Source organism: Crocinitomix algicola, from assembly GCF_001661595.2.
Lineage (GTDB): Bacteria > Bacteroidota > Bacteroidia > Flavobacteriales_D > Crocinitomicaceae > Crocinitomix > Crocinitomix algicola.
Genome location: NZ_LYPF02000018.1, coordinates 1 through 57,043, shown reverse-complemented (window position 1 = coordinate 57,043; position 57,043 = coordinate 1). Strand labels below are relative to the sequence as shown.

Here is a 57,043-nt window from a genome sequence, read left to right as displayed (position 1 = left end):
ATCTTCGTTTGGTCTAAGTAAGACCTAAATCATGCCAGTCATTAAAATCTCTTTATTAATAGGGGGTTTGGAGTTTTTTAGAGATTCAATATTTTCCCATTTTGGGAATAAATCCTCAATTTGAGAGATAAATTTTAATTTGTCGGACCAGTTCTTTCCAGTCTTTTGCAAATTCTTCAATCATCTGAGGTTCATCAATGAATTCTTTATTTTCAATTTTACGAACATCTTGTGCCATAATACTATCAGCAACTGTGTCAATTGAAGGTTTTATTTTATGCGCTAGTTTTGATACATTGTCTTCACCCTCTGAAAGTTTCATTAAAGGAATTTGCTTTTCTGATTCTTCCATGAAAATTTGAAGCATTTTTTTTATAAAGTCAGGATTGTTATGACTCATTGATTCCAACTTTTCTGTAGTGAAGATTTGTCTGTCTTGTAAGTCTTTTGGCATGGGAGTTCCTTTTATTGAGTTAATTTTTATTTGTTTAATTATTGTTTTTTTGAGCTGCTGCTCATCAAAAGGTTTTGAAACATAATCATCCATTCCTATGGCAATGAATTTTTCACGATCTCCTTTAACGGCATTCGCAGTTAGAGCGATAATAGGTAGTTCTAATTTGAGGTTTTTGCGAATTTCTTCGGTACATTCTACACCATTCATTACAGGCATTTGTATATCCATTAAAATAAGTGAGAAATCTGTTCGTTCGTTTAATTTTTTCAAAGCTCGTTCGCCATTATCACAAACTGTTAATTTAGCTCCCCAATCTGTGATAAATTTTGAGGCAACAAATTGATTGACTACGTTGTCTTCCACCAATAGAATATCAACTTTTGTCCAATCAAAACTTTCATCAATTAGTTCTTCAACCTCAATTTTTTCATCATTACAGGCCTTCAGATGGATTTTAAAATAGAAGGTCGATCCTTCTCCTTTTACACTTTTAACTTTTAGTTCACCACCAAACAGTTCTACTAAACTTTTAGAAATACTTAACCCAAGTCCTGTTCCTCCAAATTGTTTTACAATTTTTTCGTTTTCTTGTTTAAATTCACTAAAAATTGTTTCAATTTTATCTTCTGATATTCCAATTCCTGTATCAATTACTTCAAACAAAATCTCACCATCGTCTTGCTTGTTAATACATAATTTTACCGTACCTCGATTGGTGAATTTAATTGCATTGTTGACCAAATTCACTAAAACTTGATTTAAGCGAAGTTGATCCGAATTAAAGCTAGCATTTGTGGGTAAATTTGTGTTAAATTCAATACGAATGTTTTTTTCATTTGCTCGGTAGTTAAATAATTTAACCACATTTACCCCAAGTTCGTTTATATTAAATGGTGTTTTTTCCAAATGCATTTCACCTGACTCAATCTTTGAAAAATCAAGAATATTATTAACTAAACCGAGTAGGGTAGTGGCAGACGATTTTATCGTAGAGACATAATTAATTTGCGATTTATCCAATTTTGATTTTGCTAAAAGTTGTGATAAACCTATAACGGCATTTAGCGGGGTACGAATTTCATGACTCATGTTGGCCAAGAATATCTCTTTCGCTCTACTCGAAGCTTCGGCCATTTCTTTAGCATCCTTTAAATTATTCTCAGCCACTTTTCTCGCTGTGATATCAAGATGTACAGCTATGCTGCCATTAATATTTCCATCATCATCATAGTAAGGAGCTCCAGAAATCAAGACCCAAATTTCCTTGCCATCTTTACGAATCATTTTTACTTCATAAACTGTAGCTTTACCTTCTTTTCTAAGCCTCATATGTTCTTCTACAGTATTATACGATTCAGGCGCTAGTAGATTTATATCAGAATTTTCATCCAATAGCTCTTCTCTCGAATACCCCGTAAGTTCACAAAAGCTCTCGTAAACTTTTGTTAATCTACCTTCTTTACCAACTTCTATCATTCCAAGATTCATGTTTTCCAGAAGTTTACGGTATTTCTCTTCACTTTTTCTCAACTCTTCGTTTGCTCTAACCCTTTCTGTAATGTCTCTTGCGATGGCTAAGAAACCAGTAGTTTCCCCCTTCGTTTTTACCAGCTGAACATTTTGTCCAAGCCAATATTTTTTACCTGTTTTTGATTTAATCTGAAATTCGACGTAACTTGTTAGAACATCATTTTTTACTTGATTTTGGTAAAATTCTCTTAATTCTTCAAGTGGTGGGGAGGTTACAAGCTCAGAATAGTTCATAGTTAATAACTCTTCCTCCGTATATTCAGTTAAAATGGTTGCTTTTTTATTGACAAAGGTAAAGTCACCTGTTAGTGTCGAATTGTAAATGACGTCGGTTGCTTCAGATATTACTTTAGAAAAACGAATTTCAGATTGTTTAAATGACTCGATTCTTTCTTCGAGTTCCTTTTCTAATTCTGTGTTCAGTTTTTGTAATCGCTGATTGGCGTTGTATAGTTCAACTGCTTTATCTTCTAAGATTTTCTCAGCTTCTTTTCTGGCTTCTCGTTCGCGCTGTAAGGCTTTTTTATAAATGGATGGATCAATCACTAGACTAAGGTAATTTTAATTGTAACAATTTCGCCGTTGTTTTCTTCTTTGATTTTTGAGATATTGGTTTCTTGGTTGTAAAAGGTAGCAGCCCCCTTTAATAAACCAATAGCAAAACTCGACATTTTTCTACTTGAACGGTATACGAGCATCATTTCAGTTTTATCATTGTTCATCGCTGCGTCGAATTTTGGGAGTTCTGCATCAGGATAAAGTTTTAATACTTCTGGATGGATGTAGTTGTCAATTGAATTTAAAAATGAAAATAAGTCGTTTTTTTCTAGGAATTGTGGATAGCCTTTAGCGAGAATTGTAAAAAAATGTTCGCCATAGATTTCCAATAATTGCTGAACAGGGATGTTTTGAATGTCAGATAAGACGCCAACCATTTCAAACATTTCTTTATGATCATATGTTCCGATTGAAGTGTATGAACCACCAGTTGCTAAATCACATTCCTTTATAATTTGTTCGACTGTTTCAAGTCCAAACTTATCTTCAACCAATTCTAAAAACTCCGAAAAAACTATTCCTTTCATAGCGCTTTGTTTTTATTTAACATTCGGTAAATAGTTGACTTACCAATTTTTAAAGCCTTAGCTGCGAGTACTATATTATTATCGTATTTATTGATATAGTGATTAATTATTTTCTCGTTATATTCTTTCAGACTCATTTCTTTGTCTGTTATAGCATCGAGTGATTTTCCAGCAACATTGAGATTGATATCTTGAGGTTCAATGGTTTCACTTGCACTCATCACTGCTGCAAGATCCATTAGTGCTTTAAGTTCTCTGACATTCCCTGAAAATTCGTGTGACATTAATTTTTCAGCAGCAGCATCACTGAGTTTTTTACAATTAAGATTGTTTTTAGCGCAAAAGTCTTTTAAGAAGTGATCGGCAAGTAAAATGATATCTTTCCCTCTTGATCTTAGCGGTGGTAGATCAATGGGCATTCCTAACAAACGGAAGTACAAATCTTGCCTAAAATTACCTTTGTGAACTTCGTCAGCGAGGTTTTTATGTGTAGCCGTTATGATTCTTGTTTTGATTTTGATAGGTTTGTTACCTCCGACCCGCACGACTTCCCTTTCTTGGAGGACACGAAGCAATTTGGATTGCATATTTAAATCCATTTCACCGATTTCATCCAAAAAGAGTGTTCCTTCATTTGCTTCTTCAAACTTACCAATACGTTTGTTATTTGCACCAGTAAAGGCGCCTTTTTCATGTCCAAAAAGTTCACTTTCTATGAGGTCTTTTGGTATTGCAGCGACATTAACGGCGACGAATTTTCCTTTATAATTAGAATTATAGTGAATTGATTTAGCCACAACTTCTTTACCAGTACCAGTTTCACCAGTTATACTGATTGTTAATGTTGTTTCTGTTGCTTTATTGATTAAATGTTTAACATTTTGAATGGCAGGAGATTCTCCAATAAATGAGTGATCAACTTTGTATTGTTTTTTTACTTCTTGACGAAGGGTTTTTACTTCTTCGACAAGGCTAGATTTTTCGTTTATTTTAATGAGTAGGTTCCAAATTCTTTCAGTAGTTTCTTCATCTTTTGTTAGATAATCATAGGCTCCTAGCTTAAGTAAACCAATAGCGGTTTTTACATCTTCCTGACCGGAAACAATGATTACTTCTGTCTCTGGTGATTGAGCTTTCGTTAATTTTAGAAGTTCTTCACCGCTTGAATCGGGTAAAGTAAAATCCAAGCAAACAACATCTGGTTTTCTTTTCAGCGCTTTTTTGTATTCTTTTCCACTCTCAAACGTTTCCACCTCGTTGTCTGGGTTAAGTGAGATATGGTGCTTTAGGAATTGCGCGTACCAAGTGTCATCTTCTACTATGAATATTCTCATACTCTAGTTTGGGTTTTAAATTACAAAGAATGTTTAATTGTTTGTATAAGATAATATTAATAAGTCAATTATCATCGATAAAGTGCAAAAAAAATCCCTTCAGTTGCAAAACTGAAGGGATTGTATATTTTGTAATGGTGTTGATTTTAGCCACCAAAATCATCAAACCTTACATTCTCAGGTGGTACACCCCAGTCATCACACATTTTGATAACCGCTTGGTTCATCATAGGAGGGCCACAGAAATAGAATTCTATATCTTCCGGAGCATCATGTTTTGACAGGTATTGATCAATCACTGCTTGATGAACAAATCCAACAAAACCATCACCCTCAGTGTCGTTGATGTCTTTCATCTCTTTCCAATTATCTTCAGGTAAGGCATCTGACAATACCATGTAGAATTTAAAATTCGGAAAGTCTTTTTCAAGATCTCTAAAGTAGTGGATATAGAAAAGTTCTGCTCTAGAACGACCTCCATACCAGTAAGATACTTTTCGACCTGTTTTAAGTGTTTTGAATAATTCGTATAAGTGTGATCGCATAGGAGCCATTCCTGCACCACCACCAACGTATAACATTTCTGCGTCTGATTCGTTGATAAAGAATTCACCATAAGGACCAGAAATAATTGCAGGGTCACCAACCTTTAAGTTAAAGATATAAGATGAAGCAACACCTGGATTCACATTCATCCAAGTACCTGTTTTACGGTCGAAAGGTGGAGCAGCAACACGTACGTTGAGCATGATTCTTCTTCCTTCAGCAGGATAAGAAGCCATAGAGTATGCACGTACAACTTCTTCATCATTTTTCATCACTAAGTGACGCATAGCAAATGGACCTTCCGCCCAATCCTTCTCAAATTTATTCGGCTCACCTGGGTGATCTTGTGGATGAGCTGTTATATCCATATCAGAAAATTTCACCTCACATGGTGGTATTTTAATTTGGATATATCCACCCGCTTTATAATCCATATCTTCAGGAATTTCCACGATGAATTCTTTAATATAGGTCGCAACGTTGTAATTAGAAACAACTTTAGCTTCCCATTCTTTAATTCCCATGATTTCCTCTTCAACATGAATTTCCATGTCTTCTTTCACCTTAACTTGACAACCTAATCGAAAGTTATCTGCGATTTCTTTTCTTGAGAAGTGCGGTTCTTCAGTTGGTAGTATTGCACCACCACCAGAATTAACTTGGCAAACACATTGAACACATGTTCCTCCACCACCACAGGCAGAAGGTAAGAAAATACCATTTGAACCAAGTGTACTTAAAAGCGTTCCACCTCCGTCAACTTCTAATTCGTGTTCCCCGTTAATTGTAATTTTAATTTTACCAGCCGGGGAAATTTTTGCTTTCACAAATAATAATAGACTCACTAAAAGGAGTGTTATTATCGTAAATACAATGACTGTTACTGTTATAACTTGTACCATTCTTCTATCTATTATAAACTAATTCCACTAAAACTCATAAATGCAATACCCATCAAACCAGTGATGATGAAAGTGATTCCTAGCCCTCTTAAAGGAGCAGGGACATTTGAGTATTTGATTTTTTCTCTAATTGCTGCGATAGCCACAACCGCTAAGAACCATCCTATTCCGGAACCAACAGCAAATGTTGTTGCTTCACCAATTGTTGAATATTGACGTTCTTGCATAAATAGGGCACCTCCAAGAATTGAGCAGTTTACAGCGATGAGTGGAAGGAAAATTCCTAATGCACCGTAAAGTGCAGGCGCAAATTTTTCAACCAACATTTCAACCAACTGAACAATTGAAGCGATGACAGCAATGAACATAATGAAGGATAAGAAACTTAAATCTAATCCTGCGTATTCCTCACCTAACCATGACAAAGCGCCAGCTTGAAGAATATAGTTTTCGAGTAACCAGTTTACTGGAATAGTTACGACAAGTACAAAAATTACGGCTGCGCCTAAACCTGCCGCTGTTTTAACTGTTTTTGATACTGCCAAATAAGAACACATACCTAAGAAATAGGCAAAAATCATGTTCTCAATAAAAATACCTTTTAAGGCTATATTAATATAATCTACCATGTCCTTATTTATTAATGTTCTTCAATTAAAGATTTGTTTCTAGCGCGCTGTACCCAAATTACAAGGGCAACGGCGAAGAGTGCAAATGGAGCTAAGATGATAAAGTTGTTATCCATATAGCCGTATTTGTAAAGTCCTGTACCTGCAATTCGATCTCCGAATAGTTCAACCCCGAAGAATTTTCCAGAGCCAAATACTTCTCGGATTACAGAAACTATAACTAATACTAATCCATAGCCAAGTGTATTTCCTACGGCATCTAAGAAAGAAGGCCAAGGACCATTTGCCATCGCGAATGCTTCAAAACGTCCCATAATGATACAGTTGGTAATGATCAATCCAACAAATACAGAAAGTTTTTCAGCCATATCCGGCAAGAAAGCTTTTAGAACTTCGTTTACAATAATAACTAATGCTGCAACCACAACTAGTTGCACTATAATACGAATTCGAGATGGTATTAAGTTTCGAAGTAAAGAAACAACTACGTTACCCGCTCCGAGAACGAATAAAACAGATCCTGTCATTACCAATGCTTGTTCGATAGAAACGGTAATAGCCAATGCCGAACAAATACCTAATACTTGCAGTGTAACTGGGTTATTATCATCCAATGGTTCAGTTACTAAGCGCTTATTCTTCTTCGAGAATAGCGGCTCTTTTGGTGCTTTTATTTTATCTTGATTTTCACTCATGATCAATCAATTATTTATTAAAATATGATACGTAAACCTGTAAAGTACGGTCTACCATTTCTTCAACTCCTTTTGAGGTAATTGTTCCTCCAGTGATACCATCTACTTTATGTAAATCGCTACCTGTTCCATCTTTAACAATTTTAATCTTCTTGTATTTTCCATCCACAGAAATTACTTCAGATTCGTATTGCTCGTAAAAGAAAGCTTGTTTAATTTCAGCCCCAAGACCAGGTGTTTCACCTTTGTGATCAAAAGCAGCACCATAGATTGAAGACTGATCTTCATCTACTGCGATATAACCCCAAATTGGCCCCCATAATCCAGAACCTACTACAGGAATTACGTACTTAGTTGAGCCATCAATAGATGCTATATAGAGTGGGTATTCACGTTCTTCAACAGGTCTTGTTTTGTCTCTATATTGTTGTTTAATATCAACATCAAACGCAACTTTACCAGGGATTTCTTCACCGTCAGCATTTAATACTAGACACTCATCAGTCATGATGTATTGAGCATAAAGATCTTCTGCATTTTTACGGGAAACATCTAAAGTATCACTTCCTTTGATCTCTTTAATTTTGAGAGCATTTAGAATGTCCATTTTCTTTTTGACATCTAAATTCTTAAGTTGTCGATCCTTCAAACCAGTGGAAATTGCTGCTAGACCAGCACCTACCACTACAACCATGATTATGGCAAATATGAAGGTATAACTGTTTTTATCTTTATTCACTGCCATGATTATGCTGTTTTTAATCTTTTTAATCTTCGTTTAATATTCGCTTGAATCACGTAGTGATCAATCATAGGCGCCATTACATTCATGAATAGAATTGCCATCATAACTCCTTCAGGGTATGCCCCGTTGAAAACACGAATTACAATAGATAAAGCGCCACCTAAGAATCCATAAATGAATTTACCTGTGCTAGTTTGTGCTGCTGTTACGGGGTCGGTAATCATAAAAACGGCCCCGAATGCGAATCCACCGATCACAAGGTGATTCAATGGTTGAAGCATCATGTACTCGTTAACGGCAAATGCATTTGCTAAAAATCCAACAAAGAGTCCTCCAATAACAAAAGACGTCATTACTTTCCAACTCGCAATACCTGTGTATAAAAGTAATGCCGCTCCAATTAAAATAGCAATAACAGAAGTTTCTCCGATAGATCCAGGTATAATTCCTACAAATGAATCCCAAATAGACCAAGCAGATTCAAAAGCTTTGATTCCTCCTTGATAGGTCCAATCTTCTTGAGGACCAGTGAAGGTAGCAAGTTCGCCTAATTGAGTTGCTCCAGTAACCCCATTTACGTCAAGTGTTTCTTTTGGGACATCTGAAATGCCACTCATCCATACTTTATCCCCAGACATCTTTGTTGGATAACCAAAGAATAGGAAAGCACGAGCAGTTAATGCAATATTTACGATGTTCATTCCTGTTCCTCCGAATACTTCTTTACCGAGTACAACAGCAAAAATAGTAGCTACTGCAACCATCCATAGAGGAATATCAGCAGGTACAATTAAAGGAATAAGCATTCCGGTTACTAAGAATCCTTCTTGAATCGCATGTTGATTTTTGATACAGAATATAAATTCTACTCCTAAACCGACAGCATAAGAAACAATAACAATTGGTAAAACTTGGATTAAACCGTAAACGAGTTTGTCTCCGAAGTTATCCATGAATTCTCCCGCTGTTCCCTCTGCTACAAAATGCCAATGACCGGTGTTGTAGATTCCGAAGAGTAAACAAGGAATTAGAGCAACAATTACGGTGAACATCGTTCTTTTAAGATCGATTCCGTCACGGATATGTGCTCCTTTTTTAGTCGTTTCGCCTGGTGTAAAGGCGAATGTATAAAGCGCATCCCAAACTGGGTGAAATTTCGCCCATTTACTCTCATGAGTGGGCTCTATTTTGCGCATGAATTTTTCTAATGACTTCATTATAATAGTTGAGTTTTATAATTCAAATTACATGCATTCTTCTTGAATGACATCCAAACCTTTTCTAATTTTCTCTTGGATGTTAATCTTTGAGGTACATACGAATTCACACAAAGCAAAGTCTTCAGGTGCTACTTCGTAGATTCCAAGATTCTCCATTAAGTCGATATCATTATAGATAGTCGCTTTTACGAGTTGCATTGGGTATATATCGAAAGGGAATACTTTTTCCATTTCACCAGTGACAACAAACGCACGTACCTCACCATTAAGGTTGGTATCAAGCTTTCTCTTTTTGTTTGGTGTTAACCATGAGAAATAAGTTCTGTTGATTGAAAATTTACCTGTTCCAGGACCCATCCAACCTTTCGTTATAACGAATTTTGGTTCATCACCTTCCGGAATTACTGTAATTTGATTATGGTAAAAACCTAAATAACCATCTTTAGGATCTACCTTATCACCAGTAAGCACATTACCACTGATTACACGATAATTTTCACCCTCAATATTGTCCTCAATTAATGCGGCAATTTCAGCACCAAGAGTCGTTTTGATATATTTAGTTTTCTTAACCTCTGATCCTGTCAATGCCACCAAACGAGAAGTGTCAATTTTACCTGCAAGAAGTGAACGACCAATTAGCGCAACATCTAATGCATTTACAGTCCACACAATCTCACCTTTATTGATAGGGTCTATATGGTGGATTTGAGTACCGACATTTCCAGCTGGGTGTTTACCAGCAATTGTGTTGTTTTGTACACCTTTAACACCCTTCAAAGCTTCATCATGTGCGGCATTAGCACGATTGGTAAGATGAACCTTTCCGTTAGTTAATTTAGACAAAGCTGTAATTCCCGCTTGAAAAGCTTCACTTTCTCCGTGGAGAACATAATCGAAGTCCGGGGCAAGGGGGGCAGAGTCAAATCCAGAAACGAAAATAGCTTTTGGCTTATCGTTTGGATTAGCTACAACGTCCAATGGTCTCATTTTTATAAATGGCCAAAGTCCGCTTTTCAGTAGAATTTCTTTCGCTTGAGCTTCATCTAAGTTATCCGGATTAACTGCTCCAAATTCTTCGCTAGAATTTTCAGCATCGGCTTTAATTCGTACTTCTAAGATTCTTCGCTTTTCTCCACGAACAATTTCAGTTATTTCACCAGAAACAGGTGATACGAATTTTATTTCTTCTTGATATTTATTAAAGAAGATAACCGAACCGGTTTTCACTTTGTCTCCAACCTTTACGGTCATTTTTGGCACTAAGCCGTGGAAGTCAGGTGGCTTAATTGCAAAAGCTTTGGCTTCAGCGGTAGATTTTACCTTTTCAGCTTCACCATGCAATTTAATATCCAGTCCTTTCCTTAATTTGATAGTCCTTGACATATCTTATATGGAATTTGTTTAGAATAAGTGGCAAATTTAGAAATCGATTGATTTATTTGAAACCTTTTTGTCAGCAAAATGCTAGTTTAGAATGGTTCTAAATAAGATGTGATAAAAACTCAACATCCTATAAAAAATTGGTTAAATCTTTTAGGTCTTGAATTTCAGATAATTTTTCGCTTGATTTTTTTAAAAGTGGGTTGAAATGTACGGTATGAATACCACAGTTTCTAGCTCCTTGAATATCGGTTTCTAAATTATCGCCAACCATAATTGATTGGTGAGCATTTGCGTTCGTTTTCTTTAGGGCTGTGTTGAAAACTAGAGGGTTGGGTTTGTTGACACCAACTTCTTCAGAGCAAAGAATCAGATCAAAATATTGAGATAAATTGGAATGGTTTAACTTTATGTGTTGAACTTCATGAAAACCGTTGGTGATAATATGCAATTTGTAACGTTCTTTTAAATATTGTAATGTTTCATGCGTATTTGGAAAAAGGTTTGTTTTATATGGACTGATTTCGAGATAACGAATGCTAATTTCTTCTGCCTTTTTTTTGGGGCTAGGTATGTTATACTTTTCGAAAACGTCAATAAAGCGGTTTACTCTTACCTCTTTCTTATTTACTTTTCCATAATTATATAAGGACCAGTATTTGGCATTGATTGTTTTATAGGTTGCTATAAAATCGTTGAAATCTTCAATAGTCTTATGTAAATCCATAGCGTAGAAGAGTTCATTCAGAGCTTCTTCCGAGTTTTTATCAAAGTCCCAAAGTGTGTGGTCCAAATCAAAAAAAATATGTTCAAATTTCTTCATTAGGCAAACAAGGTAATTATAGTTGACATTAACAAGCTGTATGTTATGACAACTGTCATCATTAGTGGTAAAGTTTTTTTATGGTGGCGATAAAATTTTGCGCAAATAATCGAACCAATTGGAATGGATAAAAATAAAGGAGCAATTATAACGACGCCTTTAAGACCCAGTTTTCTTTTTGTTCGAACGATTAATTTATTCATTCGAGTGAAGTTTTTTTTAGGTTTTATTGATTTTCCTGATTTTTGGGCTTTTTTTATTTTTTCAATTCTTTTCAGTAGAGCCCTATTCATTAGTTTTTCGCTAGCCGTATAAAAAAAGAGCATAGTAATGAGTGCACCCATGGTAGCTGGAGTGAAAAGTTCGAAGAAGTTAAGTCGGTCATCCAGTTGCAGAGCGGTAAAGTGTATGGTCCAATGAGAGAATAAAAATTTGAACGTTCCTAAAATAAAGGCTGGTAAGTAAAAATAGGTAAACCTCATAAAGTTTCTTTCTCACCATAAGCTAAGTCGCCAGCATCACCGAGTCCCGGAACAATGTATGATTTGTCGTTAATAATAGGGTCAACAGCACCCACCCAAATATCTGCTGGAATCGGTAGGTTTTTTTCCAACATATCTAGTGCATTTTGACTAGCTATTGCAGATACAATATGAATCATTTTGGGCGTACCATGCTTTAATAAGGCTTCAAATACCAATAGCATAGATTGTCCAGTTGCTAGCATTGGGTCCGCGATAATTAGTGTTTTATCTTTCAGATCTGGACATGCTTTATATTCTACTTGGACGTCAAAGCTGTCTTTTCCAATTGGTCTTCGGTAGGCCGAAATAAATGCGTTTTCTGCTCTGTCAAAAACATTTAATAAGCCATTGTGCATTGTTAATCCGGCTCTTAATATTGATGCTATCACAGGTTGTCCCACCATAAGTTGTCCAGTTGCTGTTCCCAGAGGTGTGGTTATTTCAGTTGTTTCGTAATCAAACGACTTACTGATTTCATAGCCAATTATTTCACCGACTCTTTCAAGATTTCGTCTGAATCTTAAAGGATCATTTTGAATGTTGATGTCCCTAATCTCAGCAATATAATGGTTGAGAATGGAATTGTATTTTGTGCTTATATGTATCATTGGCTAGCTGTGTAAACCTCCGTTTAAATTTAACGTTTGACCTGTCAAATAGTTGGCCTGTTCAGAACTTATATATTCGATTAATGCTGCTAATTGTTGGGGTGAGCCTAATGTTGCCATAGGGATTTTTTTCTTCAATTCTTCTTGCATCTCTGCTGGAACGTCATGGATCATTCCTACATTAAAATACCCTAAAGCTATCGCATTTACTGTAATGTTTTTATTTGCAAGTTCTTTTGCTAACGTTTTAGTAAGACCTAAAAGGCCTGCTTTGGATGCTGCATATGCTGCAGTGCCCACGAAACCAGTTTGCGCTACAACAGATGACATAAAGATGATGCGACCAAAATTTTGGGAGCGCATTATAGGAGTCACGAATTTTGTGACAAGAAATGGCCCGGTTAAATTTACGGCTATCGTCTCGTTCCAATCGTTCACATTTAACTTCCAAGATATACTGTTTTTACTAACGCCAGCATTATGGATGACGACATCTATTCGGCCAAAATCAGTTTTTACTTGAGTAATCATTCTACTCACTTCACTTTCAATCGTAATATCTGCTTGATATGTTTTAATTCGGTCCGAAGGCTCCATATTCGGATGTTGGTGATAATGTAGCGCTAGATTGTAGTTTTTATCTTTATAATATTTCACCAATTCGCTGCCCAATCCTCCTGAACTTCCAATGAGTAAAATCGTTTTTGCAGTCATTGTTATGATTTTAATTTTTTTAACTGTTTGAACCAAAAAGGTGTATAATCTATTTTATAATGATAATACTTTCGATCAATAGCTCCAAATTTTTTAAAGAAGGTAGCAATTGATTCGATGTCAGAACCTCCAAAATCTAGATGTGTATATTTTTCGATATTTTCGGTTATTATTTTATTGAGTATGCCGTACATGGCCCCTTCTTTTTTTGCTTTTTCTGTAGATACCCCTTTAAGATATGTGATATGTTGGTTGTCATAAAGGAAAAATGCACTAGCTACAATTTCGTTCGTTTGGTTTTTCGCGATATATAATTTGCCTTGATCATTTTCAAGTGCCTGTTGCATCAATTGGTTGAGCAGCTTAACTTCATTTTTTGAGATGGTATTTATTTTATGAGAAAGATGTTTTTCGAAGAGTTCAAGCAAGATTGTTGTGTCGAGGTTTTCCTCAATGGTAAAATGTTTATGAGCTTTTTTAATTAGTCTTTTACCATTTTTACTAAAACTCTCTTCAATATTGTGCTTTAATTCGAGAATTTGATGTGTGCGTTCTTCTTTTTTATAGGGTAAATTGGCTAAAGCAACCCGGAAATCAAATCCACGCGCAATTTTATTTTCTTTTAAAAATGCGATAACATCTGCCCAGTTGAAGTCATTGCCAAAAATTTGAAATTCTCTTGTAAATGGCGCTTGGTACATTCGTTTAACGCCTAATTTTTTAGAAATTGTGATTGGCACGATTGTATGATAGTTTTCTGAGTCGACAAGTGCAATCCAATTCGGTGCCACAGCGTCTAAATACCAGCTGTATGAGAAGATGTTTTGCGTATGGTCTGTAAAAATACGTTCATTCCATTTTTTAACATCTATGTCTTTTCGTTGTAGGATTTTCATTTGTTGAGCTCAAGGTCTGAAAACGTTAGAAACTGGTGTTTATTTTTGTTTTTTCGAATAAATTTTTCAAGTTGTTTTAATGCAAATAAAGTGCATGCTTTAGGATGTCCAATAATAACGGTTTCTTGAAATTTTTTTTGCTGATTTCTTTTCAAGACGGCGTTTAATTTTGTGACAAAATAACCATCAACAGACGCGGACAATACTTTACCTTTGGTCAACATTTCTTTTCTCAATCCTGGAGAAGACATCGGGTAACCATCCCCCATGGGTTTGTGATATTTTGGTTTTAACCTGCCTAAAATAAAGAGTCTCCAAAAGAAAAGAGGAGAGTAGTTGTAGTTTGAAATAGGATACTCCCAAAACGAACCCTCAACGTTTTCTTTGCACAGGTCGTTTTGGAATTTCCACTTCGACTTATTTGGAGTTTTTGTAAAGTCATAGTAATAATTACCAGCCGTAAACTTTCCTTTCGGAAATACAGTCGAATCAATTTTAATTCCAATTTTTCGGAAACCATTTTCAATGCGATCAAACGGTTGTAAGCACCAACCACCTGCTCGATAACTATGAACAGTTTTTCCAGTCCACCTCTCAAGAATTGAATGGTATTCGATTAATATACGTTCTATTTCGGTGTTAGAAAAATCATCAAGTTTGTAGCGGGAGGTGTTCATCAACCATTTTTTACCGTCGTGTTTGGCATCTTCCCAATGCGGATGGATGTGTAGTTGACAATCGTGACCTTCACGGACCAAGTCATGAATTTGATTTTTAATTAATAGAAACTCGTGATTAACCTTCGAATAGGTTTCTCGATATTCTTCCAATTTTTTTAGGTATCCCACATCAATGAAAAATACCATTTTAATCCCGGTTCTATTCGCAATTTCCCGTAAATGATTTGTGGGTTGAATAATGCATTTTTCAACCGATCCTGTTGGCTCACCAAAAAACAGCTCATAGTCATAAGTTAAAAACAGTTTCATGGTAAGTTAATTTTTTGCGATTAATTTGTCGCTGCTGATTCTTGGTTCTCTAGGTCTTTTAAAAACTTTTCAGTTAATTCTTCCAAGGAATATTTAATGTTTTTAATTCTAGATTGACAGTCGGCAACTAAAGGAGAATTAGGGTATGTATTTATAAAATCTTGGTAAGCTTCTTTAGCACGAGTTGTATCTCTTATTTCGAAATCTAAATGACTCGCACGATTATATTTTACGCTTTCCATTTTCGAATAATTGGGGTATTGTTCTATAATGTTATCCAGGATGTAAACGCTTTTCTTATAATTTCCGAGCGTATGCGCGAAATCAGAAGCTTGGAGCATGTAGTCAGGTGATTTCGGGTCGTTTGGAAATATAACTGCATAGTCCTGATAAGACGTAACAGCTTCTTTTAAGTCTTTTTCGTTTGGAATTCCTTGACTATTATTTATCCGATTTTGCAAGGCTTCTAAATCTGCTAAAAATTTGGTCGTGTCTACAACTGATTCCGTTTTAATATCAGCAGAACTTTCATTGTTATTACAAGCCGCTAACATGAACAAACTAACAAAAGCGACCGTGAGTATTTTAAATTTTTTCATGTGTGTTTATTTTTTACCTCTTTTAATACTTGGGAAATTCATGCGGTAAGCTACATCAACATCCCCTTTGGAAATGTTTACTAGCTTCTTTTTAAGCATTCGTTTTTTTAGGGGACTTAAATAATCGGTGAATAGGACTCCATCAACATGATCATATTCGTGTTGAATGATTCGTGCGGCATATCCATCGTATTCTTCTTCCAAATAATTCCAATCTTGATCGTAATATGAAATTTTGATTGTTGGTTTTCGCATAACCTCTTCTCGAATTCCAGGTATACTCAAACAGCCTTCAGCAAAAGCCCATTCATTTCCTTCTTCTTCTTCAATAATTGGGTTAATGAATACTTTTTTAAAATCCTCTAATCCTTCTGCCTTTGGATCTGGATCTTCCCCTTCCTCAACCTCTGCAAAAGGAGATGCATCAACTACAAAAACGCGAATAGACTTTCCGATTTGAGGAGCTGCTAATCCAACACCGCTAGCAGCATACATGGTTTCGAACATATTGTCAATTAACTCATTTAATCCTTCGTAGTTCTGCTCAATTTCTTCAGCTTCTTTTTTTAGTACGGTTGATCCGTAAGCCACAATTGGTAGTATCATATATTGCACTTCATTTTGGTACAAAAATAGCTGAAATATATCAATGTACCATAGTACAACGAGTATGAATCTAGAATATTATTGATGGTGTGAAAACTTCTGTAATAAATGATACATAAAAACGGTTTAAATAATGTTAATATTGCACTATGGAATGGTTTAGGAAGAATACTTTAGTCTTTTTATTAGGGTCAATCACTTTGGGGTTGATGCCTTATGGAGATCCTCACATACTAGGTAAATTAAAGTGGTTGATTGGAGGTGGAGCAATTAATGGTGAGCATCCAATGGCGCTGATAGATTGGTTTGACTTAGTGATGCATGGGACGCCATGGTTATTATTGATAATTGCGTTAGTTGCTCAACTTAAAAAACTCTTGACTCCCAGTCATTCAAAATAAGGTATGTCATTTTCATAAAGAATAGTCGCAAGAAAAAGGCCGTGGGCAGGCGCGGAAATTCCGGCAGCTTCTCTTTTATGAGCGGATAAAATTTCAAGAAATTCTTGATGTGTCAACTTACCTTCACCCAATTGGACAAGTGTTCCAACTATTGCGCGAACCATGTTTCTTAGAAAACGATTTGCTGAAATCGTAAATTGATACCCCGTTTCAGTAATCGTCCATTCTGCCTTAGTTACAGTACATGTAAAGCTATTTATATTTGTCATTTTTTTACTAAATGACCTAAAGTCGTGTGAACCAATAAGGTTTTTGGCTGCATTATTCATTAAAACTATGTCAATCGGTCGGTTAAGATGCCAAGAAGTTTCATTAATGAATGCATTTTTAGCAGTGTGAATATGGTAATGATATGTTCGACTTGTGGCGCTAAATCTTGCGTGCAAATCATTTGGAACCTTGAAAAGACGATGAACTGCGATGTCTTTATGAAGCATGCAGTTTAATTTAAATGTGATTTCTTCCGTATTTAAATCATTTTCAGTGTCAAAATGTGCATAGAAATTTGAAGCATGCACTCCGGTGTCTGTCCTTCCACATCCCATTGTTTTTATTGGAATGTCACTGTTAATTTTAGTTAGAGCATTATTAATAGATTCTTGAACTGAAATAGCGTTTGGTTGAATTTGCCAACCAAAAAAATCCGTTCCTTTGTAGGAAAGTTGTATAAAGTATCGATTTAGTTCCACGATGCGAATTTACAAAAGATAAATTGAGGAAAAATGAAAAAGATAGGCTTGATGTCGGATACGCATGGGTATATTGATCCAAAAATATATGATTACTTTAAGGATGTGGACGAGATTTGGCACGCAGGTGATGTGGGAGATATTTCGGTAGTTGATGATTTGGAAGGTTTTAAACCGGTGAGAGGAGTCTATGGAAATATTGATGACCATGTCATACGTGCTGCATGGCCTAAGGTGAACACTTTTGAATGTGAAGGTGCTAAAGTTGTGATTACTCATATTGCAGGTAAACCCTATCGTTATGTCAAAGATGCGAAGGAGGTGATTGATATTGAGCAACCTACTGTTTTTGTTTGTGGGCATTCGCATATTCTTCTTGTTCAATACGATAAAAATATAAATGCCTTGTGGTTAAATCCTGGGGCATGTGGATACAAAGGGTTTCATAAGGTGAAAACCATTCTCCGTTTTGAAATTGAGCAAGGTAAAGTTCAAAACATGGAAGCAATTGAATTAGGACCTAAAAGTATTTAAACTGATAAATCACTTTTTCGACAAAATAAATTAAATTTGATTGCGTTAAGAAGGTGTGATTTTGAGCAGTTATTGTGCTCAACGCTAAAAAACTTGGATGAAATATATTCTTTTAATTACAGTTATTGTCACTAGTTTGATTGGACAAACGCAAACAGGAGGGCAGTCTACTTATCAGTTTCTAGATTTAGATTTTAATGCACGATCATTAGGTTTAGGAGGTGATTTTATCGCTTTAAAGGATGGAGATGTCAATCTAGCCGTTGCAAATCCAGCGGCCATATCAGATAAAATGAACAACAATCTTTCATTGAATCATTTTATTTATCCTTCTGGAATAAACTATGGTCAATTGGCTTATGGTAAATCGTATGACGGAATTGGTAGTTTTGTTGGGCATCTACGTTATGTGTCTTACGGTAAATTTCGACGCACGGATGAGTTCGGTAATGATCAGGGTAGTTTTACAGCTGGCGATTATTCATTAGGAATTGGGTATGGGAAAGCGTTGAACAAATATTTTTCACTAGGGGCTAACTTAAATTTAATTTTCTCCCATTTAGAAACTTATACTTCTTTTGGGTTTGGGGTTGATGTGGCTACAAGTTTTTATGATGAAGAGTCGAATATTACTGCAACTGTGGTGGCAAGAAATATCGGTTATCAAGTGGTGGGCTACACTCCCGGAAATCATGAGTCATTGCCGATAGAAGTATTGGCCGGCGTAAGTTATAAATTTCATCATGCACCTTTTCGGTTTAGTATTGTTGGAACAGATTTAACAACTTGGGATTTAACCTATAATGATCCAAGCTGGGAGCCAAGAGTTGATGAGCTTACACAAGATACTATTCCAGTGCCTTCCGCGAGTTTTGCACAAAAATTAGCGTATCACACAAATTTTGGGGTGGAAATTGTTCCTAATGACAATTTGTATTTTCGGGTTGGATTTAATTATCAACGTCGACACGGTTTAGGTATAATAGACCGTAAAGGAGCAAGCGGTTTTTCTTTTGGTTTTGGTCTAAAAACAAATAAGTTCGACTTTAACTATGGTCTTGCTTTTTATTCGGTGGCTGGAGCTTCAAATGTTTTTGGTATCACAACTAATTTCTCGAAATGGACGAGGCGCTCTAATTAGTTTTAGAAGGTTTTAAAATTATTTTACCCCGTTTAAGCTCTATCTTACCTGCGACTTCCATTTGTTTTAGAATTCGCGAAACAACCTCTCTAGATGTGTTTAAATCATAAGCTATTTCTTGATGCGAACTTTGGATAATTTCCGAGTTATGCACAGCCGCTTTGTCTTTTAAATAATTTGAAATTCGATCGTCCATCTTTTTAAAGGCTAACAAATCAACTACAAAAAGAAGCTCCTCATAACGACTAGAATAATTGTTTAATATGAAATGGCGCCACGATTTATATTTCACCATCCATTCATCCATTACACCAACGGGTATAGCCATAAAACTGGCATCTTCTTCAACAATTGCTAAAATATTACTCCGATGATTATTCAAACAACACGTGAGTGAGGCTGCGCAAGTTTGTCCGGCTTCTACATAGTAAAGAAAGATTTCCTTATCCTCATTATCTTCTCTCATTATTTTAATCGCTCCAGCAGTCATTAAAGGAATGAAGTCCACTTGAGAACCTACTTCCAAAAGTATTTCATTTCGTTTGTGATTGCAGTATTCGCTGGTTTTCAGGATGTCTTCAATTAGCTCCGCTTCAAATACATTTCCGAATAAGCTGTGTACGATGGGGTGATGAGGGTAATTCATAGAATAAAGATAAAAAAAGTCCTAGAGTAAAGCCCTTAAATTGTAATGTAACTTATTTTGTAAGCTGCGTATAATCGGTACAATACTTGTTTGGTAGTAGTTATATGATAAAAATTAATTCGGTTTTATTCTTGTTCTTGTTTTGGGGGGGCAATATACTTTGTCAAAATTCTTTTTTGGAAGGGAGCTGGCAAGGGATTTTAACCGACTTTAATCAACCCTACAAAAAAGGTAAAGCCATTTGGTTCGATTTTAAAATTGATCCAAGTTCCGGGTCCTTAACTGGTAGTTCGAGAACAGAAACTCCTTTTACAGAATATTTCGCCTACAAAACTATAAGAGGAGATTCCAAAAGTAAAAATGTGCTCGAATTTGAGGAGTTTATGATTGGTAAACAAAAGAATACAGGGGCCAATGTTTGGTGTATGAACGAAGGAAAATTATCATATAACGATTCTACGGGTTATTTGAGTGGCGAATGGCAGTCGACAGATTGTAATCGAAAGTCTGGAAAAATTATATTATACCGTTCTAAATATGAAATGTCTCACACGGACACTTTAACAATGTATCACAGTTGGTTTAATAATATGGTTAGTGATTTAAATAGAGGATGGAACGCATATTATGTCCGTGACGCGGAGATGAGAAACTTTGAGTTTGTACCGGTTTATTTTGATCATGACAAAGATGTGTTAAAGGTTGAGTTTGAAGATTATTTAAATCGTATGGCTAAGATCATTAATTCTCATTCAGATTTAAGGGTGAAGATTATTGGACACACTGACTCCAACGGAACTGATGAGTACAATGTTGATTTGTCTGCTAGACGTGCAGCTCGGATTGAAGCCTTTTTAAAAGGTGTTGGTGTGCATCCAGATAAAATTGTAATAGAATTTAGGGGGGAACGAGACCCGGCAACATCCAATAAAACGGCTGACGGTAAGCGTTTAAATAGAAGGGTAGATTTTGAGTTTATCTAGCTTTTAAGCAAGGCTGAAAGTGTGTTTGCTTTTCTTTCTGTTTCTATCCATTCAGATTCTTGAGTTGAATCAATAATTATTCCTCCTCCAACGTATAGGTTGGCATATTTTTCATAAAATTGCAAACACCTTAAATTAACAAAGAGAGATTTAGTGTCTTTTTGAACAAAGCCAATAAAACCAGTATAAAATTGACGGTCATGTTTTTCATTTTTTAAAATGAATGCTCGAGCAGCGTCAGTCGGTGTCCCGCAAACCGCAGGTGTAGGATGTAGTCCTTGGGTTAAGGATGACCAATCATGTGGGTTTATTAATTGCGCTTTGATTGTCGTTTGTAAATGTTGTACAGGTCCAGCGGTAATTGTTTGGGGACCATCTAATTGGATGTTGTGACAATATTTTTCAAGTTCCTTATGAATTTGATGGGTAACGAAGGCTTGTTCGTCATATTCTTTTTTTGTCCAGTTATCGAATTCTGTTTTAGTTCCTGCAAGAGACATTGTTTCAATTTTATCCCTATTTACATGAATTAACCGTTCGGGGGTAGCGCCAATCCAGGTGCCAATTTCTGCATTTGAAATCACATAATTAAAGGTGTTTGTATAGGTTTCGTTCAATTTTTGAAATAACTCATTTGGCTGAATCGAGTGCTCAACTCTTTTGATTCGCGACAAGATAATTTTTGAACATTCTCTGCTTTTTAGTTTTTCGTGTAAACGAGTGAATTGGGCATTATAACTATCTCGTGGAGTTGGATTCGTTTGATCTTCCGAGAAATGAAATGTTAAATCAGACGCAGATTTAACTTCTTTTAGATTGTGAACATAGATGAATTTTTTTCCGGTAAATGGGTGGATTATAAAGGCGTTTTCAGGAACTTCCTTCCAATCATCAGTCCATACGGCATCTCCAACTAAACAGAATGCGGTAGTGGCGTTTGGGAATCGATATGTGAGTGAAGTTTTTATTTTTCAATTACCATTACGGTTAGTCGTCCTGTAGCGACTAACTTATTGTTATAATCTCTTATTTCTGCCTGCCATACATGGGTTCTTCGTCCTGCATGAACGATTTTCGCTGTACCATAGACTGTTCCTTCTTTAACACCGCGAATGTGATTGGTATTGATTTCTATTCCTACAATACTTTGCTTTTTTAAATCGACAATAAGTGAAGAGCCAAGGGAGCCGAGGCTTTCAATTAAAGCGGCACTTGCACCACCATGTAATAATCCTGCAGGTTGATGAGTCCTATTGTCGACAGGCATCACGCCTGAAATGAAATCTTCCCCAACTTTCGTGATTTCAATGCCTAAATGTTCGAGTAAAGTGTTTTTTGAGATCTCATTTAGTTTAGTGATAGGTACATTCGTGTTTATCATAGTGCTTTTATTTAGGTGCTTTCAGATAAAGGTAATAGGCAACAAAACTAAAAATGATGTTTGGAAGCCAAACTGCCAGGAAAGGGGTGAATCCTACGTTTATAGCTGCAACAGTAGTCATCTGCATGGCAAAAATATAAACCACACATACACCTAGTCCGATAGCGATGTTGATTCCTAAACCGCCGCGTGTTTTTTTGCTTGAAACGGAAACGCCAATTAAAGTGAGAATGAAAATGGCAAAAGGGGAGGCCCACCTTTTATGTTTTTCTATGAGATAAAAAGGGACATCTTCCGATCCACTTAGTCGTTGCTTCTCGATGAATTCGTCCAATTCTTTTGCGTCCATAGCTTCAATAATATTTGATCGAAAAACTAAATCTGAAACACTAAAACTCAATGTTGTGTCAAGTTTCTTCGTATAGGTCAGTTGATCATTTTTATCGCCGAATTCGCGAATAGCAACATTTTGAAAAGACCAATTGTTGTTTGTTGTGTCTCCGACAGCTTTGTCCGCATGTAGTTCATATTCTAAACGAGTGCCATTTAAACGTTGAAAGGAAAAGTCCGAAATGATTTTTTTTGTTCCATCATAATGATGAAAAAAGAGAATTTCATTTTCTGAGATTTGCATTCGAACATCAATGCGGTTATTCTTGTCCCTGTAATAGGTTTCTTCAAAGATGATTCGTTCATGGTTTGAGCCAGGTAGAACAAAGTTGTATACAAGGATTGTTACTATCACAAGTATTGCAGAGGAGTAAAAATAGGGTCTCAAAAATCGTTTAAAACTAACGCCAGCACTTAAGATAGGTACAATTTCCGTGTTTCCAGCCATTTTAGAGGTGAACCAAATAACGGATATGAAATTGAGTAAATAGCTAAATTGGGCGCCGTAGTATAAGAAAAAGTTGGTGTAATAGGTGAAGATTATTTCGTTCCAAGGCGCACCATTTCCAATGAAGTCATTGAGTTTTTCAGATAAGTCAAACACGATACTAATAGACATGAGCAGGATCAGCATGAACACGAAAGTTCCTAAGAACTTTTTCATTATAAATCGATCAAGCTTTGTCAATATCACACTTATAGTTTTTGGCTGAGCTTTGGTACCATTTCATCTTTCCAAGCACTAAACGTACCTTTTTCAATTTGATTGCGTGCTTCGTCAACTAGCCATAAATAAAATGCTAAATTATGAATGCTTGCAATTTGAAGTGCCAGGTATTCCTTTGCATGAAACAAATGCCGAACATAGCTTTTGGAGTATGCAGAATCAACATAGGATGTTCCAAATTCATCAAGTTTTGAAAAGTCGTTTTTCCATTTTGCATTTTTCATGTTCATAATTCCGTTTCTGGTAAACAGCATACCATGACGAGCATTTCGCGTAGGCATAACACAATCAAACATGTCTACACCTAATGCAATGCATTCAAGGATGTTTGCTGGAGTTCCAACTCCCATTAAATATCGTGGTTTATCCTTTGGGAGAACATTGCATACAAGGTCGGTCATTGCATATAATTCTTCGGCCGGTTCTCCTACTGATAAGCCTCCTATTGCATTACCAGGAAGGTCGAAGGAAGCTATCGTTTCCGCACTTTTGATGCGAAGGTCCTTGTAGGTGCTGCCTTGAACAATAGGAAACAATGCTTGCGAATGACCATAAAGTCCTTCAGTTTTATTAATATGTTCAACACATCGCTTTAACCAACGATGAGTCATATGCATGGAGTCTTTCGCATAGTTATATTCGCACGGGTAAGGGGTGCACTCATCAAACGCCATTATAATATCAGCTCCAATAATTCTTTGAATATCAATTGCCTTTTCAGGGGTGAAAAAATGAGCTGATCCATCAATATGAGAGCGAAATTCAACACCTTCTTCTTGAATTTTTCGAGTTCCTGATAGAGAATAAACTTGGTATCCGCCGCTGTCTGTTAACATAGGCTTGTTCCAACCATTAAACTGGTGTAATCCGCCAGCATTTTCAATGACTTCAAGACCTGGTCGAAGGTATAAGTGATAGGTGTTGCCCAAAATGATTTGCGCTTTGATGTCTTGATCTAATTCGTGTTGATGAACTCCTTTAACGGTTCCAGCAGTACCCACAGGCATAAATATAGGGGTTTTAATTTTTCCGTGATCCGTTTCAATGGTGCCAGTTCTTGCACGCGACTTTTCGTCCTCAGCCTCTAATATAAAGTTCATTTTGTTGATAAAAATTAGTCGTGACAAATATACATGATATTAAATTATGACACCTTTGTGTCAAGTATAATTATGGAATTATTGCCTTCAATACGATTCGATTTAATGGGGATTTTATTTCTCGTTTTTAGTGGTGCAGTCGCCATTCAGCTGATTTATTTGTTTTTAGTTCATTTAAATGTGTTGTTTTATCGGAAAAAGAAATCGATTTCCCCTGAATTCCCAGTTTCAATTATTATTTGCGCGCGAAACGAAGAGGATAACCTTTTTAAAAATTTGCCAAAAATCTTGGCGCAAGAATATCCGGAGTTTGAGGTAATCGTCGTAAATGACCAGAGTTTTGATGATTCAAGGCATATTATAAAGGCTTATCAAAAAACGCATTCGAATTTAAAGCTGATTGAGTTAGAACGAAACAAACATCGAAAATTTGGTAAAAAAGTTCCGCTAACAATTGGAATTAAAGGAGCTAAATATGAGCATTTATTAATGACTGATGCTGATTGTATTCCACAATCTACGCAATGGTTAAGAGAGATGGTGAGTAATTATACTGAAGGTAAAGAAATCGTTATTGGTTATGGTCCTTATGAAAAAAAGAAAGGACTGTTAAATAAGCTCATTCGCTTCGATACAAATTCCATTGCTACAACGTATTTTGGAATGGCACGGTTAGGTATGCCGTATATGGGTGTTGGAAGGAATATAAGTTATAAAAAAGAGTTGTTTTTTAAAGTAGATGGCTTTAAAAACCATTATCATATACAATCAGGTGATGACGATTTGTTTATGCAAGAAGCTGCTACACGAAAAAATGTAGCCATCGAAATGAATCCGAATTCGTTCGTTTGTTCGGCGCCGCAAAAATCTTGGAAAGACTGGTATAAACAGAAGCAAAGGCACTATACAACTGCTCCAAAATATAGACTTATTAACAAGTTGGTTTTAGGAATATTTCCGGCAACGATGTTTTTGATGCTAGTTTCTTTCTTTATTTTACTGTTTAATTACAAGTGGTGGCCAATCGTAACAGTGATATTTGGAGTTAGATTTCTATTGTATTGGATAGTCAATGGATTTCTTCTTAAAAAATATAAAGCAGGAGATTTGATTTTAATTTTTCCGTTTTTAGAATTGTTACACTTTTTTATGATGCCATTTGTTTATTACTCATCTGAACGAACTGAAAGGAGTAAATGGTAGAAAATAATAACTTATCAGACAAAGGGAAACGAGATTTAGCCTTAGTAGAAAAAGCGCTGAACGGCGATCAACTTGCATACGGCGATTTAATGGAAATGTATCGCGAATCTATTTATTTTATGATGTTAAAAATGGTTCGTTCGGAAGATGATGCTGAAGATTTGACTATTGAAGCATTTGGCAAAGCATTTAACCGTTTGCATCAATATTCACCTAGTTATGCGTTTAGCACTTGGTTGTTTAAAATAGCTTCAAACAATGCTATCGACTTTATTCGTAAAAAACGGATTAAAGTGACTTCGATGGATACAGCTTTCACCAACGATGACGGAGAGAAAGTTGGAATAGATGTAAAGAGTACTGAGAAAAATCCTGAGCAAGAGACAATGCACCTAGAAAAGGTGGGGGTGATGAGAGAAATTGTTAAGAAGTTAAAACCACGATATCGTGACCTAATTGAAAAGCGGTATTTCCAAGAATTGTCTTACGATGAGATTGCACAAGATATGGGTTTACCTCTAGGTACAGTAAAAGCCCAACTTTTTAGAGCAAGAGCATTTTTGGCAGATATGATTAAACATACGCGCGATACTATATGATGACAGTTGATCGTATTTTTCACTATTTCCCAGCTTTAACACAGGAGCAGAAAAAACAGTTTGAGCAGCTTTATGCTGTGTATAAAGAGTGGAATGAACAAATAAACGTCGTTAGCCGTAAAGATTTTGATTCATTTTACGAGCGACATGTTTTACATTCACTTGGAATTGCAAAAATGGTTTCTTTTAAACCAGGTACTTCAATATTGGATGTAGGAACGGGGGGAGGATTTCCGGGTATACCATTGGCCATTTTATTTCCTAAAGTAAAGTTTCATTTAGTGGATTCAATTGGAAAAAAAATTAAAGTTGTTCAAGGAGCAGCAGAGGCATTAGGGCTGCAGAATGTTCGCGCAAGTCATTCGCGTGCAGAGCAAATTAAAGAGAAATATGATTTTGTTGTCAGCCGTGCTGTGACTCAAATAGACCGTTTTTTACCTTGGGTTCAAAATAAATTTTATCCCAAACAAAAAAATGCTTATCCAAATGGAATTTTTTATCTAAAAGGCGGTGATTTATCGGAAGAATTTAAAAATGTAAAACGTTTTTGGGAAGAAATGGAATTAAGTAAAGTGTTTGATGAACCTTTTTTTGAAACTAAAAAGGTGATTTACATTAATATGGCTTAAAATTCGTCTACTTCGATGATTTCAAAATTGGAGTCTTCAAACAGTGCTGAAAATTCCTCACCAGAATCAAACATATCTGTGTCGTCTTTTTCGTAGTACCATTTAATTGTGAATGATTCCTTTGGCAGATTATCATGAAGTTTTTGAATGGTGTTTCGGAGCGCTAAAGCGGACCCTGTATTAAAATACTCTAATTTGATTGAAAGCAGTGTTTTAGTTTGAGGTTTAGCTACGTAATTTTCAATTTCTTTTTGTAAGGGAAGATAAAAATTATAGGGATTCTCAGGCAAAGAAATTCCCGAAATTTCGATGAATCCACGTTCAAAATGGGCTTCAATTTTTGGGCTTCTTTTATCTCCTTCAATCAAAAATGGCATAAATATCTCCTTAATTTATTTGGATTATACTCATTTTCGAAGAATAAGGTTTCAAAAATTAAACCTGATTTTATTAATTGCCTTCTCGAGCAGCTTTTAATTCTGCAATTTTTTCTTCTAGTGCTTTGCCTTTTAATTCAACTCCTTCCCAATAAAGTTTAAATCCAACTTGCTGCCCACTTTCGTTGTACACAATATGGTATCCGTGTTTAACGGCATATTTATAACGTTGTATCATGGCAATTTTTCCATTAGGATGATAATGTTTTACCTCGCCATGTTTGTTTCCATCTACATATTTTCCTTCTTCTTTTACTTTCGTATTAGGGTGAAATTTTTTGTATTCTCCATGTTGAATACCATTTTCCCAGTAAGAATATTCCATAACACGATATTGTCCTGCTTGAGGTTCATAGAAAATAACACGTTGCCCATTGAGTTTACCGTTTTTATAATCTTCTTGATAGCTAATAACACCACGATCGTCGTATTGTACCCAAGTACTGTCTTTTTGCTGGTTGATATATTTGCCACGAGCCATTAAATACCCTGTTTCATGGTACATTTGGGCATAGCTTGTTTTACCATTATTCGTATAGTCCATAATGGCTTTGACTTTGCCAGATTCGTAGTAATAAGTAAACCTACCATATGGTTTGTCATCCTTAAATTGGCCTTCATATTTAAACACAGCATTATTTGGATGCGCTTTTTTCCAAACTCCTTGCTTACGTCCTTGACTGTCTTTTTGGTTAACTTGACCTAACCCAACTGATGTAAATCCAACGATAAATATGAATAGCGAGAATAAGTACTTCATCTTGTTATTTTAAATTTTTTGCAACCTCATGCAAATTTTCAAAAATATAATCAGCTTTTGTCTTAACGTTACGTTCAGTTGTTAACATAATCGTTTTCATTCCCAAATTTATGCCAAACTCAATGTCACTTTCAGTATCCCCTATCATCAAAGATTTTTCGAAATCAATTTCAGGATAGTCGTTTTTCGCTGCATAGCCCATTCCCGGATTAGGTTTGCGAAACTCGCTATTTTCGGATTTTAATTGAGGAGCAAAGTAAAATTGATTAATATGCCCTCCTGCTTGTTTGACGACATCAGCAATAAAACCGTGAATTATACTTAGATCTTCTGTTGTCATTATTCCTTTGCCTATTCCTTGTTGATTGGTCACCACCACTATTCTGCCAAATAATTTTGTGAATTGCGAAATGGCTTCTGGTACACCGGCGATGATTTTTAATTCATTTAATGCTTTAACATAATCATTAATCAATCGCGTGTTGATTACACCGTCACGGTCTAAAAATAGTGTCCAAGTACTGTCGATTTTTAGTTTATTTAAGTTCATGTATGGTTTTATTTTTTAGGTCGGTGTTTAACTGTTTAAAGTCTTTAGGAATGCCAATATCTATGAAGTAGGTGTTTTGAACGGATCCGTATAAATTTTCATTGCAATGAATTTCAAGAAATTCTTTTTCAAATGAGAATTCTTTTTGGGGAGTTATTTTATTGAAATGGCTTTTGTTAAGGCAATATATTCCGCCATTTATTAATGCTGTATCTTGGAATTGTTTTTCGGTAAAACCAATAATTTTTTGCTTTTCATTTATTTGTACGCTACCGTATCTATCTGTATTTTTAATGGGTTTTAAAGCAAGTGTACATAGGGAGTTGTTTTCAAGGTGTATCTTCTTTAAATCGTTTAGATTGATTGTAAATAAAGTGTCTCCATTACACGCCAGTACATGTTTTCTTTTGGTTTGGTTTAGTGCTAATTTAATAGCACCTCCCGTTCCTAAAGGTTCTTTTTCTACCGAATAAAGGATTTTCATTCCTTTGTAAGCGTCTCCAATCACGTTCTTGATCATTTCCCATTTGTAACCTACTGAAAGTATGACTGTTTTTAGTTGTTGATGGGCTAGATAATCGAGTAGATGAACGATAAATGGCTTTTCACATACAGGTGCAAGTGGTTTAGGTATTGCACCTATTTCAGACCTAAGGCGAGTCCCAAGACCTCCTGCTAAAATAATAATTTCGTCTATCTCTAACTGTTTAAGCATTTTCTATCCACGTTGTTAATCCGTTTTTTTCGAAGTGAAAATCACGAAAATTACCGTCAAATTTAGCCAAAGCTTTGATTACTGAATCGCGATGATTTTCATCAACATAAAAGAGCATAAAACCACCACCACCGGCTCCAGATATTTTGCCTCCATAAGCTCCAGCCATTAGAGCTGTTGAGTATATTTCGTCGATTGTGGGATTTGAAATACCAATTGCCATTTGTTTTTTGTGTTCCCACCCTTTATCAAGGATGGCCCCTATTTCATGTAGATCCCCTCCTTTTAGAGCTGCTTCTAATTGGTAGGCTTGTTTTTTTAAGAAGTGCATCGCCTGAATAGGTTTTTCTAATTTTCGGATGACGTTATCGGCTTGTATTTCAATTATTTTTGCAGATTTACGACTTGTTTTAGTGTAATAAAGAAGGATACTCTTTTCGAGTGATTTAATCCTGTTTTGTGGAATGTTTACGGGGTTAACAGTTACGTTTTGACCTTGGAATTCAATTAAATTTATGCCTCCAAAACTAGCGGCATATTGATCCTGTTTGCCTCCGGCCATCTGCAAATCCTCACGTTCAATTTGATAGGCTAAACGAGCAATTTCATGTGTTGTTAACGGTATGTCTAGCCAAGTTAAAAAAGCTCCAAGTATTGATACTACAAGTGTTGAAGAGGTTCCCAGTCCTGATCCTGAGGGAACATCCATTTCGGTAATTAATTCAAATGATAGTGGTTTTTTCGTATAGTCTTTAACTATTCGATTATAAATACCTTTTTGTAGATCGAGATGCCCCGTTATTTCTAGCTGCTCTTCAGCTTTTAAAGTCTCAATTTTATTGTTTTTGGCATTTAGCGTAATTTTGCCGTCATTTTTTGGGATAATTGTGGCATAGGCATATAAGTTTACAGTAGCGTTAAATACAGCGCCTCCATATTTATCAGAATACGGACTGACATCTGTTCCACCGCCTGCTAATCCAAGCCTAAAAGGAGCTTTACTCTTAACTATCATTTCCCAAAAATTAATCGTATAAAGATAAAGAAATCGCCTAATTACGCTTATAATTGATCAAGTTTATCACATAGTACTGACCATTGAAAACGCTTTTTTTCTTCTTTTATTCCTTCTCGGAATTTTTCGAGTTGTTGTGGATTAGCCATTTCATTTAACGACATTTCAATTTCCTCATTTGATACGCCACTTACTAGACCAACTTTTCCATGTGGCACCATTGTCGCAAGATCACCAACTTTAGTGACAAGCATTGGAAGTTCCATGCTATATGAAATTTGGGTAACACCACTTTGGGTTGCTGATCGGTAGGTGAGCGCGAGGAATTCGGCTGCTGAGAAATAATATTTCACCTCGTCGTCCGGAACAAATTGATCGAAGCGAATAATTTCATGTTCCAAATTAAGCGATTTTATTAGGTCTTGATAGGTGTCCCAGTTTTCGTAGCATTCTCCTACCACTAGGAGTTTGTAATTGGGATTTGTTTTGTTGAATTGTTTAAAGGCTTTAATTAACAGGTCAACCCCCTTGTATTTACGAATTAGACCAAAAGATAAAATATATTTAAAGTCCTCAGATAGACCAAGGTGCTTAATAGCTTCTACTTTATCCAACTTCGATCCATAAATATCAAAAATAGGATGAGGTGTATAGGCTATGGGTTTAGTTATTCCAAAATCATGTTCTAATTCTTTCACACCTTTTTTTGACATCACTAAAAAACCGTCGAGCTGTTTGTAAAAAAGATTGGATAAAATTTTATCGCCAAATCGACTTTCGTGGGGTTTGACATTATCAATCAATCCAATGGCAACTTTGTTTTTATTTTTTTTGGCAATTCGTGCTAAAGTGCCTAGACAAGGACCTAGAAAAGGGAGCCAATAGCGAAGAATTATTTTTGAAGGGTTTTCTTTTTTTAGTTCCTTTCCAACTTTAAACCAATTTAGAGGATTGAATGAAACAATTTTTCGATGTATTGTTAAGTTAGTTGGAGCTTTATGTTTGGTTAGATCTAATAATTGACTTTTTCCGGGAAAAATGAGTTTGGGATACAATACTTTGTATGTCCAAACTTCTACCGTTTCGCCTCTGCTTGTATATTCTTTGGCAAGTCGATCGGTTGTAGCTGCTATTCCTCCACGATAGGGGAAGGCAGGTGAAATGATTATTATTTTTTTATGTTTTGTAGAAGTAGAGATTGACATGAAAAATTAAATTTCTTTTTCAATCAAGTAGTTGTTTCTTGTTGTAGAATTTCGACCAATTAATTCCGCAATAAATCCGGCTAAAAATAATTGAGTACCAACTATTATTGACGTCAAAGCAATGTAAAACTCTGGTCTTTCAGCGATCAGCCTTCCTGTTGTGTCAATAAATAATTTATCGATAATAAGCCAAGTGGTTACAATAAATCCGAGTAGAAACATGAGTGTGCCTAAAAGGCCAAAAAAGTGCATTGGTTTTTTACCAAATCGAGTAATGAATGTGATGGTAAACATATCAAGAAAACCATTGATAAATCGGTTGAGTCCAAATTTTGACTTACCGTATTTTCTTTCTTGATGTTGAACAACTTTCTCCCCAATTTTGCCAAAGCCTGCAGCGCGTGCTATAACAGGAATGTAACGGTGCATTTCTCCGAAAATTTCAATTGATTTGACCACTTCTCTACGGTATGCTTTTAATCCGCAATTCATGTCGTGCAATTTAATACCTGACATCCAACGGTTAACGCCATTGTATATTTTTGTCGGTATTGTTTTGCTCAAAGGATCATGCCGTTTCTTTTTCCATCCTGATACTAAATCATATTGCCCCTCAGTTATCATGCTGTACAATTCTGGAATCTCATCGGGACTATCTTGTAAATCAGCATCCATTGTAATTACGACCTGACCAACACAAGCTTGAAAACCTACATGCAAAGCGGCAGATTTTCCGTAATTCCGCTGAAATTTTATGCCCCGGACATTTTGGTCTTTAGATTGTAATGTTTCTATTACCTTCCAAGAGTTATCTGTACTTCCATCGTTAATGAAAAGTATTTCATAGGTAAATCCATTGTCTAGCATAACTTTTTGGATCCATGCATGTAGCTCAGGCAATGATTCGTCCTCGTTGAACAAGGGCACGACAATCGAAATGGCTTTATTTTCTTTTTCGGTCATAATCTAAGCCGTCAAATATAGGTAATTATACAGCAGTCAATCTTTTTTCACGTGTTAAAAAAACGAAAAGAAGTAGGGCAGAAAAGAGTTAAACTTCCGTTCCTTGAAGTGTTTCTGATTTTAAGTCCATCAATACCGTAAAAGCTTTGCTGACTAATTTAGTGTCCACAACAATTGTGAACTCATTCGTTGTTGATATAACCTCTGACAAATTAATTCCTTCCCAAGCTAATTTTTTGAGTAAGTAATAATATACCCCTGAAATTTCCGTGTTTACCTGAGGAAGTTTCATTGTGATAGAGGATAAATTTTCAGACTCCGAAATGAGTTGGTTTTGAGAGAATATTTCAACAATATCCTTTTTAAATTGCTCATTGGTTATTATTGTGGTTTCAGCAACTCCTCGAGAAACGGTGTAAAAATTATCGCTTATATCTTTAATTTGATTTAAGAATTTTGCTTGATCTTGTGATATTCCGATATAGTTGTTGAAGGTACATTTAACGAGGTTACTTCGAACAATCAAGTCTCCTAAATCGGCCATGAAATTTTTAATTCGATGTTCGATTTTCTGATTCGTACCAGGTGGCATACGCTTTATTGCCATGATAATTGCACTGTCGGACACATCTTTTCCAGTGATTTTTCGAATGTCCGGATTCAGTTTTCTGGCAAGGGAGCTGATATTAATGAGGCCTTCAGAAATGGCTTCCTGAATGAAAGGGGATTGGTTGATTAACCGCTCAATTACTTTACTAAGTCTATCCATGTTAAAATATAAACAGTTTGTTAAAAATGCAATACAAATATAATTAAAATAACTTTTGCACGACTTTCTGTCTTAAATTTGAAAAAAAAAAATTGATTACGATGGAAAACACACCTTTTTATTTTTATGATCTAGACGTTTTAAATCAAACGTTGGATGCCGTTTCTGCAGAAACAATGCATGATGATTTTCATGTACATTATGCAATAAAGGCAAATAATAATAAAAAGATTCTTCAAGAGATAGCAAAGAAGGGGTTAGGTGCAGATTGTGTTAGCGGATGGGAAATCTTAGCGGCTATCGATGCTGGTTTTTCTCCAAATTCCATTGCTTTTGCTGGAGTAGGTAAGACAGATGAGGAGATAGCAATCGCCCTTAAACACGAAATTGGAGTTATTCATTGTGAAAGTCTTGAAGAAATTGAGGTAATAAATGCAATGGCCCATGAGTTAGGTTTTTATCCTAAAATTGCACTGCGTTTAAATCCAAATGTGAATGCACTTACTCATGCAAAAATTTCAACCGGTATGTCCGAAAATAAATTTGGACTTACAGTTATAGAGTTCGAAGAGCTTGTCAATAAATTGACTGATTTAAATAGCGTTAATATTATAGGTTTGCACTTTCATATCGGTTCTCAGATTACCAATATGCGGGTGTTTGAGGAATTGTGTGAACGAATTACTGAAATTGTGCCTCAGTTCGTGAAAATGATTGGACCAATTTCTTATCTGAATGTTGGTGGTGGTTTAGGCATTAATTATGAAAATCCTGATCACGGACTTATTCCTGACTTTGAATCTTATTTTGATGTGTTTAGATGGGGATTGCGACAACTCGATTTACCTGTTCATTTTGAGCTTGGTCGATCGATAGTGGGACAGTGCGGTAGTTTGAGGACTCGAGTATTGTATGTTAAAAAATCTGACCAAAAGAATTTTGCAGTAGTTGATGCAGGAATGACAGAACTTATGCGACCTGCCTTGTATGGAGCAAAACATAAAATAGAGCGTTTTGGTGTTGCGCATGTTGATGCTGATCGTCATAAATATGATGTTGTAGGGCCTATTTGTGAGTCGAGTGATAGTTTTGGGAATGAAATTGAATTGGCTGAACTCAAGCGAGGCGATATTTTAACGATTCGTTCTTGTGGAGCATATGCCGAGTCAATGTCATTGAGATACAATGGTCGACAAGAAGTTGGGAATAATTTAAAACGTAAGGTTAATACGAGTCTTAGGATGATTAGAACGGCTTAATTCAATTTTACCAGTTTTCGGAGTTTTTTCAACTCTTTTTTTCCGCGAGCAGTTACACCTTTTGAAACTTCTTCGCGAATGAGGATTTCAAGTTGTGCGATAACTTCGTGACTTAATTCGGGATATTTTTCGCAGATATTAGCAAGAACTGTCATGGCAAAGGCTTTAACGGCAATTGCTGAATGGGGTGATTTTAAGTAAACCAAGGCTTGATCAAAGTAAGGTCCTTCAAACTCTTCTGGTATATCCAAGTATTGCAGGGCGCGCATTACATTTCGTTGAACTGCATCAATTGGGTTTTGGTTTAAATAATCGAGTAAAGGTTGAAGATAAGGTAGGAGTAAATGAGGGTGTTTAGCGCCAATAGCACCAACAGGCTGACTAGAGCGTTGCACAATTCGAACGTCTTTGCTAAAAAAGCAATCCATTAATTCGGAAAATCGTCTTGGGTCGGAACCTACATAAACTGAAACGCACTGCCAATTGGCTTTTGAGTTTTCTATCAGTAACTGTTTTTTTATATCCATCATGAAATCCGATTGTATTCAGCGTTATAAGGCGCTATAAAATTATTATCTTTGCTATCCAAAAATAAAGTTAAGAAGATGTTTGAAAATTTGACCGAAAAATTTGATAGAGCTTTTAAAGTTTTAAAAGGACATGGACAAATTACGGAAGTAAATGTTGCGGAAACCTTGAAAGAGGTTCGTAGAGCCCTGTTAGATGCCGATGTTAGTTATAAAACCGCAAAGGAATTTACCAAAACGGTTAAAGAAAAAGCAATTGGTAGAAATGTTTTAACGACCATTTCTCCCGGCCAACTCCTTACCAAAATTTGCCATGAGGAATTAGTGGAGTTAATGGGAAGTGAGCAAGAGGACATTAACTTTAAAGGAAATCCTGGCGTTATTTTAATGTCTGGTCTGCAAGGATCAGGTAAAACAACTTTCTCTGGAAAGCTTGCAAATTGGTTGAAGAATAAACAACGAAAAAATCCGCTATTGGTGGCTTGTGATGTTTATCGACCGGCAGCGATTGATCAGATTCACGTCTTAGGAGAGCAGTTAGGCGTTGAGGTTTATTCTAATCGTGAAGAGAAAAATCCAGTTAAAATTGCTGAAGCAGCAATCAGTCATGCTAAAAGTAACGGTTTTAACGTAGTTATTATTGATACCGCTGGTCGTTTGGCCGTAGATGAAGAAATGATGACAGAAATAGCGGCGGTTAAGAACGCTATTAATCCAACTGAAACATTATTTGTTGTAGATTCCATGACAGGGCAAGATGCCGTAAATACTGCAAAAGCCTTTGATGAGCGAATTGATTTTGATGGTGTTGTTCTTACTAAATTAGATGGTGATACACGAGGTGGTGCAGCATTATCTATTAAATCTGTAGTCAACAAACCAATTAAATTTGTTGGTACAGGGGAAAAAATGGATGCTTTAGATCTGTTTTACCCAAAACGTATGGCTGACCGAATATTAGGGATGGGAGATGTTGTATCCTTAGTAGAAAAAGCTCAAGAACAATTTGACGAAAAGGAAGCCAAGAAACTTCAAAAGAAAATCGCTCAAAATAAATTTGATTTTGACGACTTTTATTCACAACTTCAACAGATAAAGAAGATGGGGAATGTGAAAGATTTGATGGGAATGATTCCGGGTATGGGTAAAGCCATGAAAGGTGTTGAAATTGATGATGATGCATTTAAAGGAATCGAAGCAATAATTCAATCGATGACACCAAAAGAGAGAGCCGAACCAGCTGTCCTAAATGGTTCGAGAAAGAAAAGAATTGCGGCCGGGTCAGGAACATCAATCCAGGATGTAAACAAACTTCTGAAACAATTTAACGAGACTAAGAAAGTGATGCATATGATGTCAAATAAAAAGAACATGGCAAATATGATGCGTCAGATGAAGGGAATGAGAGGAGGAGGATTACCAGGAATGTAATCCCCTATTTTTCCTATCTTCGTATTCATGCCAATCAACTTGACCATATTGGGCTCGGGATCTGCAGTGCCAGTTCTGCATCGTGGTGTCACAGCCCAATATCTAAATTTCAACGAACGTCGTATTTTAATTGATTGTGGAGAAGGAACCCAATTACAAATGCGCAAATTCAAGGTGAAGTTTCAGCGTATTCAAATGATTTTCATTTCTCATTTACACGGAGACCATTATTTCGGGATTTTCGGATTACTAACTTCAATGAGTCTTTGGGGGAGAACACAAGAACTTGCAATTTATGGACCTCCAGAATTAGAGGAAATCATAAGGCATAATTTTAAATTAGCACAAGTTTATCTTTCCTATCAACTCAACTTTTATCCAGTTGACGTGAAAGAAAAAACACGGATTTTTGAAGATAATTCCATTGAAGTTTTTGCCTTTCCCTTAAAGCATAGGATTAAATGCCATGGATTTTTATTTCAAGAAAAGGAAAAAGAATACCGTGTGAATCCTGAAAAAATTGAGAAGTATAAGCTCAGTTTGACTGAAATTTTGTCCGCAAAAAGAGGGGAAGATGTGAAGAGAATTAATGTGACTTTACCTTTTAAAGACCTTGTTTTTCCAAAAGAAAAGTTAAAATCTTATGCGTATTGTACAGATACAAAATTTTATACTAAACTACCCGATTGGATAAAAGGAGCAGATTTGCTGTATCATGAAGCAACATTCACACAAGAACATTTGGATCGTGCTAAAGCAACAGGTCATTCTACAGCTGCCCAAGCAGCAGAAATTGCCTCTCAAGCCCAAGTAGGGCAATTATTACTCGGACATTTTTCATCGCGATATAAAAACATTGACCCACTTCTTGAAGAGGCAAAATCAATTTTTCCATCGGTCTCGTGCGTTAAGGATGGCGATGTTTTCATTGTGAATTAAATTTGTAAGGTTTTATCCTTTTTACGACTATCATACTGTTATGATACGTTTTTTTTCATTGCTCCTCAGTCTGTTATATTGTTTTAGTTTTGCCCAGTCTTCCAATGATACGACTAACTATGATGCTAAAAATGATTTTAGTCTAACAGGTTTTCCCGTTGTCTTTTTTCTTCCAGAAACTAGCTTGTCATTTGGTGCTGCAGGAATTATGGTGTTTAATGCCGGAAAAGAAAAAGCTTGGAGAAAATCTCAGATTAGCTTAGGTTCGGCTTATACCCTCAAAAATCAAATCTTGTTTTTTTTACCCTATGAATTGTACTTGAAACAAAAATGGAAAATTCATGGAGAATTGGGGTACTATCGCTATTTTTTTAACTATTTCGGAATTGGAATTGACTCGAAAGAGGTTGATTTAGAGACCTATGATGCGAATTTTCCTCGGTTATTAGCTACATTGTCTTACCGAGTTAAACCTACTTTTTTAGTGGGATTTCAGTATCGTTTTGATTATTTCGAAATACCACGAATGGATTCCTTATTGACTTTAAATAATCCAATTGGCAGTGAAGGCGGAGTGGTTAGTACGGTTGGAATTTCAATGTCGTACGATACGCGTGATGATATTTTTTACCCGAGAAAAGGAGTATTGGCTAATTTTATTGCAGAAACGAGTGGTGATTATACCCTTGCCGATTTTAGTTATGGATTGATGCAATTAGATGTGACACATTATTTTACGCTGAAGGATAAACACACCATTGCAACAAATTTATACACAGGAACCACAATTGGAAATTCTCCATTTTTTACCTATTACTACTTCTCTTCAGGTAAAAAGGGGAGAGGATTCAATGATCGACGATTCATTGACCGTAATATTGGAATGTTGCAAATGGAATATCGATTTCCTATTTACAAGCGGTTAAGAGGTACTGTTTTTTCGTCAATTGGATCAGTAGGAAATACGTATAGTGACGTATTTACTAACCGACAATTATGGTCATATGGTGGTGGATTACGGTTTCAATTAAGTAAAAAACAAATGAGTCATCTACGGTTGGATATTGCTCGAGGATTTGAAGGTTTACAATTTTACATGACGATTGGAGAGGCTTTTTAATCCGATAATAATTGTTTATATCGTTCTTTTATCTTTTTATTTGAAGCTCCATTCCGGAACATCTGGAAAGCAACAAAATTTGCTCGGTTGACCTTGAACCAAGATCTTGAATCGTATTTTCGCGTTGAAATTAAAATTGTTTTTGGAATAATTTTAAGCGTTTTATCCGCTAACATTTTTTCAATTAAAGGGTATTCTTCCATTATTTCATGAGTTGGATTAAAGCCTTTTAGGTCTTGAAAATAGGTCTTGGATATAAATAAGGACTGGTCTCCACCCCGCGCCGCTAACCAGTAAAAACGAGTAAAATATTCATTGATTTTTAAAACACGTTTATCGCATTCGAACTTACTTCTATAACAGGCAGCTTTAATTGCTGGATGCGAAACCAATTCCTTCCAGTCTTCTAGATAGTTAAGTGGTGGTAAAGTATCGGCATGAACAAAATAAAGATTTTCAAATTTAGCTTTTTCAACCCCCAAATTCATCTGTTTAGCACGTGATGGAGCAGACTTAAAAATACGCACGGGATAAGACTGTACAATTTTTAGGGTTTCATCTTTACTACCGCCATCAACAACAATAATGTCGAGTTTTTCAGCAGGTTCTGTAAGTAAACGATCTAGAAGTCGACCAATTAGTCGAGCCTCGTTTAATGTTGGTATAATTATCGATAGCTTCACAATGTAAATCAACTTTAGTATAATGACGAAAATTTTTCAATTACTTACGCTAATTTTTATAGTCGGGATTTATTCAACGGCATTTTCTCAAACTATTCATGACCACAGTATATGGAACAATTTAACTAAAAAATATGTTTCTGTCGATGGTAAGGTAAATTATAAAGGGTTTAAAAAGGACGTTGCACGATTGGATGAATATTTAACTGAGTTGTCACAAAACCATCCTCAAAAATCTTGGTCAAAAGAGAATCAACTCGCCTTTTGGATTAATGCTTACAATGCTTTTACAGTAAAATTAATTGTCAAAAATTATCCAGTAAAAAGTATTAAAGAATTAGGTGGTGGAATCTATAAAGTGAATACGCCCTGGGATATAAAGTTCATTAGAATTGGGAACGAAACATATGATTTGAATAATATCGAACACGGTATAATTCGTAAAGAATTTAATGAGCCTCGTATTCATTTTGCGGTGAATTGTGCCGCTCAATCATGTCCTAAATTAAGGAATGAAGCTTATATTGGAAGTAAACTTGATGCTCAATTAACTGATCAAACTCAAGCTTTTCTTCGGGATACTAAAAAAAATAAAATCTCCTCAAATAAGGTTGAATTGTCAAAATTATTTAAATGGTATTCGGGAGATTTCAAACAAGGTACATCTTCGGTTTTAGCCTTCATTAATAAATACGCCCCAGCACCAATAAGTGATAAAGCAGAGATTTCTTATTTGCCTTACAATTGGAACCTGAATGAATGAAAACTAAAGATGGTTTCTATTTAAAATCCACTAGTTTTGCATTATGTCAAAAAAATCTTTGGTTACCGGTGGAGCAGGTTTTATTGGATCGCACATAGCAAAAGAACTGATTCAGTTAAAACATAAAGTAGTTATACTCGATGATTTATCAGGTGGTTTTAAACATAATATACCGAATGGTTGTGTATTTATTGAAGGGTCAATCCTTGATTTTGAATTGATTGAAAAGTTGTTCGAAACATATAAATTTGATTACGTTTATCACATGGCCGCATATGCTGCGGAAGGCTTAAGTCATTTTATTCGACGGTTCAATTATCAAAACAACTTAATAGGGAGTGTGAACTTGATCAATGCAGCTGTTAATCATAATATAAAGTGTTTTGTTTTCGCCTCTTCCATTGCTGTGTATGGAAAAAATGATTTACCACATCACGAAGGGCAAATACCGCAGCCAGAAGATCCTTACGGAATGGCTAAGTTTGCAGTTGAAAAAGATTTGGAAATGGCACATAACCATTTTGGTTTGAATTCGATTATTTTTAGGCCACATAATGTGTATGGACCTGGGCAAAATATTGGTGATAAGTATAGGAATGTAATTGGTATATTTATGAACCAAATAATGAAAAATCAAGCACTAACTATTTTTGGCGATGGTGAACAAACCAGGGCATTTACACCCATTTCGTCTATTGCACCATACATCGCAAAGTCGGTTAATTGTTCAGCGGCATATAATGAGATTTTTGATATTGGGGCAGATGATGTTTATTCCGTTAATCAACTGGCTTTAGCTGTTATGGAAGTAATGGGTAAAGAAGTTTCGATCAATCATGTTCCTGCAAGAAATGAAATGAAACATGCCTACGCAAATCATGATAAGTTTAAGCAGTTTTTCAAACCAATATCCAGTCAACCTTTAAAAGAAGCTTTGCAGGAAATGGCTCAACATGCTTACCTGTTTGGAGCGCAAATAACGAAAGATTTTACAGCAATAGAAATAGAAAAAAAACTCCCGTCTGCATGGAAAAAGAACCTTTAGTCTCAATAATATTAGCTGCAAAGAATACCGGTCCATTTTTAGAAGCTTGTTTGGATTCTGTTTTGAATCAAACTTACACCAATTGGGAGCTTTTGGCAATTAATGATCATTCAACTGATGATACGCCAGCTATCATAAATGCGTATGCCCAAAAGGATAAGCGAATTAAATTTTTAAATAGTGATCAACCTAAGTTAATTCCTACTTTGCAGTATGGTTATGCTCGTGCAAAAGGTTCGTTAATAAATCGAATGGATTCTGACGATAAAATGCCCGATTATAAGTTGCAAATTTTAGTAGATGAATGGTTAAAATATGGAAAAGGACATGTTATAGCGGGCGGAACAAAACATTTTGTTGATGAAGGCGTAGTTGGGGATGGCTTTTTACGCTATGAGAAATGGCTGAATGAGGTGGCACGAACAAGTTCGCATTATCAGGAAATTTATAAAGAGTGTGTGATTCCTTCTCATTGTTGGATTATTCATAAGGATGATTTAGATGCTATTGATGCATTCAATCCCATCATCTACCCCGAAGATTATGATTTATGTTTTCGAATGTATCGGGCTAAACTGAAAGTTATTGGAATTGATAAAATCTTACATTATTGGCGTGATCGATCTAACCGAATTTCTAGAACTTGGGAGGAATATGAAGATAATCGATATTTTGAAATGAAATTGCGTTTTTTTTACGAAATTGATCGAGATCAAAATCGTCCCTTGGTACTCTGGGGTGCGGGTAGGAATGGGAAAGATATGGCAAAACTTCTTCAAAGTTACAAGGATAACTTTCATTGGGTTTGTGATAATGAACGAAAAATAGGGAAGGATATTTATGGTGTCAAAATGGAACATTACAATACTGTTGCTTCCCTAAAAAATCCTCAAATAATCATTGTAGTGGCTTCGCCAGATGGGAAAATAGAAATAAAAGAAAAATTAAACAGTTGGAACAAAAAGCCAGTCAATGATTATTGGTTTTTCGCTTGATGAGTATTTAAAGAAATATGGGAAAGATAACGGAAATTGAATGGTCTGATTTTACAAAGGTTGAAATGCGTGTAGGAACTATACTAACGGCTGAGGTTTTTAAAGAAGTCCGAAATCCAGCCTATAAAATGACAATTGACTTTGGAGAATTTGGAACAAGAAAGACTTCTGCTCAAATCACAAAAAAATATCAACCGGAAGAGTTAATTGGGAAACAGATTGTGGCCGTTGTAAACTTCCCTCCTAAACAGATTGCTACAATGATGTCAGAGTGCTTGGTAATGGGAGTTGTTGGAAATGAAGGGGAGGTAACAATCATTTCTCCAGACCTCAAGGTCGAAAATGGGATGAGAATCGGCTAGTTTAGATTTAATTGCGATCTTGCTGTTAAAATTTGTTGATTTAATTCAATCTTGCAAGCAATACTATTTATGTTGTCTCGTGTGTTCAAAGGTAAATTGCTGATACTCCATGTGTTTGTTGCTTTTCTATGTGTTGATGCAGATGTTAATGCGCAGATTGATAGCTTATTAATTGCTCCGTTAAAAGAGAAAAAATCATTAACCTATGGTTTAAATAACCGACGGACTTATCTTTTAGGAGACCCAAGCACAATCTATGGAGTTTATTTTGGAATTCAATACGGTGAGCGATTAAAACATGTCATAACTTATAACAATAATTTGTTTTGGGCCGGAAATAACGAACAAGTTCGTGTGCAATTCTTAGGGTTTGCAGAAGAGTATACGTTTTATTCGGTTGGACGTTTCGAATTTGTATCCTATATTCACATTGGTGTTGGCTTTGCCTCTTATAGAAATCTAACTTTGCCGCACGAACATCAGTTTTACGATGAGCTCATAAGTCCTGTAGAATTAGGTGTGCATGGTTCTTTGCGAATTTATGATAGGTTAAAATTTAAAACGGGTGCTGGTTATAGGTTTGTATTATTGGATAAGGAACATGATTTGGATGGTTTTTATTATAAGGTTGGAGCGAGCCTAGCAGTCGGCACAATATGGAATAGTTTCCAAAATAAAAAAGCCAATCATTGATTTTTTTATTTCGATTTAAAACACTGTTTTACAGTGTTTTTGATGGCTCTAAATTTTTTTTTAAATAGTGATGGAATATTTAAAAAAGAATTACCTTTCGCCCAATTATAACTGCGGTCTAGATAACGAAGTTTACATTCGATAATGGACTTAAAACTTTAAAATGAAAATAAACTTTCGAAATGCTGAACAATCCGATTTAGCATTTCTTTTACACTTGGAAAAATCTGCATTCCCAGTTTTTCAACAAAATTCAAAACAAAATTTAAAAAATAGTATCCACAGTACTTTTCAAGAAATTGTAATAGCGGAGAACGCGTTAGAAAATAATCAGCCTATTGGTGCTGCGATTCTCTTCAAATATAAACACATGATTCGTATCTATTCTATTGGTCTATTGCGTGAGTACCAAAAGTTGGGTGTTGGAAGTGATTTGCTAACATATATTAAAAACTATGCGATAACAAATTTGTTTTCGAGCCTATCGTTAGAAGTAAGAACGAAAGATTTTAAATTGGTGGAATGGTATCAATCTAAGGGTTTTTCTGTTATAAAAACTTTGAAATCCTATTATTCAAACGGAGAGGATGCTTTTAAAATGGGACTCAAAATAGGCGCTCAATATGTCTCTCCAGAAAGAAGTAACCTGATTGTTATAGATCAACCATATATATGGCAAGATTCCACTATCAAAGCGAAGGTTGTTTCTGTTAAAGATTATATTAATGACCCATTATATCAAAACAACGCAAATTTTCGAATTTTTAATTTATGTAGCTCATATAAATACCAGAGTTACGGTTATTATATTTCATTGCTAGCTTCTGCGCGTGGTCAACGCGTAATTCCAAGTTCATCAACGATAAAAGATGTACAAATTGCACATGTCGTTCAGTCGCTATATGCGGAGTTAAGCGAACAAGTAAATAACTTGTTGGCTAAAGTGAAAGATAGTAAATTATCGTTGGATATTTACTTCGGGCAATCGTCTAATAAATCCTATAAAAGTTTAGCTCTAAAACTTTTTCAACTATTCGAAATACCCATGTTTAACGTGAATTTTGTAAAAGCAGAAACATGGCTTATTAAAAATATCAAGGTCGTTACTTTTAATGAGGTTTCCAATGAGCAAAAGGATTTTTTTTATCAAGCAGCCTACAAACATTTTAATAAGAAGCGGTATAATATCCCAAAGCTGAATAATTACAAGTATGATTTAGCAATACTGGTAAACCCTTTTGAAGAACACCCTCCTTCTGACCGAGAAGCGCTTGAAAAATTTCGAAAAATTGCGAATAAAAAAGGGGTTTATGTTGAATTTATATCCAAAAATGATGCTAATAAAATTAACGAATTCGATGCATTGTTTATACGTGCAACAACCAATGTAAATCATTACACTTATGAGCTTTCGCGCCTAGCATTTGCCGAAGGTCTTGTGGTTATCGACGATCCTTGGTCAATTTTGAAGTGTTCCAATAAGATTTATCAGCATGAGCTGTTCAAAAAACACAAAATTAAAACGCCTAACACACTCGCGTTGGCTAAAAACATGTTGAATGAAAAACTCTTAGATTCAATTAAATATCCTACCGTTTTAAAACAACCAGATAGTGCCTTTTCACTCGGTGTTATAAAGGTTAATGACAAACGCGAGGCAAAAAAGAAACTGAACAGGCTTTTTAGAAAAACAGATATGGTAATCTGTCAGGAGTTTTTATACTCAAATTTTGATTGGCGAATTGGCGTCCTCGATAACAAAGCAATTTATGCGTGTAAGTATTACATGAAGAAAGGTCACTGGCAAATTTATAACTGGGAAAGTGAAGAAGAAGATAAATCCGGTAGCCACAAAACCGTTTCAATTAATATGGTCCCAGAAAAGGTAATTAATATAGCACTTAAAGCAACGTCACTAATTGGTGATGGTTTGTATGGTGTTGACTTAAAATATGTTGACGGTCAAGTATATGTTATTGAAGTTAATGATAATCCGAATATTGATAACGGTGTTGAAGATCAGATATTAGGTGATCAACTTTATCAGTTAATAATAGATTCAATTATCAATCGAATAGAAGTAATGAAAAACATTACCCACATTAACTTGATTAAATAGGTAATCCTTGTTTTGGCAAACTAATCCAGAGATTTGGAAAAGTTTAGCCGAGTATTAAGTCCGTAATTTGTAATGTATTATAAAAGACAAGTTATGGATAAAAAAATAGCATTAATAACAGGTGCAAGCAAAGGTTTAGGTAAAGAAATGGCATTAAGACTTGCCAAGCATGGGGTGAATGTATTGTTTACGTATCACACAGATGAGCGTAGTGCAAAATTAGTTGAAAGGGAAATTGAAGATATAGGAGCACGAGCAAAAGCCTTTCAATATGACGCGTCACGGCCAGAAAAACTTGATTTTTTTTGTGAAAGGATAACTAATTATTTGAAGCATGAATGGCAGGAGGAAAAAATTGATTATTTAATTAATAACGCAGGCACAGGTTTGTTTAATACAATAGAAAATACAACACCGAGCGATTTTGACCAACTGATAAATATTCATTTAAAAAGTGTCTATTTTTTGACGCAAAAATTCTTACCTAATATGAATGAAGGCGGTAGAATTATTAATATTTCCAGCGGTCTAACGCGTTTCAGTTTTCCGGGGGCATCGGCCTATGCGATCATGAAAGGAGGTGTTGAAGTATTTACAAGGTACTTGGCCAAGGAGCTTGGGACGAAAAAAATTACTGCAAATGTTATTGCGCCTGGTGCAATTGCAACAGATTTTGGAGGAGGAACAAATCGGGACGATGAAACCAAAAGAAAGGTTATAACTAATCTTACAGCTCTTGGCAGAATAGGAGAAGCATTCGACATAGGTGGAGTTGTTGCTTTTTTATGTCATGAAGATGCTGGTTGGATTAACGGACAACGAATTGAAGTTTCGGGCGGGATGTTAGTCTGATTATTTCTTATCTTGCTACTGTAATTTTACCTCAATGTTGAAGCATTTTTCGAATATTAGTGAATATCATAAGTTTGTGGATTTGCCCCCGCCTCTCCATCCACTAATTAGTTTAATTGATTATGGTAGAGTCAAATACCCTCCAATAGCGAAAGAGATGAAAATCACACACGCTTATTATACAATTGGACTTAAAAAAAATGTCAAGCATAAATTTTATTATGGACAAAACGAATATGATTTTGATGAAGGCTTAATGACTTTTATTGCACCAAACCAGATCATAAGTTTGAAGGAAAATCCAAATATAAAATCATTTGCCAAGCCTTCTGGTTATTTGCTGCACATTCATCCTGATTTTATTTGGAATTCAACTTTGGCTAACAAGTTTAAATCCTGTGGCTTTTTTGGATACACCCTGCATGAAGCTCTTTTCTTGTCCCATCATGAGGAAATGAAAATGGTGGAAATTTTGAAAAATATTGAACATGAATGTAAAGGAAATATGGATAAATTCAGCCAAAAAATTATCCATTCTCAAATAGAGTTATTGTTGAATTATACAGAAAGGTTTTATCAACGACAGTTTTTAACTCGTGATAAACCTAACCACGAACTGTTGGGTAGAGTTGAAAGATTGTTAATAGCGCATTTTAATAATGCAGATGGCATCAAACAGGGTCTGCCTACGGTTGAATATATAGCGAGTGAACTTGGAATTTCGTCGAATTACTTGAGTAATATGCTAAACATTTTAACCGGTAAGAGCACACAGCAGCATATTCACGATAAACTGATTGAAAAAGCAAAAGAGCGGCTTGTCATCAGTAAGTTGTCGATTGGTGAAATAGCTTATGATTTAGGGTTTGAATATCCAGCATCTTTTAATAAACTCTTTAAGAAAAAAACTGCGATGACTCCCAAAGAGTTCAGGAATTCTTTCGATAATTAATAATCTAGTGAAAGTTGATAAATGAAGATATACATATTTCCATTTTGGAGAAAAATCAATTGGCTCCCTTTGATTTATTGCTAACAGCTGACCCAAACAGAACTAAAATTGAAGATTATTTAATGTCAGGAGAATGTTATGTTCTAAAAATTCAGAATAAAGTTAAAGGTGTAATAGTTTTAGAGCAGCGAACAGAAAGAGTGTTGGAAATCGTAAATATTGCGGTTGAAGAATCAGTGCAAGGTAGAGGTTTAGGTAAATTATTATTGAGATTCGCAGAAAAACAAGCGATCAAACAAAAATATGAAAAATTGCAAATCGGCACTGGAAACTCCAGTATCAATCAATTAGCTTTATATCAGAAAATGGGGTTCGAAATAAAAGATGTTTTTCATCACTTTTTCACTAAGAATTACCCATCACCAATCTATGAAAACGGAATTCAATGTAGACATATGATTTTATTAGAAAAACAATTGACATATTGAACCAGTTTTCTGCACAAAGACTTTTGTTTTTTTGATGACTTTTGGTGATTAATGTTTACCTTTATTAAGGAAATTATGAATGGATATTTAACATTTAAATCATGGGAAAAACAATAGGAATTAATCGTAGCTTCTTGGTTTTTGGGTTGCCAATTCTATTATTGGTTTGTACTATTTTTATGAGCAATTCCAAAACGATTGAAACAACTAATTACCTTGATTTGGCGGTTACCATTGATCTTTTGATAACAATCCCTTTGGTCTATTTTCTTCTAATCCGAAAATCATCTATTCCAAAAACCACAGTTGTTCCAGTAATGATTATTGGACTCGTTGTGGGTTCTTATTTTTTACCTGATGCAAACCAGTTCTACCTTTCTTTATTTAAAACATGGGCTTTGCCTTTTATCGAGCTTTTTCTGCTCTCCTTTGTAATAATCAAAGTAAGAAAGACCATTAAAACTTTTAAGCATTTTGCAGGTCATTCTCCTGACTTTTTTGATGCACTAAAGATGGCTTGCTCCCAAATTCTTCCTAAGAGATTGGTTTCACCATTCGCCACTGAAATCGCTGTTTTTTATTATGGTTTTATTAATTGGCATAAACAAGGGGATAATGAGAGGTCATATTCTTATCACAAAGAAAATGGAGCACCAGCTTTATTTGGGGCTTTAATCATGGTGATTCTGGTTGAAACCGTTGCCCTCCATTTTCTTTTGTATGATTGGAGTCCTGTTTTTACATGGGTTCTAAGTGGGTTGAGTTTGTACACTGCTTTACAATTTTTTGGATTTGCTCGAGGGCTAAGTAAACGACCAATTCAAATTGAAAATGATATTCTACGTCTACGCTACAGTTTCATGAACGAGAGTCTTATTCCCTTAAAACATATTCTAAAAATTGAACTGACAAATACTGATTTGGAGAAGGATCAAAATTCGAAAAAACTATCTCCTTTAGGTGATTTGGAAAGCCATAATATTATTTTGACTTTGAGTGAACCAACTACTTTAATTGGTATTTATGGGATTAAAAAACAATATCAAAAAATAGCATTTCATGTTGATAAACCGGTTGACTTTAAAAGAGATCTAGAGCGAGCTCTTGAAGATAAGAATGTTTAAAAGATAATTTTTTTCATGAATTTTAAAGATAAGTTAATAAAATTAGGTCACGACTTACCGGCTGTCTCAACGCCAGGAGGTAATTATGTTTCTGTAAATATTCGTGGGAGTATAGCTTATATTGCTATTCAGTTTCCAATTGTAAATAACGAGTTTTTGTTTCAAGGAAGATTGGGACAAGATTTATCTACAAAGGAAGGGTATAAAGCCATGGAAATTTGCGCGTTAAACGTGCTTGCCCAAGTTCATGGCAAAGTTGGACTCGAACGGATTGAAGGTTTAAATCACATTGATGCCTATTATCAAAGTGTAGAAGGTTGGGACGACTCGCCTGAAGTAGTGAACGGTGCTTCTGATTTATTTGTGAATCTTCTTGAAGAAAAAGGAAAACATACCAGAGCAATTTTCGGTGTTCAGCAGCTACCAAGAAATTTTAGTGTTGGTTTAACGGCTAGTTTTACTTTGTTGTAAATAATGTTTAAATCAAAGATTGCTAAACGAAAGTTGAATGTTATAAATGGTCCAACGTTTCGCTTTTTTTATATAGGATTGACGGCAATAGCATGTGGTATATACAGCTATTTTAATTTAAATAACTACCTCTCCACACTGTTATTTTTATTCGGTGTTTTTCTATTTCTATCTATTAACGGAACTGTGATTGACGTTGAGCAAAGAAAAGTAAAACATTATTTTAATATACTGTTCTTTAGGGTTGGTACATGGAAGAGTTTAGATCAATTTTCAAGGGTTGAACTACGCGGGCAAAGTAATTCGCAGACCTTTCATTACCGTAGTGTTTCTAGCTCAATAAACGTAAAATCTTATTCCATATTTTTGATCCAAAACCAAAAAGAGAAAATAGAGTTAAAAGAGTTTCGAGATTATAAACAAGCAAAAGCGTTTCTGCTCGAGATAGGGGAGAAACTCGATTTAAAACAAGTGAATTACTTAAGTCGATTAGATAGGGTTGATTAGGGTTAAATCGTCAACTTGTTCGAACAAAATAACGCGGAAAACTGTTTGAATTTTGTAAAGGAGCTTTTGTGCTGCTCAGCAGGGAGAAAAGTATTCTTCAAAAAACGATTATATCAAAACAGTTTAATCCATGACAGAGTCAGAAGTGAGTCGAGTAATAGAGATGGCCTGGGAAGATCGAACACCTTTTGAAGCCATTGAATTTCAGTTTGGTTTATCAGAAAGTAAGGTCATAAAAATAATGCGAAAAGAACTTAAGCCAAGTTCTTTTAAACTTTGGAGAAAACGAGTGAATAGTGGCGTTAGTAGTAAACATCTTGCGAAACGTTCTGCTCAGATAAAGCGGTTCAAGTGTTCACGACAAAAGAGTATTTCCCAAAATAAAATTTCAAAGCGATAGTTTTTCCAACAAAAATAGAAGAGCTGAATAAGTTATTGTTGGCAATCGACCCGATTACCTATGCCCAAACTCGTAATTATGTTGATGGAGCAGTTACAAATCTTGGTCCCTATATTTCGCGAGGTATAATTTCAACGAGGCAGATCTATCAATGGGTCAAACAGACTGGCGTAAAGTGGAAAGATGCTGAAAAATTAATCCAAGAATTGGCATGGCGAGATTATTGGCAAATCCAATGGCGAAAAAAGGATCATTTAATTTTTTTTGATTTAAAAACACCCCAAAATCCCGTATCCAATTATCAAATCCCCAAAGATTTATTAGAAGGAGATACGGGTATTTATCAAATAGATAAAGCAATAAAAAGACTCTATGAAACGGGACAAATGCACAACCATATGCGCATGTATATTGCTTCAATTATCACAAATATTGCTCATTCTCATTGGCTGATGCCAGCCAATTGGATGTATGCTCACTTGTTGGATGGTGATTTAGCCAGTAACCACTTAAGTTGGCAATGGGTTGCTGGAACAAATTCGAAAAAAAAATACTTCGCCAATCAGGACAATATCAACCGTTATTTTTATGATAAACAAAAAAATACGTTTCTTGATTTTTCGTACGATGAATTGCCAAACTTACCAATACCTAAATCGCTTACCAATTTGTCGAATTTTCAATTGAAAGTTGATTTGGGATCATACGCTGAAACGACCATTTTACAGAATAAAAAAACTTTCGTTTATAATTATTATAACCTTGACCATTTCTGGGAAACTCATGAAGACGCTCAACGAATTTTATTGTTAGAACCGAGTGTTTTTGAACAATTCCCAATAGCACCTCATTGTTTAGATTTTGCCGTTAAACTCGCAAGGCATATTCCTGGAATTATATGTGTTGTTCAAGAATTTGAATCTTTGCTCGAATCAATCGATGTAGAAAACCTAAATTACAAAGAGCATCCTTTAAATAAAAGTTACAGAGGAATTGAACACCCGCGAGATTGGTTATCGGATTTGAATGACGATTATTCGTCCTTTTTTGCTTTTTGGAAGAAATGTAAAAAACAGTTAGAATGGTAAAAGAAAAAATCAACCTGGTTTGGTTAAAGCGAGATTTAAGAACGCAAGACCATCAACCTTTATTTTACGCAGAAAAGGATGAGGTTGATTATTTAATCATCTATTTGTTTGAGCCAACTTTAATGGCCGCTCCAGACAATTCATTACGGCATCACCAATTTAATTATCACGCGGTAATTGAAATGAATGAAAAGCTTAAAAAATTTAGACGTGAAATTGTGGTTTGTTATGGTGATGCCGTTCCTGTATTTGATTTTCTATTCGAAAATTATACAGTACAAAAAATCTTTTCATATCAAGAGTCAGGAATTGAAAAAACTTGGGTCAGAGACAAAGCAATTGCTAAGTTATGTCGAAAGCATCAAGTAAATTGGATAGAATTCCAGCGAGATGGTATTATTCGAGGATTAAAAAGTAGGACAGATTGGGATAAAAGATGGATGAATGAAGTCTCGAAACCGGTCATTCAAAATTTTTTTTCGAGGACTCAAAGAAAGCGAGTAGTGCATCCATTCAACTTTCCAGATGAAATAAAAAATGAGTTAGAAAAATATCCCGAATCCTTCCAAAAACCAGGAGAGAATCAGGCTTGGGCTTATTTAAGATCTTTTTGCGAAGATCGTGGAAAGAACTATAGTAGATATATCTCAAAGCCTTCAGAAAGTAGAAAATCTTGTAGTAGAATTTCACCTTATTTAGCTTGGGGTAATTTAAGTATAAAACAAGCTTATCAGTTTGTGAAATCTCACGAAAATTATAAACGCTATAAACGCGGTTTTAATGGCATGTTGACTCGGTTGATTTGGCATTGTCATTTCATACAAAAATTTGAGGTTGAATGCCAATATGAGCTGAGATGCATCAATAAAGGGTACGAAATATTAGAGTTTTCGAATGACCCAAAACTTATTGAGGCATGGAAAAGTGGACAAACAGGTTTTCCGTTAGTTGATGCCTGCATGCGTTGTTTGCAGCAAACCGGATGGATAAACTTTCGAATGAGAGCCATGCTTGTATCCGTCTTTTGTCATCACTTTGATTGCAACTGGAAAAGCGGTGCGTATCATTTGGCTCAATTATTCCTGGATTATGAACCCGGTATTCATTATCCGCAAATTCAAATGCAAGCAGGAACTACTGGAATCAATACAATTCGAATGTATAATCCAATCAAACAATCTCAAGATCATGACCCGAATGGGATATTTATAAAAAAATGGGTGCCAGAACTAGAGGCTGTGCCAGCTCATCTCATTCATGAACCATGGAAAATTCCCCCAATTGAAAAGCAATTCTTAAAACTTAATTTGGGTTATCCTGAGCCTATTATTGATATTGAAAATGCAGGTAAAAAAGCACGAAATAAAATATGGAGTCATCGTAAAAATCCATTAGTACAGAAAGAAAATCAACGAATAATTTATACTCATACACGAAATAATGCAACTAAAAAAAGAAGAAATCAATAACCTTGATCGAAAGTTTAGGTTGAATTTAATTAATTCAATTACAGGCATAAAACCTGCTAATTTAATTGGTACACGCTCAAAAATCGGGGAAGATAATGTGGCTATTTTCTCTTCTGTGGTGCATTTGGGTTCATATCCTGCTCAAATTGGAATGGTCATGCGTCCACAAAATGACGGACTTAAAGATACCTATGCGAACATTTTAGAAACTGAGTTTTACACCATTAATCATATTACTGAGAGTTTTATTGAAAAAGCGCACTACACCTCTGCAAAGCTTCCAAAAGCTCAATCAGAGTTTGATAGAATGAATCTAAAACGGAGTTTTATTGATGGTTTTTTTGCACCATTCGTTGGTGAAAGTAAAGTTAAAATTGGTATGAAATTTCTTGAAAGTATAAACTTACCTAATGGATGCATTTTTGTAGTTGGTGAAGTCGTGTTAGTGGATTTACCTGATGATTTGTTAAATGAAAAAGGACAATTAAACTTGACAGCTTATGAGGCGGTTGGAATTGGAGGATTGAACAATTATTATGCTTTGACGCCAGTAGCCAATTACCCTTACGTACGAATAAATGAAATTCCTCACTTTAATGTCAAAAATTAATCATGAAATTAAGTATTGCCACGTTTGTAAAAAACCTTTTACCTGGAGAAAAAAATGGGAAAAGAACTGGGAACAGGTAAAATATTGTAGTCAACGGTGTAGGCAAAATAAAAATAACAGATGAAAGAAGTCAATTTAATTTTTCCTCATCAGCTATATGAGTCAAATGCTCTTTTAGAGAATGGAAAGGATACTTACCTAATTGAGGAGTTTTTATTTTTCAAACAGTATAAATTTCATAAGCAAAAAATTGCCTTTCATCGTGCGACTATGAAGGCGTACGAAAGGGCTCTAAAAAATCACAACCTCAAAGTTTTTTATGTTGAGGCAGATGATCCACGAGCAGATATACGCAATTTTAATATTGAAATTAAAGCTAAAAATATTCAGGTCATAAATTATATCGATCCTACAGATCAATGGTTAGATGAACGCATCCAAACAATTGGTGAAAATTGTAGCTTAAACAGATTGGAAAGTCCTCAATTCTTAAATACCTCGAGAGACTTAGCTCATTTTTTTAAACCTTCTAAAAAATTTTATTTCCAAACTACTTTCTATAAACAGGAGCGAAAAAAAAGAAAGATCTTAATTGACGATGAAAATAAACCAACTGGCGGAAAATGGACATTTGATCAGGAAAACAGGAAAAAATTCCCAAAAGGAAAAATTCCGCCACCAGTTCGATTCCCAAGTCGAAATAAAGCCTGGACAGAGGCATATAACTATGCACAAAAAAACTTTAAGGATAATCCTGGGACGATAACAATTGATCCTATTTTCCCTATATCCCATCATGCTGCAAGTCAATGGCTAGACGAATTTTTAATAAATAGGTTTGCTGAGTTTGGACCATACGAAGATGCTATTGTTAAGGAGCATTTACTGCTTAATCATAGTTTGTTGTCTCCTCTTATGAATGTTGGCCTTTTATTACCAAATGATGTAGTTCAAAAATTGATAGCTTTTGCCTGTAGAGAAGAAATTCAATTAAATTCTGTTGAAGGTATTATTCGTCAAATTATAGGATGGAGAGAGTTTGTTCGGGGTATGTACGAATGTAAAGGAACGTTTTCAAGAACGAGAAATTTTTGGAATTTTAATCGAAAAATCCCATCTTCTTTTTATGAGGGGACAACTGGGATCCTTCCTGTTGATGAAACAATAAAAAAAGTCTTAAAAACGGGATATTGTCATCATATTGAACGATTGATGATTCTCGGAAACTTTATGCTTCTCTGCGAGTTTAATCCAAACGAAGTTTATCGTTGGTTCATGGAGATGTTCATTGATGCGTACGACTGGGTAATGGTGCCCAATGTTTATGGTATGAGTCAATTTGCAGATGGAGGAACTTTTGCAACAAAACCCTATATCAGTAGCTCAAACTATATAAAAAAAATGAGTAACTATAAAGGAGGAAGTTGGGAGGCGATTTGGGATGGTTTATTCTGGCGGTTTATAGCCGAACATCAAGGGTTCTTTAAAAATAATCCGCGCTCGTCAATGATGGTGCACACACTAAATAAAATGGAACCTGATAAACAAAAACTTCATTTTGAACGGGCCAATAACTTTATAAGTAATTTAAATGGTTAAATTGCGGTAAATGAACAAATAGGAGTTTGAACTTTCTACCTGACTGATTATTTAATTGGTCATAATTCCGTGTTTAAAAATCAAACGATCAAACCAAATCGAACAACCAATAAGAGCATTACGCCCTAAAAAATTGATCGCATAGATTGAGAGCTAGCTGATAGAACAAAATTTAAACGTAAACTGTTTCCTCAAGTAAGCTTAAGTGTCAATTATGAGTATTTTAATATGAAAATAAAAGCTTATGCTTGTTATCTTTAAATCATTTGCCTGAATTAATTGGCAACCCAATTTATAATATACGGGTGAAGGAAAAACACGCTATAAACTGTATTAGGAAGTCTTAAAAGAAGAAGCTCTTTGATGGTTGAATAAGTCAATGAGTAAGTACCAAATTAAATTATCCGAAATGAAAATAAATTATAATAATCGAATTTTTAAGCCTGTTTCAAGCTCAGCGAATGGTGAAGTTACAAATGAAACACATTTTTTATACAAGCAAACTAAAAATATCATTACCGCAACTTACAAAGGAGGATTAATTGAAATAGGACAGCTACTCGGTAAGGTTGATGAATGCGGTAATATTGAAATGTGTTACCACCAAATTAATAATAAAGGGGAACTTATGACCGGAAAATGTTCATCCCGTCCCGAAATTCTTGAAAATGGAAAATTAAGATTGCTTGAAACGTGGGAATGGACCTCAGGAGATTATTCTAGGGGTACGAGTATACTGGAAGAATGTTGATTTCATAAAAAAATACCAGTAGTTTAAAGACGATTGTGTTTTATTTGTATATTTGTGTCGTGCACGATTTAATCATGAACGATATGAATACGATAAAACCAATGATTCAAAACATTTTTAGAATAGTATTAGGTCTCTTTATGACCATTGCCGGAATAGGGCACCTAACTTTTCAACGGCAAGAATTTTTAGCGCAAGTACCACGATGGCTGCCTTCTAATGAAGGGTTTATGGATTTTGTAGTTCTGGCGTCCGGATTTGTCGAAATTGGCTTAGGTTTGGCCATGATTTTTTTATGGAAACATAAAGTAAAAGTCGGACTGGCATTGGCGCTTTTCTTCGTCTTAATTTTTCCAGGCAATATCTCGCAATATACAAATGAAATTGATGCTTTTGGCCTTGATACTGATCAAAAACGACTTCTTCGTTTGTTTTTTCAACCGGTACTTATACTATGGGCATTGTGGTCAACTGGTGCTTTAAGTTATTTAGTAAAACGTCCATCAAAACAGGCTGAATCAAATCAATCAATTTATGATTTTGAAGCGAAAACCTTAAATGGTCAGCAATTAAAATTAAATGAGTTTAAGGGTAAAACAATTATAGTCGTAAATACCGCGAGTAAATGCGGACTAACACCGCAATATGAAGGACTTGAAAATCTGTATCAAAAATATAAAGATAAAGGCCTAGTAATCCTAGGGTTTCCATGTAATCAATTTGGAAACCAAGAAAAAGGTAATTCAAACGAAATAAGTGAGTTTTGCCAGGTTAATTATGGAGTTTCATTTCAAATGTTTGAAAAAATTGAAGTGAATGGGAATAATGCGCACCCGCTCTATAAGTATATGAAATCAGCACTGCCTGGGGGACTGTTTGGAAATAATGTAAAATGGAATTTTACCAAATTTGTTTTCGATAAAGAAGGAAAGCCGGCAAAAAGATTTTCTCCAACCACCGCACCAGAAAAAATGGAAGATTATATCAAAAATCTTTTGACATGAAACAAACCGAATTTCCAGAATTGTATTTGAAGAATCAGCTCTGCTTCCCGCTCTACGCAACTTCTAGACTTACCACAAAAATTTATACGCCATTTTTAAAATCCTTGGATATCACCTATCCTCAGTACTTGGTTTTAATGGCGCTTTGGGAAAACAACAATCAACGAGTCAATAGCATTGGCGAGCGATTATTCTTAGAGTCAAATACACTTACTCCGCTGCTCAAAAGATTAGAAAAAAAAGGTCTTATTGAACGAAAAAGATCTTCTAAAGATGAACGTACAGTTGTGATTTCTCTAACAAAAAAAGGTACAACTTTAAAAAAGAAGGCTAGTGAAGTTCCTGCCAAAATTCTCAGTTCATTTCAAGATAATACTATATCAGAGCAAGAAATTGTAATTTTTCAGCAAACACTTTTTAAGCTTTTAAATATTTTGGGGAATAAAACGAAAGGTATATAATTCGAGTGCATTTGCTCTTTATTTTGGGCGTTCCACCCCAACAGTTTGCAACTGTGGGTGGCGGGCTTTTCGCACTCGCTTCCGTCCGTCTCAGACGGACGGAGAGCTCAAACAATTGCTCCAATCCCTAACGCGAAGTGTTCAACTCT

64 protein-coding genes and 2 pseudogenes are annotated in these 57,043 nt (G+C 35.3%); 33 read left to right on the top strand and 33 right to left on the bottom strand.

All coding sequences use genetic code 11. The annotated features are described in order from the left end of the window. Positions 1-115: 115 nt before the first annotated feature. The 17 genes from A8143_RS11850 to def all read right to left on the bottom strand — a co-directional run bounded on the left by A8143_RS11850 (position 116) and on the right by def (position 16,285). Positions 116-2,533, bottom strand: a complete 2,418-nt coding sequence (locus tag A8143_RS11850; protein ID WP_066758993.1) for a PAS domain S-box protein — start codon at positions 2,531-2,533, stop codon at positions 116-118. After that, positions 2,533-3,072, bottom strand: a complete 540-nt coding sequence (locus A8143_RS11845) for a heme NO-binding domain-containing protein (RefSeq protein WP_066758991.1) — start codon at positions 3,070-3,072, stop codon at positions 2,533-2,535. The genes A8143_RS11850 and A8143_RS11845 overlap by 1 nt, the downstream gene beginning before the upstream one ends. After that, positions 3,069-4,406 carry a sigma-54-dependent transcriptional regulator gene (locus A8143_RS11840; protein ID WP_066758990.1) on the bottom strand — a complete coding sequence of 446 codons (1,338 nt, stop codon included), beginning with the start codon at positions 4,404-4,406 and terminating at the stop codon, positions 3,069-3,071. Before A8143_RS11840 ends, A8143_RS11845 begins: the two co-directional genes overlap by 4 nt. A 146-nt stretch (positions 4,407-4,552) precedes the next feature. After that, positions 4,553-5,854: an NADH:ubiquinone reductase (Na(+)-transporting) subunit F gene (gene nqrF / locus A8143_RS11835; RefSeq protein ID WP_066758988.1), complete on the bottom strand. Its 1,302-nt coding sequence runs from the start codon at positions 5,852-5,854 to the stop codon at positions 4,553-4,555. Between the two features lie 11 nt (positions 5,855-5,865). Next, positions 5,866-6,483: an NADH:ubiquinone reductase (Na(+)-transporting) subunit E gene (gene nqrE, locus A8143_RS11830; RefSeq protein ID WP_066758986.1), complete on the bottom strand. Its 618-nt coding sequence runs from the start codon at positions 6,481-6,483 to the stop codon at positions 5,866-5,868. 11 nt (positions 6,484-6,494) lie between these two features. Beyond that, the gene (locus tag A8143_RS11825; protein WP_066758984.1) at positions 6,495-7,178 is read right to left on the bottom strand and encodes an NADH:ubiquinone reductase (Na(+)-transporting) subunit D; all 684 of its coding nucleotides are present in this window, start codon (positions 7,176-7,178) and stop codon (positions 6,495-6,497) included. A 10-nt stretch (positions 7,179-7,188) separates the two neighbouring features. Continuing rightward, positions 7,189-7,923, bottom strand: coding sequence for an NADH:ubiquinone reductase (Na(+)-transporting) subunit C (nqrC, locus tag A8143_RS11820; RefSeq protein ID WP_083261361.1), 735 nt, complete (start codon positions 7,921-7,923; stop codon positions 7,189-7,191). Positions 7,924-7,925: 2 nt separating this feature from the next. After that, entirely contained in the window at positions 7,926-9,140 is a 1,215-nt protein-coding gene (locus A8143_RS11815; protein WP_066758982.1) for an NADH:ubiquinone reductase (Na(+)-transporting) subunit B, read from the bottom strand. A 27-nt stretch (positions 9,141-9,167) separates the two neighbouring features. Continuing rightward, positions 9,168-10,529, bottom strand: a complete 1,362-nt coding sequence (locus tag A8143_RS11810) for a Na(+)-translocating NADH-quinone reductase subunit A (protein WP_066758980.1) — start codon at positions 10,527-10,529, stop codon at positions 9,168-9,170. Between the two features lie 127 nt (positions 10,530-10,656). Then, a complete protein-coding gene (locus A8143_RS11805) occupies positions 10,657-11,349 on the bottom strand; it encodes a YjjG family noncanonical pyrimidine nucleotidase (RefSeq protein ID WP_066758978.1) in 693 nt (230 codons plus the stop codon). Next, positions 11,349-11,831, bottom strand: coding sequence for a hypothetical protein (locus A8143_RS11800; protein WP_070138220.1), 483 nt, complete (start codon positions 11,829-11,831; stop codon positions 11,349-11,351). Before A8143_RS11800 ends, A8143_RS11805 begins: the two co-directional genes overlap by 1 nt. Beyond that, complete coding sequence (gene upp, locus A8143_RS11795) at positions 11,828-12,481, bottom strand: uracil phosphoribosyltransferase (protein WP_066758973.1); 654 nt, start codon at positions 12,479-12,481, stop codon at positions 11,828-11,830. The genes A8143_RS11800 and upp overlap by 4 nt, the downstream gene beginning before the upstream one ends. A 3-nt stretch (positions 12,482-12,484) precedes the next feature. Then, complete coding sequence (locus tag A8143_RS11790; protein ID WP_066759188.1) at positions 12,485-13,195, bottom strand: SDR family oxidoreductase; 711 nt, start codon at positions 13,193-13,195, stop codon at positions 12,485-12,487. A 2-nt stretch (positions 13,196-13,197) separates the two neighbouring features. Continuing rightward, complete coding sequence (locus tag A8143_RS11785) at positions 13,198-14,091, bottom strand: GNAT family N-acetyltransferase (protein WP_066758971.1); 894 nt, start codon at positions 14,089-14,091, stop codon at positions 13,198-13,200. Further along, positions 14,088-15,080, bottom strand: coding sequence for a polysaccharide deacetylase family protein (locus A8143_RS11780; protein ID WP_066758969.1), 993 nt, complete (start codon positions 15,078-15,080; stop codon positions 14,088-14,090). The genes A8143_RS11785 and A8143_RS11780 overlap by 4 nt, the downstream gene beginning before the upstream one ends. A gap of 20 nt (positions 15,081-15,100) precedes the next feature. Next, a complete protein-coding gene (locus tag A8143_RS11775; protein ID WP_083261359.1) occupies positions 15,101-15,679 on the bottom strand; it encodes a tetratricopeptide repeat protein in 579 nt (192 codons plus the stop codon). A 6-nt stretch (positions 15,680-15,685) separates the two neighbouring features. Then, a complete protein-coding gene (def, locus tag A8143_RS11770; RefSeq protein ID WP_066758965.1) occupies positions 15,686-16,285 on the bottom strand; it encodes a peptide deformylase in 600 nt (199 codons plus the stop codon). Between the two features lie 149 nt (positions 16,286-16,434). On the opposite strand from def, the gene A8143_RS11765 reads away from it, so the two are divergent. Beyond that, a complete protein-coding gene (locus tag A8143_RS11765; protein ID WP_066758963.1) occupies positions 16,435-16,686 on the top strand; it encodes a hypothetical protein in 252 nt (83 codons plus the stop codon). Here A8143_RS11765 and truA read toward each other — a convergent pair. Next, the gene (gene truA / locus A8143_RS11760) at positions 16,674-17,435 is read right to left on the bottom strand and encodes a tRNA pseudouridine(38-40) synthase TruA (protein WP_245676505.1); all 762 of its coding nucleotides are present in this window, start codon (positions 17,433-17,435) and stop codon (positions 16,674-16,676) included. The two genes, A8143_RS11765 and truA, sit on opposite strands and share 13 nt — an antisense overlap. Before the next feature lie 33 nt (positions 17,436-17,468). Between truA and A8143_RS11755 the strand changes: the two genes are divergently transcribed. Together A8143_RS11755 and porQ are read left to right on the top strand one after the other, a co-directional pair. Next, positions 17,469-17,969, top strand: a complete 501-nt coding sequence (locus A8143_RS11755; protein ID WP_066758959.1) for a metallophosphoesterase family protein — start codon at positions 17,469-17,471, stop codon at positions 17,967-17,969. Positions 17,970-18,066: 97 nt separating this feature from the next. After that, the gene (gene porQ, locus A8143_RS11750) at positions 18,067-19,110 is read left to right on the top strand and encodes a type IX secretion system protein PorQ (protein WP_066758957.1); all 1,044 of its coding nucleotides are present in this window, start codon (positions 18,067-18,069) and stop codon (positions 19,108-19,110) included. On the opposite strand, the gene A8143_RS11745 is transcribed toward porQ, so the two are convergent. Then, positions 19,103-19,756, bottom strand: coding sequence for a Crp/Fnr family transcriptional regulator (locus A8143_RS11745; protein WP_066758955.1), 654 nt, complete (start codon positions 19,754-19,756; stop codon positions 19,103-19,105). The two genes, porQ and A8143_RS11745, sit on opposite strands and share 8 nt — an antisense overlap. A gap of 176 nt (positions 19,757-19,932) precedes the next feature. Between A8143_RS11745 and A8143_RS11740 the strand changes: the two genes are divergently transcribed. After that, entirely contained in the window at positions 19,933-20,739 is an 807-nt protein-coding gene (locus tag A8143_RS11740; RefSeq protein WP_175437535.1) for an OmpA family protein, read from the top strand. On the opposite strand, the gene A8143_RS11735 is transcribed toward A8143_RS11740, so the two are convergent. The 4 genes from A8143_RS11735 to tgt all read right to left on the bottom strand — a co-directional run bounded on the left by A8143_RS11735 (position 20,736) and on the right by tgt (position 24,337). Further along, the gene (locus A8143_RS11735) at positions 20,736-21,569 is read right to left on the bottom strand and encodes a chorismate-binding protein (protein ID WP_245676508.1); all 834 of its coding nucleotides are present in this window, start codon (positions 21,567-21,569) and stop codon (positions 20,736-20,738) included. The genes A8143_RS11740 and A8143_RS11735 overlap by 4 nt on opposite strands. A gap of 134 nt (positions 21,570-21,703) precedes the next feature. After that, a complete protein-coding gene (locus A8143_RS11730; RefSeq protein WP_066758950.1) occupies positions 21,704-22,120 on the bottom strand; it encodes a PaaI family thioesterase in 417 nt (138 codons plus the stop codon). Between the two features lie 7 nt (positions 22,121-22,127). Beyond that, complete coding sequence (locus A8143_RS11725) at positions 22,128-23,174, bottom strand: LptF/LptG family permease (protein WP_066758948.1); 1,047 nt, start codon at positions 23,172-23,174, stop codon at positions 22,128-22,130. A 32-nt stretch (positions 23,175-23,206) separates the two neighbouring features. Then, the gene (tgt, locus tag A8143_RS11720) at positions 23,207-24,337 is read right to left on the bottom strand and encodes a tRNA guanosine(34) transglycosylase Tgt (protein WP_066758946.1); all 1,131 of its coding nucleotides are present in this window, start codon (positions 24,335-24,337) and stop codon (positions 23,207-23,209) included. Between the two features lie 33 nt (positions 24,338-24,370). On the opposite strand from tgt, the gene A8143_RS11715 reads away from it, so the two are divergent. From A8143_RS11715 to rsmG, 3 genes are read left to right on the top strand one after another with little or no spacing between them, the layout of a single operon-like run. Continuing rightward, complete coding sequence (locus A8143_RS11715; RefSeq protein ID WP_083261357.1) at positions 24,371-25,540, top strand: glycosyltransferase; 1,170 nt, start codon at positions 24,371-24,373, stop codon at positions 25,538-25,540. Then, positions 25,534-26,139 carry an RNA polymerase sigma factor gene (locus A8143_RS11710; RefSeq protein ID WP_066758945.1) on the top strand — a complete coding sequence of 202 codons (606 nt, stop codon included), beginning with the start codon at positions 25,534-25,536 and terminating at the stop codon, positions 26,137-26,139. Before A8143_RS11715 ends, A8143_RS11710 begins: the two co-directional genes overlap by 7 nt. Next, positions 26,139-26,768: a 16S rRNA (guanine(527)-N(7))-methyltransferase RsmG gene (gene rsmG / locus A8143_RS11705; RefSeq protein WP_066758943.1), complete on the top strand. Its 630-nt coding sequence runs from the start codon at positions 26,139-26,141 to the stop codon at positions 26,766-26,768. Before A8143_RS11710 ends, rsmG begins: the two co-directional genes overlap by 1 nt. Here the strand turns inward: rsmG and A8143_RS11700 are convergent. From A8143_RS11700 to A8143_RS11665, 8 genes are all read right to left on the bottom strand, one after another. Continuing rightward, positions 26,765-27,145, bottom strand: coding sequence for a DUF1987 domain-containing protein (locus tag A8143_RS11700; protein WP_066758941.1), 381 nt, complete (start codon positions 27,143-27,145; stop codon positions 26,765-26,767). The two genes, rsmG and A8143_RS11700, sit on opposite strands and share 4 nt — an antisense overlap. A gap of 73 nt (positions 27,146-27,218) precedes the next feature. Next, on the bottom strand, positions 27,219-27,965 hold the full coding sequence (locus A8143_RS11695; protein ID WP_066758939.1) for a toxin-antitoxin system YwqK family antitoxin: 747 nt from the start codon (positions 27,963-27,965) through the stop codon (positions 27,219-27,221). A 4-nt stretch (positions 27,966-27,969) separates the two neighbouring features. Continuing rightward, complete coding sequence (locus A8143_RS11690) at positions 27,970-28,515, bottom strand: D-glycero-alpha-D-manno-heptose-1,7-bisphosphate 7-phosphatase (protein ID WP_066758937.1); 546 nt, start codon at positions 28,513-28,515, stop codon at positions 27,970-27,972. After that, positions 28,502-29,230 (bottom strand): nucleotidyltransferase family protein, encoded by a 729-nt coding sequence (locus A8143_RS11685; RefSeq protein WP_083261356.1) that lies wholly within the window; start codon positions 29,228-29,230, stop codon positions 28,502-28,504. The genes A8143_RS11690 and A8143_RS11685 overlap by 14 nt, the downstream gene beginning before the upstream one ends. Continuing rightward, positions 29,223-30,245: a GHMP family kinase ATP-binding protein gene (locus A8143_RS11680; RefSeq protein WP_066758935.1), complete on the bottom strand. Its 1,023-nt coding sequence runs from the start codon at positions 30,243-30,245 to the stop codon at positions 29,223-29,225. Before A8143_RS11680 ends, A8143_RS11685 begins: the two co-directional genes overlap by 8 nt. Positions 30,246-30,292: 47 nt before the next feature. Continuing rightward, on the bottom strand, positions 30,293-31,450 hold the full coding sequence (locus A8143_RS11675; RefSeq protein WP_066758934.1) for a glycosyltransferase: 1,158 nt from the start codon (positions 31,448-31,450) through the stop codon (positions 30,293-30,295). 6 nt (positions 31,451-31,456) lie between these two features. Further along, on the bottom strand, positions 31,457-32,413 hold the full coding sequence (locus tag A8143_RS11670; RefSeq protein ID WP_066758933.1) for a glycosyltransferase family 2 protein: 957 nt from the start codon (positions 32,411-32,413) through the stop codon (positions 31,457-31,459). A gap of 88 nt (positions 32,414-32,501) precedes the next feature. Next, the gene (locus A8143_RS11665; protein ID WP_066758932.1) at positions 32,502-33,182 is read right to left on the bottom strand and encodes a hypothetical protein; all 681 of its coding nucleotides are present in this window, start codon (positions 33,180-33,182) and stop codon (positions 32,502-32,504) included. A gap of 80 nt (positions 33,183-33,262) precedes the next feature. Between A8143_RS11665 and lysA the strand changes: the two are divergent. Continuing rightward, positions 33,263-34,441 (top strand): annotated as a pseudogene (gene lysA, locus A8143_RS11660) (diaminopimelate decarboxylase); the annotation flags it as partial. Here the strand turns inward: lysA and A8143_RS11655 are convergent. Next, positions 34,438-34,971 carry a hypothetical protein gene (locus A8143_RS11655; RefSeq protein WP_083261355.1) on the bottom strand — a complete coding sequence of 178 codons (534 nt, stop codon included), beginning with the start codon at positions 34,969-34,971 and terminating at the stop codon, positions 34,438-34,440. The pseudogene lysA and the gene A8143_RS11655 overlap by 4 nt on opposite strands. 75 nt (positions 34,972-35,046) lie before the next feature. Between A8143_RS11655 and ffh the strand changes: the two genes are divergently transcribed. The 3 genes from ffh to A8143_RS11640 are packed head-to-tail and all read left to right on the top strand — an operon-like array spanning position 35,047 to position 38,458. Further along, a complete protein-coding gene (gene ffh, locus A8143_RS11650) occupies positions 35,047-36,399 on the top strand; it encodes a signal recognition particle protein (protein WP_066758928.1) in 1,353 nt (450 codons plus the stop codon). 27 nt (positions 36,400-36,426) lie between these two features. Next, on the top strand, positions 36,427-37,338 hold the full coding sequence (locus A8143_RS11645) for a ribonuclease Z (protein WP_066758926.1): 912 nt from the start codon (positions 36,427-36,429) through the stop codon (positions 37,336-37,338). A 40-nt stretch (positions 37,339-37,378) separates the two neighbouring features. Next, complete coding sequence (locus A8143_RS11640; RefSeq protein WP_066758924.1) at positions 37,379-38,458, top strand: BamA/TamA family outer membrane protein; 1,080 nt, start codon at positions 37,379-37,381, stop codon at positions 38,456-38,458. Here A8143_RS11640 and A8143_RS11635 read toward each other — a convergent pair. After that, complete coding sequence (locus A8143_RS11635; protein WP_066759181.1) at positions 38,455-39,141, bottom strand: TIGR04283 family arsenosugar biosynthesis glycosyltransferase; 687 nt, start codon at positions 39,139-39,141, stop codon at positions 38,455-38,457. The two genes, A8143_RS11640 and A8143_RS11635, sit on opposite strands and share 4 nt — an antisense overlap. Positions 39,142-39,163: 22 nt before the next feature. On the opposite strand from A8143_RS11635, the gene A8143_RS11630 reads away from it, so the two are divergent. From A8143_RS11630 to A8143_RS11530, 22 genes and pseudogenes are all read left to right on the top strand, one after another. Further along, complete coding sequence (locus tag A8143_RS11630; RefSeq protein ID WP_066758921.1) at positions 39,164-39,904, top strand: DUF547 domain-containing protein; 741 nt, start codon at positions 39,164-39,166, stop codon at positions 39,902-39,904. A 43-nt stretch (positions 39,905-39,947) separates the two neighbouring features. Beyond that, positions 39,948-40,949 (top strand): NAD-dependent epimerase/dehydratase family protein, encoded by a 1,002-nt coding sequence (locus A8143_RS11625; RefSeq protein WP_066758919.1) that lies wholly within the window; start codon positions 39,948-39,950, stop codon positions 40,947-40,949. Continuing rightward, positions 40,931-41,944: a glycosyltransferase family 2 protein gene (locus A8143_RS11620; protein ID WP_066758917.1), complete on the top strand. Its 1,014-nt coding sequence runs from the start codon at positions 40,931-40,933 to the stop codon at positions 41,942-41,944. The genes A8143_RS11625 and A8143_RS11620 overlap by 19 nt, the downstream gene beginning before the upstream one ends. Positions 41,945-41,961: 17 nt before the next feature. Further along, positions 41,962-42,306 (top strand): tRNA-binding protein, encoded by a 345-nt coding sequence (locus A8143_RS11615; protein ID WP_066758915.1) that lies wholly within the window; start codon positions 41,962-41,964, stop codon positions 42,304-42,306. 51 nt (positions 42,307-42,357) lie between these two features. Further along, positions 42,358-42,999, top strand: coding sequence for a hypothetical protein (locus A8143_RS11610; protein ID WP_139134343.1), 642 nt, complete (start codon positions 42,358-42,360; stop codon positions 42,997-42,999). A 163-nt stretch (positions 43,000-43,162) separates the two neighbouring features. Continuing rightward, a complete protein-coding gene (locus tag A8143_RS11605; RefSeq protein WP_083261353.1) occupies positions 43,163-45,118 on the top strand; it encodes a GNAT family N-acetyltransferase in 1,956 nt (651 codons plus the stop codon). A gap of 93 nt (positions 45,119-45,211) precedes the next feature. Next, complete coding sequence (locus A8143_RS11600) at positions 45,212-45,970, top strand: SDR family NAD(P)-dependent oxidoreductase (protein WP_066758911.1); 759 nt, start codon at positions 45,212-45,214, stop codon at positions 45,968-45,970. 34 nt (positions 45,971-46,004) lie between these two features. Further along, positions 46,005-46,922: a helix-turn-helix domain-containing protein gene (locus A8143_RS11595; protein ID WP_066758909.1), complete on the top strand. Its 918-nt coding sequence runs from the start codon at positions 46,005-46,007 to the stop codon at positions 46,920-46,922. Between the two features lie 14 nt (positions 46,923-46,936). Then, positions 46,937-47,410, top strand: coding sequence for a GNAT family N-acetyltransferase (locus A8143_RS11590; protein ID WP_245676504.1), 474 nt, complete (start codon positions 46,937-46,939; stop codon positions 47,408-47,410). Between the two features lie 101 nt (positions 47,411-47,511). Then, positions 47,512-48,534: a hypothetical protein gene (locus A8143_RS11585; RefSeq protein ID WP_066758908.1), complete on the top strand. Its 1,023-nt coding sequence runs from the start codon at positions 47,512-47,514 to the stop codon at positions 48,532-48,534. Positions 48,535-48,549: 15 nt separating this feature from the next. Then, on the top strand, positions 48,550-49,005 hold the full coding sequence (locus tag A8143_RS11580; protein WP_066758907.1) for a RidA family protein: 456 nt from the start codon (positions 48,550-48,552) through the stop codon (positions 49,003-49,005). A gap of 3 nt (positions 49,006-49,008) precedes the next feature. After that, positions 49,009-49,512, top strand: a complete 504-nt coding sequence (locus A8143_RS11575) for a hypothetical protein (protein ID WP_066758906.1) — start codon at positions 49,009-49,011, stop codon at positions 49,510-49,512. A 130-nt stretch (positions 49,513-49,642) separates the two neighbouring features. Beyond that, positions 49,643-49,912, top strand: coding sequence for a TIGR03643 family protein (locus A8143_RS11570; protein WP_066758905.1), 270 nt, complete (start codon positions 49,643-49,645; stop codon positions 49,910-49,912). 38 nt (positions 49,913-49,950) lie between these two features. Further along, positions 49,951-51,000 carry an FAD-binding domain-containing protein gene (locus A8143_RS11565; RefSeq protein ID WP_245676503.1) on the top strand — a complete coding sequence of 350 codons (1,050 nt, stop codon included), beginning with the start codon at positions 49,951-49,953 and terminating at the stop codon, positions 50,998-51,000. Next, positions 50,994-52,469: a cryptochrome/deoxyribodipyrimidine photo-lyase family protein gene (locus tag A8143_RS11560; RefSeq protein ID WP_066758899.1), complete on the top strand. Its 1,476-nt coding sequence runs from the start codon at positions 50,994-50,996 to the stop codon at positions 52,467-52,469. Before A8143_RS11565 ends, A8143_RS11560 begins: the two co-directional genes overlap by 7 nt. Continuing rightward, complete coding sequence (locus tag A8143_RS11555) at positions 52,441-53,079, top strand: flavin reductase family protein (RefSeq protein WP_066758897.1); 639 nt, start codon at positions 52,441-52,443, stop codon at positions 53,077-53,079. Before A8143_RS11560 ends, A8143_RS11555 begins: the two co-directional genes overlap by 29 nt. Continuing rightward, on the top strand, positions 53,066-53,203 hold the full coding sequence (locus A8143_RS16700; RefSeq protein ID WP_083261368.1) for a DUF2256 domain-containing protein: 138 nt from the start codon (positions 53,066-53,068) through the stop codon (positions 53,201-53,203). The genes A8143_RS11555 and A8143_RS16700 overlap by 14 nt, the downstream gene beginning before the upstream one ends. Further along, complete coding sequence (locus A8143_RS11550) at positions 53,200-54,678, top strand: cryptochrome/photolyase family protein (RefSeq protein WP_066758895.1); 1,479 nt, start codon at positions 53,200-53,202, stop codon at positions 54,676-54,678. Before A8143_RS16700 ends, A8143_RS11550 begins: the two co-directional genes overlap by 4 nt. 409 nt (positions 54,679-55,087) lie before the next feature. Further along, the gene (locus A8143_RS11545) at positions 55,088-55,429 is read left to right on the top strand and encodes a n-acetylglutamate synthase (protein WP_066759176.1); all 342 of its coding nucleotides are present in this window, start codon (positions 55,088-55,090) and stop codon (positions 55,427-55,429) included. Positions 55,430-55,512: 83 nt separating this feature from the next. After that, positions 55,513-55,929, top strand: a pseudogene (locus tag A8143_RS17435) (DoxX family protein); the annotation flags it as partial. A gap of 30 nt (positions 55,930-55,959) precedes the next feature. After that, a complete protein-coding gene (locus tag A8143_RS11535; RefSeq protein ID WP_066759174.1) occupies positions 55,960-56,433 on the top strand; it encodes a glutathione peroxidase in 474 nt (157 codons plus the stop codon). After that, positions 56,430-56,894 carry a MarR family winged helix-turn-helix transcriptional regulator gene (locus tag A8143_RS11530; protein ID WP_066758893.1) on the top strand — a complete coding sequence of 155 codons (465 nt, stop codon included), beginning with the start codon at positions 56,430-56,432 and terminating at the stop codon, positions 56,892-56,894. The genes A8143_RS11535 and A8143_RS11530 overlap by 4 nt, the downstream gene beginning before the upstream one ends. Positions 56,895-57,043 lie beyond the last annotated feature (149 nt).

Bases quoted from the DNA above. Each gene is read 5' to 3' on its own strand.
- A8143_RS11790 (WP_066759188.1), bottom strand. From the start codon at position 13,195: ATGACTGCAAAAACGATTTTACTCATTGGAAGTTCAGGAGGATTGGGC.
- A8143_RS11615 (WP_066758915.1), top strand. From the start codon at position 41,962: ATGGGAAAGATAACGGAAATTGAATGGTCTGATTTTACAAAGGTTGAA.
- A8143_RS11765 (WP_066758963.1), top strand. From the start codon at position 16,435: ATGGAATGGTTTAGGAAGAATACTTTAGTCTTTTTATTAGGGTCAATC.
- A8143_RS11665 (WP_066758932.1), bottom strand. From the start codon at position 33,182: ATGGATAGACTTAGTAAAGTAATTGAGCGGTTAATCAACCAATCCCCT.
- A8143_RS11785 (WP_066758971.1), bottom strand. From the start codon at position 14,091: ATGAAAATCCTACAACGAAAAGACATAGATGTTAAAAAATGGAATGAA.
- nqrE (WP_066758986.1), bottom strand. From the start codon at position 6,483: ATGGTAGATTATATTAATATAGCCTTAAAAGGTATTTTTATTGAGAAC.
- tgt (WP_066758946.1), bottom strand. From the start codon at position 24,337: ATGAACTTTATATTAGAGGCTGAGGACGAAAAGTCGCGTGCAAGAACT.
- A8143_RS11775 (WP_083261359.1), bottom strand. From the start codon at position 15,679: ATGAAAAAATTTAAAATACTCACGGTCGCTTTTGTTAGTTTGTTCATG.
- A8143_RS11580 (WP_066758907.1), top strand. From the start codon at position 48,550: ATGAATTTTAAAGATAAGTTAATAAAATTAGGTCACGACTTACCGGCT.
- A8143_RS11810 (WP_066758980.1), bottom strand. From the start codon at position 10,529: ATGTCAAGGACTATCAAATTAAGGAAAGGACTGGATATTAAATTGCAT.
- A8143_RS11560 (WP_066758899.1), top strand. From the start codon at position 50,994: ATGGTAAAAGAAAAAATCAACCTGGTTTGGTTAAAGCGAGATTTAAGA.
- A8143_RS11800 (WP_070138220.1), bottom strand. From the start codon at position 11,831: ATGAGGTTTACCTATTTTTACTTACCAGCCTTTATTTTAGGAACGTTC.
- A8143_RS11625 (WP_066758919.1), top strand. From the start codon at position 39,948: ATGTCAAAAAAATCTTTGGTTACCGGTGGAGCAGGTTTTATTGGATCG.
- A8143_RS11585 (WP_066758908.1), top strand. From the start codon at position 47,512: ATGGGAAAAACAATAGGAATTAATCGTAGCTTCTTGGTTTTTGGGTTG.
- A8143_RS11680 (WP_066758935.1), bottom strand. From the start codon at position 30,245: ATGATAGTTAAGAGTAAAGCTCCTTTTAGGCTTGGATTAGCAGGCGGT.
- A8143_RS11690 (WP_066758937.1), bottom strand. From the start codon at position 28,515: ATGAACTTAAATAAACTAAAAATCGACAGTACTTGGACACTATTTTTA.
- A8143_RS11825 (WP_066758984.1), bottom strand. From the start codon at position 7,178: ATGAGTGAAAATCAAGATAAAATAAAAGCACCAAAAGAGCCGCTATTC.
- A8143_RS11780 (WP_066758969.1), bottom strand. From the start codon at position 15,080: ATGAAACTGTTTTTAACTTATGACTATGAGCTGTTTTTTGGTGAGCCA.
- A8143_RS11715 (WP_083261357.1), top strand. From the start codon at position 24,371: ATGATATTAAATTATGACACCTTTGTGTCAAGTATAATTATGGAATTA.
- A8143_RS11575 (WP_066758906.1), top strand. From the start codon at position 49,009: ATGTTTAAATCAAAGATTGCTAAACGAAAGTTGAATGTTATAAATGGT.
- A8143_RS11675 (WP_066758934.1), bottom strand. From the start codon at position 31,450: ATGTCAATCTCTACTTCTACAAAACATAAAAAAATAATAATCATTTCA.
- A8143_RS11725 (WP_066758948.1), bottom strand. From the start codon at position 23,174: ATGAAAAAGTTCTTAGGAACTTTCGTGTTCATGCTGATCCTGCTCATG.
- A8143_RS11815 (WP_066758982.1), bottom strand. From the start codon at position 9,140: ATGAAGTCATTAGAAAAATTCATGCGCAAAATAGAGCCCACTCATGAG.
- A8143_RS11840 (WP_066758990.1), bottom strand. From the start codon at position 4,406: ATGAGAATATTCATAGTAGAAGATGACACTTGGTACGCGCAATTCCTA.
- A8143_RS11655 (WP_083261355.1), bottom strand. From the start codon at position 34,971: ATGATGGATATAAAAAAACAGTTACTGATAGAAAACTCAAAAGCCAAT.
- ffh (WP_066758928.1), top strand. From the start codon at position 35,047: ATGTTTGAAAATTTGACCGAAAAATTTGATAGAGCTTTTAAAGTTTTA.
- A8143_RS11530 (WP_066758893.1), top strand. From the start codon at position 56,430: ATGAAACAAACCGAATTTCCAGAATTGTATTTGAAGAATCAGCTCTGC.
- def (WP_066758965.1), bottom strand. From the start codon at position 16,285: ATGATACTACCAATTGTGGCTTACGGATCAACCGTACTAAAAAAAGAA.
- A8143_RS11805 (WP_066758978.1), bottom strand. From the start codon at position 11,349: ATGAAGAAATTTGAACATATTTTTTTTGATTTGGACCACACACTTTGG.
- A8143_RS11745 (WP_066758955.1), bottom strand. From the start codon at position 19,756: ATGAATTACCCTCATCACCCCATCGTACACAGCTTATTCGGAAATGTA.
- A8143_RS11600 (WP_066758911.1), top strand. From the start codon at position 45,212: ATGGATAAAAAAATAGCATTAATAACAGGTGCAAGCAAAGGTTTAGGT.
- A8143_RS11710 (WP_066758945.1), top strand. From the start codon at position 25,534: ATGGTAGAAAATAATAACTTATCAGACAAAGGGAAACGAGATTTAGCC.
- nqrF (WP_066758988.1), bottom strand. From the start codon at position 5,854: ATGGTACAAGTTATAACAGTAACAGTCATTGTATTTACGATAATAACA.
- A8143_RS11645 (WP_066758926.1), top strand. From the start codon at position 36,427: ATGCCAATCAACTTGACCATATTGGGCTCGGGATCTGCAGTGCCAGTT.
- A8143_RS11640 (WP_066758924.1), top strand. From the start codon at position 37,379: ATGATACGTTTTTTTTCATTGCTCCTCAGTCTGTTATATTGTTTTAGT.
- A8143_RS11755 (WP_066758959.1), top strand. From the start codon at position 17,469: ATGAAAAAGATAGGCTTGATGTCGGATACGCATGGGTATATTGATCCA.
- upp (WP_066758973.1), bottom strand. From the start codon at position 12,481: ATGATACATATAAGCACAAAATACAATTCCATTCTCAACCATTATATT.
- A8143_RS11550 (WP_066758895.1), top strand. From the start codon at position 53,200: ATGAAAGAAGTCAATTTAATTTTTCCTCATCAGCTATATGAGTCAAAT.
- A8143_RS11570 (WP_066758905.1), top strand. From the start codon at position 49,643: ATGACAGAGTCAGAAGTGAGTCGAGTAATAGAGATGGCCTGGGAAGAT.
- A8143_RS11605 (WP_083261353.1), top strand. From the start codon at position 43,163: ATGAAAATAAACTTTCGAAATGCTGAACAATCCGATTTAGCATTTCTT.
- porQ (WP_066758957.1), top strand. From the start codon at position 18,067: ATGAAATATATTCTTTTAATTACAGTTATTGTCACTAGTTTGATTGGA.
- rsmG (WP_066758943.1), top strand. From the start codon at position 26,139: ATGACAGTTGATCGTATTTTTCACTATTTCCCAGCTTTAACACAGGAG.
- nqrC (WP_083261361.1), bottom strand. From the start codon at position 7,923: ATGGCAGTGAATAAAGATAAAAACAGTTATACCTTCATATTTGCCATA.
- A8143_RS11620 (WP_066758917.1), top strand. From the start codon at position 40,931: ATGGAAAAAGAACCTTTAGTCTCAATAATATTAGCTGCAAAGAATACC.
- A8143_RS11695 (WP_066758939.1), bottom strand. From the start codon at position 27,965: ATGAAGTACTTATTCTCGCTATTCATATTTATCGTTGGATTTACATCA.
- A8143_RS11700 (WP_066758941.1), bottom strand. From the start codon at position 27,145: ATGCCATTTTTGATTGAAGGAGATAAAAGAAGCCCAAAAATTGAAGCC.
- A8143_RS11630 (WP_066758921.1), top strand. From the start codon at position 39,164: ATGACGAAAATTTTTCAATTACTTACGCTAATTTTTATAGTCGGGATT.
- A8143_RS11595 (WP_066758909.1), top strand. From the start codon at position 46,005: ATGTTGAAGCATTTTTCGAATATTAGTGAATATCATAAGTTTGTGGAT.
- A8143_RS11555 (WP_066758897.1), top strand. From the start codon at position 52,441: ATGCAACTAAAAAAAGAAGAAATCAATAACCTTGATCGAAAGTTTAGG.
- A8143_RS16700 (WP_083261368.1), top strand. From the start codon at position 53,066: ATGTCAAAAATTAATCATGAAATTAAGTATTGCCACGTTTGTAAAAAA.
- A8143_RS11545 (WP_066759176.1), top strand. From the start codon at position 55,088: ATGAAAATAAATTATAATAATCGAATTTTTAAGCCTGTTTCAAGCTCA.
- A8143_RS11685 (WP_083261356.1), bottom strand. From the start codon at position 29,230: ATGCTTAAACAGTTAGAGATAGACGAAATTATTATTTTAGCAGGAGGT.
- A8143_RS11730 (WP_066758950.1), bottom strand. From the start codon at position 22,120: ATGATAAACACGAATGTACCTATCACTAAACTAAATGAGATCTCAAAA.
- A8143_RS11670 (WP_066758933.1), bottom strand. From the start codon at position 32,413: ATGACCGAAAAAGAAAATAAAGCCATTTCGATTGTCGTGCCCTTGTTC.
- A8143_RS11845 (WP_066758991.1), bottom strand. From the start codon at position 3,072: ATGAAAGGAATAGTTTTTTCGGAGTTTTTAGAATTGGTTGAAGATAAG.